Source organism: Mycobacterium sp. ENV421 (assembly GCF_002887815.1).
In the GTDB taxonomy this organism is placed as follows: domain Bacteria; phylum Actinomycetota; class Actinomycetes; order Mycobacteriales; family Mycobacteriaceae; genus Mycobacterium.
On the sequence record NZ_PDHO01000019.1, the window covers coordinates 1 to 56720 of the forward strand.

Genomic DNA, 56720 nt, shown 5'->3' on the forward strand with positions numbered 1-56720 from the left:
CCGATGTCCTGAGACACGCCATTCCTATGTCCTGGAACCACACACTGCCGGGGGCACTTTCTGCCGCTAGGCGATCGACTGGCTGGCGTCGCCGCCGACGTCCGGTCGACGCCGGTCGATCGGGTCGGTGTCCTGGTGCCGGCAGCCGTTGCCGCCGGCGCGCTTGGCTCGGTACATCGCCCAGTCGGCGTTGCCGACCAGCCGGTCGATGAGCACCTTGTGGTCACCGTAGGTGTCGGACAACCGGACCGCGGTGGTCCCGACGCTGGCGGTGACACCGGCCGGCGACTCCGCGATCGCGGTGCAGATCCGTTGCGCCAACTCATTGCAGTCCGCGCTGGGCAACGCGGTCGCGACCACGAACTCCTCGCCTCCGCTGCGGGCGACCACCGCCTCGGCGCCGGCAGCATCCTCGATGGCACGGGCGACATGCACCAGCGCCTCGTCGCCTGCGGCGTGGCCGTAGCGGTCGTTGACCGACTTGAACTTGTCCAGATCGATCAGGGCCACCGCCAGGTGAGCGTCGGCATGACGTCCCGACTCGATCAGCCCGAACGTCTGAGTGTGGAAAAGTCGCCGATTGAGTAAGCCGGTCAGCGGATCACGTTCGGCGCGAAGAAGATCGACGCCGAGCGCATTCACCAGGATCTGGATGGCCAGCGGCAGCGCGATATTGACCTGGATGATCAGCCACCAGTCCACGCCGGCGATGATCAGCTGCCCGTTGGCGGCCATGCGCACCGCACCCCAGGTGGCGACGGTGGCCGCGACCGAGAAGTTGTACAGCACCAGGAGGGTGGTGTGGAAAAACGCGATGTAGGCGCCGATCGTCGCGAACGAAATGCAGCCGACCAGGGCGTGCAGTGGACTCGGATTGGCCACGCAGGCCAACGCCATCGACGCGTTGGTGATCAACACGAACACCACCGACTCACGCCGGGTCGGCCACTTGGCCGTGAAGAGGACAGCCCCGACCACCCCGCCGGCAATGGCCAGCCACGTCATCGCTCTGGGAACGGTTCCGACCGGACCGTCCGGCGAATGCAGCATGCCCACCAGACACGCGACCATCGATACCGCAAGGAATGCCATCAGCGCGCGCGCCGGACCGCGCATGCCACGGTCAGCGAGGTAGCCGCTCAACCATTCGTAATGGGTGGATTGCTGCCACCAACGCCTGAGCGCATCCCTCACCATTGAGCGACCCCCACGAGCACCAAGAACTTCGGACCAACGATACCGCCGGTTCGGGGACGCTCGTGCCGACTACGTGCCCCTGGTCGCGATTACCCGATTCGCGATGTCGACCAACCTGGTGTTGGAGGTCTGCGACAGCTCGCGCAGCATCTCGAACGCGCGCATGGCGTCGACGTTGAACCGTTCCATGATCACGCCCTTGGCCTGCCCGATGACATCGCGGGTGGTCAGCGCGGACTCGAGTTGCTCTCCGTGCTTGCTGGCCAGGACTGCCGACGCGGCGTGAGCGGCCAGCACCGACCCGATCGCCTCGGACTGCCCGTCGAAGGCGTGCGGCTGCATGCCGAACAGATTCAGTGCGCCCGCGGTGGTTTTTCCGGTGTACAGCTTGAACGACAAGCCGCTGCGCACCCCGAGTTCGGTGACCGCGGAGCTGTACTTCGGCCAGCGCCGCTCGGTGGTGAAGTCGTCGGTGCGCACGATCAGCTCGTCGACGGCGGCCTGGATGCACGGTCCTTCCCCGCAGGCCTCCTGCAGTGCGTCGAGTTGGTAGATCAATTCCGACGTCCCGAACAGGGACTCGAACTTGCCGCCCTTGCCGATCAGCAGCACGCCACAGGTGTCGGTCCCGGGAATCATCTCCGTCGCCGCGGCGGTCACCCCTGCCAGCACCTCGTCGACATTGCGGGGCGGCGCGGTCGCTCGGGCCAACTCCGCCATCCGCAGCGCAAGATCGTGGTTGGGCACAGACATGAGGCAAGTCTTACTCACGATTGCCGGATTGACGAACGCGCCTGGCAAATCGAGACGTTTGCGGATTCTCAACGAGGGCATGCTGCGCAGCAAGCGGACGCGGTGGTCGACACCCACGTCCGCGAGGTCCTGTCGGTTCAGACCGCGAGCCGACGGGGCCGCCCCTAGTTATCGCGTGCTCTGCGCAATCCGGCCCGGCACTCTCTTAGCTGTAGTAATTTCGGCGCTGTGGCGAGCAATGTCTGGATTCTTGGCGGCTATCAGAGCGACTTCGCCCGCAACCTCACGCGGGAGAGTCGCGATTTCGCCGATCTCACCACCGAGGTCGTCGACCTGACTCTGTCCGCGGCGATGATCGACGCCGCGGACATCGACGTCGTGCACGTCGCCAATGCGTTCGGCGAGATGTTCGCCCGCCAGGGTCACCTCGGCGCGATGCCCGCCACCGTCCACGACGGACTGTGGGACACCCCCGCGACCCGGCACGAGGCGGCGTGCGCCTCCGGTAGCGTCGCCGCGCTGGCGGCGATGGCCGATCTGCGGGCCGGCAACTACCGCACCGCACTGGTGGTCGGCGTTGAGCTCGAGAAGACGGTGCCCGGCGACGTCGCGGCCGCCCACCTCGGCGCCGCCGCATGGACCGGCCATGAGGCCGGGGACGCCACGTACGTGTGGCCGTCGATGTTCTCCCGCGTCGCCGACGAATACGACCGTCGCTTCGGCCTCGACGACGCCCACTTGCACGCGATCGCGGCGCTGAATTTCGCCAACGCCAAGCGCAACCCCAACGCCCAGACCCGCGACTGGGCGGTCCCCGATCTGGTCACCGGCGGCAGCGACGACGCGGTCAACCCGCCCACCGAGGGCCGGATCCGCCGCTACGACTGCAGCCAGATGACCGACGGCGGCGCGGGCGTCGTCCTGGTCAACGACGACTTCCTGCGCGACCACCCTGGCGTGCGCCCGATCGGGCTGATCGAGGGCTGGGGTCACCGCACCGTCGGCTTGGGGCTGCAACAGAAGCTCGACCGCGACGCGGCCAACCCCTATGTACTGCCCCATGTTCGGGGTGCCGTGCACGACGCGTTCGGCCGCGCCGGCGTCGGCCTCGACGATCTCGACGGCATCGAGGTGCACGACTGCTTCACCCCCAGTGAGTACCTGGCCATCGACCACATCGGCCTGACCGGGCCGGGCGAGTCCTGGAAGGCGATCGAGAACGGCGAGATCGAGATCGGCGGCCGGCTTCCGATCAACCCCAGCGGCGGCCTGATCGGTGGCGGCCACCCGGTGGGCGCGTCCGGCATCCGGATGATGCTCGACGCCGCCAAACAGGTGAGCGATCTCGCCGGCGGCTACCAGGTTGACGGCGCGCGCCGCTTCGGCACGCTCAATTTCGGCGGAAGTACCGCAACCACAGTCAGTTTCGTGATCAGATCGGCAGACGATGGACACTGAGATCGTCGGCAAGTTCCTGTCGACGCTACCCGAGGACGACGACCACCCCTACCGCACCGGCCCCTGGCGGCCGCAGACCACGGAGTGGCGCGACGACGACCTCACCGTCGTCGACGGCGAGATCCCCACCGACCTCGACGGGGTGTACCTGCGCAACACCGAGAACCCGCTACACCCCGCGCTGAAGGCGTATCACCCCTTCGACGGTGACGGGATGCTGCACATCGTCGGCTTCCGCGACGGAACAGCGTTCTACCGCAACCGGTTCATCCGCACCGACGGGTTCGAGGCGGAGAACGCCGCGGGCGGTCCGCTCTGGCCCGGCCTGGCCGAACCGTTGTCGCTGGCGAAGGTCGACTACGGCTGGGGCGCGCGCACCCTGATGAAGGACGCCTCCAGCACCGATGTCGTGGTGCACCGCGGCACCGCGCTGACGAGCTTCTACCAGTGCGGAGACCTGTACCGGGTGGATCCGTACTCCGCCGAGACGCTCGGCAAGGAGACATTCAACGGTGGGTTCCCGGGCGACTGGGGTGTCTCAGCCCATCCGAAGGTCGACGACCGCACCGACGAGATGCTGTTCTTCAACTACTCCAAGAACGCGCCGTACATGCACTACGGCGTCGTCGACGCCAACAACGACCTGGTGCACTACACCGATGTGCCGCTGCCCGGCCCGCGGCTACCGCACGACATGGCGTTCACCCGAAACTATGTGATCCTCAACGACTTCCCGCTGTTCTGGGATCCGGAGCTGCTGCAGCGCGACGTGCACATGGCCCGGTTCCACCGCGACATACCGTCGCGCTTCGCGGTGCTGCCCCGGCGAGGCACGAGTAGCCAGATCCAGTGGTTCGAGGCCGACCCGACGTTTGTGCTGCACTTCGTCAACGCCTACGAGGATGGCGACGAGATCGTGCTGGACGGCTTCTTCCAGGGCGATCCCGAGCCGACCGACAACGGCACCGGCACCAAGTGGCAACGGGCGTTCCGGTTCCTCGCGCTGGACCGCATGCAGGCCCGGCTGCACCGCTGGCGGCTCAACCTCGTCACCGGCGGACTCACCGAAGAACCGTTGTCGGACAGCATCACCGAGTTCGGCATGATCAACACCGGCCACCTGGGCGAGCCGTATCGCTACACCTGGGCGGCCAGCGGCAAGCCGGGCTGGTTCCTGTTCGACGGGCTGGTCCGTCACGACGTGCGCACCGGCGCCGAGGAACGTTATTCCTTCGATGACGGGGTCTACGGCAGCGAAACCGCGATGGCGCCCCGTGTCGGCAGCCGGGGCGAGGACGACGGCTACCTGGTCACCCTGACCACCGATATGACCGCAGATGCCTCCTACTGCCTGGTCTTCGACGCGGCTCGGCTGGCCGACGGCCCGGTGTGCAAGCTCAAACTGCCCGAACGGATCTCGAGTGGCACCCACTCCACCTGGGTGGCCGGCTCCGCGCTGCGCCGGTGGCATACCGCCGACTCGGCGGCCGATGCGATCGGTTTGTAGTGACCGCAGTGCACTCCGCCGAGACGCCCACCGTCTTGGCGCCTGACAGTCCCAACGCCATCGGGCGGATGCTGGGGCTGCTCGGCGACGAGTGGAACCTGTTGATCATCCAGCAGGCGCTGCTCGGCGCCAGCCGCTACAGCCAGTTCATGTCACGGCTGCCGATCTCGAACTCGGTGCTGACCAACCGGCTCCGCACACTGGTCGGCGACTGCCTGCTGACCCGCAAGGTGCATGCCTCGACCCGGGCGCGCACCGAGTACCTGATCACCGGCCGCGGTCGCTCACTGTGGCCGACGATGCTGGCGATCTGGGAGTGGGAACGCAACTGGGTCACCGAACATCGGGCGACCTTGCCCGCGATGCGCCACGCGCCGTGCGGGTCGGATTTCGCGCCGTTGTTGCGCTGCAACAGCTGTCACGCCGTCGTCACCGGATCCGAGGTGGAGTTGGCCCTCGGACCGAGTGGCGACTGGGCCCGGTCCGCGCCGGCCGCCGCGACGCGGCGCCGCTCGGAATCGGACGGCAGCGCGCGCCAGGCCGGGCTGTTCCCCGAGACCATGAGCGTCTTCGGCAATCGTTGGGCCGCAGCGCTTTTGGTGGCGGCATTTCTCGGCACCTCCCGCTTCACCGATTTCCAGACCCAGCTCGGGGCCCCGCCCAGCCTGCTGGCCGAACGGCTCCAGACGTTCTGCGCCCTTGGCGTGTTCACCACGTCGCCTGCGGACCGGTCCGGTCCGGAGCGGGCCGCCTACCTGCTGACCGACAAGGGTCGGGCGTTCTTCCCGGTGTTGACCGCCGCACTGCAGTGGGCGCAATGGTGGTTCCAGGCGCCGGAGGGTCCGGCCGTGGTGATGACCCACCACGACTGCGGGGCAGAGTTCACCGGTGAACTGGCCTGCGACCGGTGCACCGAACGGCTCACCGGGGCCGAGGTCGGCACCGTCGCTATTTAGCCGGGATTATCTGGAATCCCTTGAGGATCATCGCCGAATCGGCTGCGTACGTGGGGTTGTCGGGCTTGATCGTCTGCACGGTCAATGTGCTGACGTAGTTCACGTCACCGTCGTTGAAGACCACTGCCAGCGAGGTCGCGGTGCGGGCCGGGATCTTGCCCATCGCCGGGGCGGTGTACGTCGTGGACTGGGCCGTCGACCCGCAGATCGTCGCCGAACTGGTCTTGAGGTCCGTCACCTTCAACCGCGCCACCAGCTGCTTGTTCTGAATGTCGAGGATTTGCTGGGCATTGCCCTCCTTGGCGGCCACCTTCTGCAGGGTGACGACCGCGTTCGGCGTGAATCCGTCCTCGGCCAGCGCCGGGTTGCGGATGGCGTACCGGATGGATTCGGAGTCCAATTTGTCGGTGCGTTCCCAGCCCTGTGGCTGCGGCAGCCGAAGCCGCGGCTCCTGGTCGGTTCGGGTGGGGACGTCGACGAGCGGCGCCGACACCTCGGCGCATTTGGCCGCGACCGGCTTGTTGTCGTCGGAACAGCCCGTGATCGTCACCGCCAGTGCGGCCGCCAGTACGGCCGCCACGATTCCCGTCGCCTTGCGCAAAGTCATCCCTTCGAAAGCCCGGCCCAGCCTACCGGTGGCGGGGGAAAATCCGGTCGGAAAGTATTAGCACTCGCCACCATCGAGTGCTAATCTGGCCGTGCACAGTAAAGCTGCCCGCCAGGGTGGTGGGCTTGCGTTCAGCGATGCAGGAGGTGAGTACTGTGCTCCGCTTCGATCCGTTCAATGAACTTGAAGCCATGACCCGGGGACTGCTGCCCAGCCAAACCGGAACCGATCGCAGCCCCCGATTCATGCCGATGGACCTCTACAAGGTCGAGGACCATTACGTCCTGACCGCCGACCTTCCCGGTGTGGATCCCGGTTCGATCGACGTCAACGTCGACAACGGCACGCTCACGCTGACGGCGCACCGCTCGGCCCGCTCCGAGGACTCGGTGCAGTGGCTGACCAGCGAGCGGTTCTTCGGCACCTACCGTCGCCAGTTGGCACTCGGCGAAGGTATCGACACCGCCAAGATCTCGGCCACCTACGAGAACGGTGTTCTGACGGTGACGATCCCGCTGGCCGAGCGCGCCAAGCCACGCCGCATCGAGGTCACCCGCTCCGGCGAAGGCAAGCCGATCGAGCCGACGACCATCGAAGCGGGCTGAGGCCCAAACGATTCCGTGACGTTCCGTGCTCAGCCGCCAGCTTCGGCGGCTGAGCACGGACACGTCGTAGTCTGGCCTCACATCATGGTTCAGCCGGCGAGATCGAGGACATCTGAGGGTCGGCCGAGATGGAACCCCTGGCCGTATTCGATGCCGAGGTCGATCAGCGTCTCGAGCTGGCTCGGCGTCTCGATCGCCTCGGCCACTGTCTTCGCCCGTAATTCGGAGGCAAGGGATTTCAGTGCCGTCGCCATTGCCCGCTTGACCGGATCGTCGTCGATACCGGCGATCAACTCTCCGTCGATCTTGATGATGTCGGGACGTAGCCGCAACAACTGGGTGAAGTTGGCGTATCCGGCGCCGGCATCGTCGACCGCGATCGATACGCCGCGGTCCCGCAACGGTTTCAAACCGGACTCGAGATCAGCGGGAAATGGCTCATGCTCGGTGATCTCGACGATCAGCGCCCGGTCCTGGGCCGCGAGCGTGTCGTGAATCGCCGGCTCCAGCGCCGCGCTCGGACTCAGGTTGACAGCTACCGGACAGTCATCGGGGATCGGATGCGCCGCCCTCAAGATCGTGCACAGCGCGGCATATTCCAGGTCGACGCCGCGGCCGAGTCGCCGGGCAGCGGCGAACCAGTGCATCGGCGTCAGATCCGATGACTCGGGAAACCTCATCAGCCCCTCGTAGGCGGCGGTGGTGCCGTCTTCCAGACGGACGATGGGCTGAAAGACCGCCCTGAGCGCATCCGGCTGAGCCAGAACTGCGTCGAGCCGTTCTTGCAGACTCTCGGTCTCCACCGCTTCCGGAACCATCACCGAGGCGACGAACCGCGCCGTGAGCGCGCGTTGCCCCCGCTCGTCGCTGTCGGTCATCACCTGAGTCAACAGCTCCGACAGTTGCAACTGGGCGCCGACGAGGGCCGAGACGAACTCGCTGATCGCCAGTAGCGCGTCGACGTCCGATTCCGAGAACGCGCCGACGGTGGTGGCCGCCAGCAGCAGTGAACCGATCGGGTCGCCGTTGTACTTCAGCGGAATCACCGCCCATGACCGAGTGCCCCACTGCTTGTTGGTCGCGCGGACGCGTGCCGACAGCCGTTCGTCGATCAGTGCATCGTGGATCAACATCGGATGGTTTTCCCGTGCCGCAAGGCCCTGAAAACTGGTGTCCCTGGGCACCACGAAACCCGTCGTCGCCGCGAGCACGCCGTGCGCGGACACAGTCACGTACGCGTCATCAGAGCCGCGGAGCAGCGTGACGGCGGCGCCGTCGGCGGCATGCATGAACGCGCTCACCTGTTCGGCGACACGACCAACCAACTGCGCCGGGTCCATCGAGGCGGTCAGTGCCCGTACCAGTCGCTCCACAGCACCCCCATCTCCGCGCCGCTGGAGGGCCATGGCGCCGTGAGGCGTATTTCTCAGTCCATGCACGACAGTACTGGGTGGATGGGTGATATCCGTCAAGAATGGCGGCTGAGCCGGAACCTCAGGTTGTTGCGCACCGCAGGCCATTCGATGTCCAGGATGGAGTAGACCACGGTGTCCCGGCGGGATCCGTCGGGCAGCAGTTGATGGCTGCGCAGCACGCCGTCGAGCTTGGCGCCGAGGCGCTCGATCGCCGCCCTGCTGACCTGGTTGAAAAAGTGGGTGCGGAATTCCACCGCAACGCAACCGAGTTCGTCGAAGGCGTGGGTGAGCAGCACCAGTTTCGCCTCGGTGTTGACCCCGGTCCGCCGCGCCGTCGCCGAGTGCCAGGTGTGACCGATCTCGAGCCGGCGGTTGGCGGCGTCGACGTGGAACAGACTCGACGAGCCGACGACCACCCCGTCGGTGCGTCTGCGGATCACATAGGTCACACCTTCGTCGGCGTCCTGCATCGCCTGCATCCGGCTCACCCACGCCGCGGCGGTCTCCGGCGTCGGCGCGCTGGTGAACCACAACTCGCCGACGTCGGCCGCGGCGGCGGCGATCTCGGGAACGTGGGATTCGTGCAGCGGCTCGAGGGAAACCCATTGCGCGCCGGTCAAAGTGACCGGTTCGACGAATCGGCTCATCTGCGGCGCACCAATGCGGTGATCAACGCCCACGCCGAGCAGATCACTGCGCCCGCCGCGCACACCGCCCCGATGTAGAGGCCGTACGCCGCCGACACCGATCCGCTGACGTTGAGGTGGTAGTACCAGTAGGTCAGCACGCCGAGCAGCATCGAGATCACCAACGCCGCCGCGGCGGCCAGGCGCGGGGACAGGTTGCGCGCCACCATCGCACCGGTGACGATCAGCGCCGAGGCCAGCAGCACGATCAACTGACCGGCGCCGAATCGTGGCGGCAGCACGATGCTGCCGACGGTGCCGCCGATGGCGCTGGCCCGGCCACCGCCCGCGACCGAGGTCGTCAACCACGGCAGCCAGGCGCTGACGGCCAGTACCGCCGCGCAGAGCGCGACGAACCAGCCCGCGCGCAGGTGTGCCATGGTCCGACCCTAACCCGCCGCATCCAACAGCCCGGGGTGCCGCATCGACAACGTCCGGTCCAGATCCAGCCGGGACAAGAACTCGTCGTCGTGGCTGACCACGATCACCGCGCCGCGGTAGGCGCGCAGCGCGTCGACCAGCTGGTCCACGCTGGCCAGGTCGAGATTGTTCGTCGGCTCGTCGAGCACGATCAGCTGCGGCGGCGGATCGGCCAGCAGCAACCGCGCCAGCGCCACCCGGAAGCGCTCTCCGCCGGACAGGGCCGCCACCGGCCGGTACACCGAGTCACCGCGCAACAGGAACCGGGCCAGCCGAGTGCGCACCAGGGCGGTGTCGGCGTCTGGCGCCCCGGCACGCACGTTGTCCAGGACGCTGGCCTGCTCGTCCAGGCCGTCGATGCGCTGCGGCAGGTAGCCGATCCGGTCGGTCAGCACGCGACCCGCGGTGCCGGCGATCAGACCCTCCAACAGCCGGGTCTTGCCGATGCCGTTGCGGCCGACGACGGCGATACGTTCCGGACCCATCACCACCAATGGACCACACGCGCCCGGTAATTCGGCGATCCGGCGGCTGGCCGGCACATCGGGATCGGGCAGGTCGACGCGAATGTGCTCGTCGCTGCGCAGCCTCGCTTCGGCCGCCTGCAGCGCGTCGGCGGCCTCGGCCGCCGAGGCGTCGAGCCCGGTGCGTAGTTTGCCCGCCGCCACCTCGGCGGACGAGGCCCAATTGTTCATCACGATCTTCGGTGCGCGCTTGTTGGCATAATCCTTCTGCGCCTTGCGATTTCGACGTGCAAGCTTGGTCTCGGCGGCAGCGCGCTGACGCTTCTGCGCGCGCACGCTCTGCTCGGCCGCGGATACCGCCTGCGCCGCCGCGGCCTGCTCGATGTCCAGCTGGGCGCGGAATTCGCGGTAGGGACCGCCGAAGGAGGTGAGCCGGTGGTTGTGCAACTCGGCGGTGTGGTCCATCCGGTTCAGCAGCGCGACATCGTGACTGACGACCACCAGCGTTCCCGGCCAGTCCGCGATCAGGTCGAACAACCTGGCCCTGGCGTCACGGTCGAGGTTGTTCGTCGGTTCGTCGAGCAGCGTGATCGCCGCGGCCTGCAGCCGAAGGGCGGTGACCGCCAACAACATCGCCTCCCCGCCGGAGAGCTGCCCGACGGTCCGGTCCAGATCGTCCGGCCCCATGCCGATGACGCCCAGCAACTCGGCGGCCCGGTCCGCGACGTCCCAGTCCTCGCCGATCACCTCGAAGTCGCGTTCGGTCGCCGAGCCGGATTCGATCGCCCGCAGCGCGGCCAGTTGCGCTCCGACACCGAGTACGTCGGCGATCGACACGGCGACGTCGAGCGTCAGCGTCTGCGGCAGGTAGGCGACGTCACCGCCGGTGCGGATCCGGCCCGCCGTCGGAGTGAGGTCACCGGCGATCAGCCGCAGCAGCGTCGACTTGCCGCTGCCGTTGGCGCCGACCAGGCCGGTGCGGCCGGCGGGCAGAGTGGCGCTCAGGCCGTCAAGCGCGACGGTTCCGTCCGGCCAGGCGAAGTCGAGGTCGATCAGTGTGATGGCGAAGTCGGTAGGCATGGGTCTCCCAGTGGTGGTCGGCGAGCAGGTGAGCTGCGCTGTGATCCACGACGGGGACCCTCCTCACTGGACGAAAGACTTCAGAAGACGTCAACGGGCGCCACGGTAATGGCCCAACACCGACGCCGGCAACCGATTTATCCCTACGCTGTGCCCATGACGGATCTCCCCGACTGGGTTCGCGAGCTCGAGCTGGGACCCCATCCCGAAGGTGGCTTCTTCCGCGAGACCTGGCGCAGTGACCTGATTATCGGCGAATCCGCCCTGCCGCCGGACTACAACGGACCGCGTAACGCCGGCACCGCGATCTACTTCGTGCTGCTGCCCGGCCAGCAGTCCGCCTGGCACACGGTGCGCAGCGCCGAATTGTGGTTCTATCACCGCGGCAGCCCGCTGCTGCTCGACATCGGTCCGGAAAAGGACAGCGCCACAACGGTTCTGCTGGGCCCCGATATCGTCGCCGGTGAACAGCCGCAGGTACTGGTGCCGCCCGGCCACTGGCAGCGCGCCCGTCCCCGCGACGACGAGCCGACGTTGGTCAGCTGTGTGGTGGTGCCGGGCTTCGACTTCGCCGACTTCGCGATGGCCCCACCTACCGACTGACACTCCGCAGCACGTCGAACGCGGCGGCGACGAGTTCGGCGTTGCCCGGGGCCGGTGACCCGTCCGGCAGCGTCACGGTGTCTTCCAGCCCGATGCGGGTCTGCACCCCGCGCAGTCCCGCGTGGGCCAGCAGCGGCCAGCAGCTGTCGTCGAGGCCGTGCAACAACGCCGGCGCCGGCGACTCGGCCCGCCGGATCCTCGCCAGCAGGTCGTCGGCGGTCGCGGTGTCCCCCTCGGGCGGGAGTTCGACCATCACCCGAAGGCAGTGCGGGGCCAGGGGCGAACTCGCCCAGGATTCGGCGGCGTCGGCATGAAAGATGCCCGCCTCCACCCCGATGCCCCGGCTCAGCAGCAACTCCGCCAGATCCTGGGCGCCGGGCTCATGCCAGTTGACGGAGGCGAAGTCCGGCAGCACGGTCCAGGACTCGACGGCGCGCAACCGCCGCTGCGGATCGGGCAGCGCCCAGAATCCTGTCGTCACTCCCAGCGGCAGCCCCGGCACCGCATGCCGGACAGCGCTGACCGCCGCGCCCACCGTCTCCGGTTCGAGCGAGTCGACCCCGTCGGCGGTCTTGGGGTGCAGATGCACCGCCATGGCTCCGGCAGTGTGCGCGGCAACGGCGGCGGCGGCCAATTGCTGCGGCGACACCGGGAGTCCGGCGTGCTGGTCGGGGGTGCGAGCGCCGTTGATGCAGGCTTTGACGTAAGGGGTGGTGGCCATGACGTCATTCTCACCCGCCACGACGAGACTTTCCGAAGTAGCGTTCCCCTATGCGGGGCCACACCATCGTCTGCGGCGACGACGCGCTCGGGTTGCGGATCATCGACGAACTGAACAACGCCGGGGTCAGTGTCGCGATATCGCAGGCACCTGAGGATCTCGAGGGCGCCGGGATCGCCACCGCCGATGCGGTGATCTGCGCTGACGACGACGATGCGCTCAATCTGGAGATCGCACTGCTCGCACGGCAGGCCAACCCGAGGGCGCGCATCGTGGCTCGGCTGTCCAATGCGGTACTGCGCGAGGCCATGGCCGACGGGAACGGGCCCGGCGCCATCCTCGACGTCGCGGACCTCGCAGCGCCGTCAGTGGTCGAAGCGCTGTTGAAGCGGACCACCCACACGATCTCGGTGGCCGGGGTGGACTTCGTCGTCACCGGGGCCACCGCGCGCCTGGACGGCAGCCTGCGGGAGATCTTCGGCGACCTCGCCCCGGTCGCGGTGATCCGCGGTGAGGGATCGGACAATCCCGGCGAGGTCATCGCGTGTCCGGGCCGCGACATACAGGTGCGCGCGGGTGACTGGACGGCAATGATCGGCACCGTCGACGAACTCGCCGACCGGGGTATCGAGGTCGCCAAGCCGATACCGGCATCGCCGCGGGCGCGGCCGCTGTTCGTCCGGATCTCCGACGCGGTCCGCGCATTCGCCGACGATCTGAACCCGATGTTCTACCGCGCGCTGGCGGTATCGGTGACGTTGCTGATCGGTTCGACGATCATGCTCCGGTTGGCCTACACCAAGCCGGGGATGAGCTGGGTGGACGCGCTGTACTTCTCCGCGGAGACCATCGCGACCGTCGGGTACGGGGATTTCAACTTCCTCCAGCAACCCACCTGGCTGCGGATGTGGGGCGTCGTGATGATGTTCGCCGGCGTCGCCACCACGGCCATCGTTGTCGCTTTTGTGGCTGATGTGCTTCTCTCGCACCGTATCTCGCAGGCCGCCAGTAAGCAGAAGGTGCGTCACCTGCAGCGCCACATCGTGGTGGTGGGCCTCGGGTCGTTCGGGATCGGGGTGGCGGCGGTGCTCAAAGCGGCCGGGCACGAGGTGGCCGTGATCGAACGCGACGAGGACAACCGCTACCTGTCCGCCGCGGCCGAACTGGGTGTGCCGGTGATCTTTGGTGACGCCACCTTGCGCCAGACGCTGGAGGCCGCCCGGATCGACGACGCCCGCGCGGTCGCGGTGCTCACCCAGGACGACGTGGTCAACATCGAGACGGGCATCGTGGTGCGCGAGATGCTCGGTCCGCGAGCACTTCCCGAGATCCAGCGCCCTGACGTTCCGATCGTACTGCGGATCTACGACCGGGCGCTCGGATCGGCGGTCGGCACGCGGTTCAAGTTCGAGTACGTGCGTTCGACCGTCGACCTGGCCACGCCGTGGTTCATCGGTGAAGCGATGGGCCTCGATGTGCTGGGGACGTTCTCGGTCGGGCAGCGGTCGTTCATGGTGGGTGCGGTGCAGGTTCAGCCCGGCAGCGAACTGGACGGCATCCGAATGTTCGAGCTGTCGACCCAGACCCGGGTCATCGCCATCGCGCGGGCGGAGACCCCGCTGCGGCTACATCCGCGCCGCGACACCCAGCTGATCGCCGGCGACACCGCCTACCTCGTCGGCCCCTACCGTGAGTTGATCGCCACCCTGCGCAAGGGGCAACAGGCGTCACACCCGGGGACGATCAACGGGCCGATACAGACAGGTTGATCACCTACCCTCTGCTCATGACGCAGTCGGGTGAGCAGGTGACGAGGCGCGACGACATCCGTCGCCGCCTCGAGGAGCGCTACCGGCGCCTCGCGGAGTCCCGCCGCCTGAGCCCGATCACGGCGCTGGTTGCGCGGTACAACGACATCGACGGCGGCACCCAGGGAGCCGTGGTGTCCACCCAGCTGTTCACCACGGTCATTCCGTTGATGATCATCGGCTTCAGCTACCTACACGGGTTCGCTGACAACGCCAGTCCCGGCACCATCTTCACTCGTCAGTTCGGCCTCGAACATCCGCTGTCCGACCGGTTGCGGGAAGCATTCGGCAATTCGGCGGGGCTGCGGGCGGATTGGACGTTGATCGGGGTCGCGAGCTTCCTCGTCTGGGGCATCCCGATGGCGGCCTCGGTCGCGGCGATCTTCGGCAAAGCCTGGCGCCGCGAGCAGTACAGCGTGATGACCCGGTTACTGCGCGGCACAGCATGGTTCGCGTTGTACCTCGTCACCATCGCGGTGCGGGAGCGGATCATGTTCGGCCATCACCACCACGGTCTCCCCCGCGCACTGTTGTTCGTCGTGGGACTGTTGCCGGTGTGGCTGTTCTGGTCGCTCACCCCGGCCCTGCTGGTCCGCGACGGCGGCCGGGGCTTGCGTCCGCTGGCCCTGGCCGGCCTGGCCGGCGTGGTCATCGACGGCGTCGTGATCCCGCTGGGCTCCCGCCTGATATTCCCCTCGCTGCTGCACGACTGGGATGGGTTCGGCCCGATCGGCGTGGCGATGGCCCTGCTGATCTGGTGCGGCGCGGTGGGCACCGGCTGGGTGCTGACGGCCTGCGTTGGCGCGGTGCTGTGGGAACGCAACGCACCCTCGAAGATGGTGGTCGACTCCCAGATCGCCTAGGGCAGTCGCAGCACGCGTAGGGCGTTCTCCTTGAGGATCTTGCGCGCCACCGCGGGGTCGATGCCGAGCGCCTCGAAGTCCTGCCGCCAGCGGTCCAGCGCTATGTAGGGGTGATCGGTGCCGAACAGGGCCTTGATGCCGAGCTGCCGCTTCAGGGCCGAAACGAGTTGCGGCGGGAAGTATTTGGGCGACCACCCGGACAGGTCGATGTACACGTTGGCTTTGTGCGACGCGATCGCGATCTGCGAGTCGACCCACGGCACCGCCGGGTGGGCCATCACGACGGTGAGCTCGGGGAAGTCGGCGGCGACGTCGTCGAGCAGCATCGGATCGGAGTAGCGCAGCTTGATTCCGTGCCCGCCGGGCAGCGCCGACCCCAGTCCGGTCTGGCCGGTGTGAAACAGTGCGGGCACGCCCGCAGCGGCGATCGCCTCGTAGATCGGATAGCACCGGCGATCGTTGGGTTCGAAGCCCTGCAGGCTGGGGTGGAACTTGAAGCCCTTGACCCCATAGTCGCCGGTCAGCTCGGCCACCCGCCGCACCGCGTCGGAATCCCATGGGTCGACGGACCCGAACGGGATCAGCACGTCGTTGTTGCGCACCGTCCCCTCGATCAGCTCCTCGACCGAGTTGGGCCGGCGCCCCGACACCGTGTGGGCGTCGATGGTGAACACCACCGCGGCGGTGTTGTGCTGGCGGTAGTGCGCGGCGAGGTCGTCGACGCGGGTGAAGTAGTCGGCACCGAGCTTGAAGTACCGGCCGGTGGCCTCGGCCAGCTCGTCGTCGTAGGCGCAGTGGCCGCTCGAGTCGACCTCGACATGGGTGTGGAAGTCGATGGCGTCCACTGCCGAGATGTCGATCGCGGGTTCGTACCTGACCGTCACCGACGCAGTCTAGGAGAGCTCGGCGCTCCTCCGTGGATTTCAGGACCAAAGTCCCTACCGGCCGGTAACCCTCCCGGGCTTCACTGCTGTGTGCTCAAGGTGTTCCTGGTCGACGACCACGAAGTCGTGCGCCGCGGTTTGGCGGACCTTCTCGGCGCCGATGCCGAACTGACGGTGGTCGGCGAGGCTGCGACCGTGGCTGAGGCACTGGCCCGTATCCCGGCCGCCGCGCCCGATGTCGCGGTGCTCGACGTCCGGTTGCCCGACGGCAGCGGGATCGATCTGTGCCGGGATCTGCTGGCCGCCAACGACGACCTGCGCTGCCTCATCCTGACGGCGTTCACCGACGAGCAGTCCATGCTCGACGCGATCCTGGCCGGTGCCAGCGGCTACGTGGTCAAGGACATCCGCGGGATGGCCCTGGCCGAGGCGATCAAGACCGTCGGAAGTGGAAAGTCGTTGTTGGACAACCGCGCCGCGGCCGCCCTGATGTCACGTCTGCGCCGGGACACCGAGCAGGACGAGCGGTTGCGGGATTTGTCGTCCACCGAACGCACACTGCTGCAGCTGTTGGGCGAGGGCCTGACCAACCGGGAGATCGGCCAGCGGATGTTCCTGGCCGAGAAGACCGTGAAGAACTATGTGTCGCGGCTGCTGCTCAAGCTCGGCTTCGCCGGGCGCACCCAGGCGGCGCTGTTCGCCGCCGAGAATCTGGGCCGCCACGAGGCCGGCCCGGTGATCGCGCCGTAGGTCAGACGGAGATCTCGACGGCGGGTTGCAGAACGAACGTCGCGCGGCAGGAGCGTTCGACGAACAGCGGCACGAATTCCCGGATCCTGGCGTCGTCGAACCGGCGGTAGGTACTGTCCACCGTCTCGGTGATGACGTGGTCCGGCACATACGGGAACGATTCGGTCAGGCGGCTGACCACCTGATCGATCTGGCGCTGCTCTTCAGCACGTTCCACGCCGGACATCATCGGACGAAATACGCGGTTTGCGCAACTATCGGCACCACGGCGGATGACGGCCTGGTAGCGGGTGGATGAACAGCGAGCGGTGACAGGTGTGTCGTTCCACCCGGTGCGCGCGCAGTCATCCGGTCGGATACAGTTCGGCCGTGACCTCACCGAGCAATGTGGACGCGGGCGACCAGACGCCCGAGTCCGCGAATCGCCTTCAGGCCGAACATCTCCGGGAGATGCTGTTGGCCCAGTGCGAGCAACTCGACGCTGACCTCGCCACCTACGGCTTGGCGCTCGAGCGTTACCAGCGGCGCGGTGAGCAGACGCAGGCGCGGCGTATTCGCGGCATGATCCGCGCTGCCGAACGCGAGCGTCGCTCGGTCCAGGATCTGATCACCGGGCTGGAGTGCCGGTTCCTGGTCACGGAGACCGCTCGCGGCGAGCAGGCCCGGCGCATCCCCGGCCTGGGCGCCGCCCGCCAGAGCGCGCCCCGCGTGCATCCCTACCCGACCCCGCACCGGGTCATCAGGAACTAGCGCTCGGACGGACGCGAAGGCTACGACGGAGCAAAGACGGCCACAAAGCGGTTCAGCGACTCCTTGATGTCGCCCTTCAGCGCGCCGGCCACGACCATGCCGATCGGGCCGAACAGTGCCGCGCCGCCCAGGTGGACGTCCATGGTCACCACCGAGGTGCTGGCGTCCTTGTCGTTCGCCCGCACCTTGCCGATCAGCTTGACCTTGACCCCGCCCACACCGGCGCCGTTGAGCGTCATGGCCTCCGGCGCCTTGAAGTGGACGATCTCCCACTTCACCCGGTTGGGCATGCCCTTGACCTCGACGATGGATTCCACGACGGTGCCCTTTTCGAGGGTCTCGGGCAGCTTCGAGCGCCACACCCGGTGGATGGTCAGCCAGTCCTTGTAGCGCGAGAGGTCGGAAGCGTGCTGCCACGCCTGTTCGGGCGGTAATGGAACGTCTACGGATACAGAGAGTTTCGCCATAGGTCAGCTTGGTTCGTCGCCCTTGTCGGTGCGGTTGGACTCGACGTAGTTCTTGGCGGCATCCTGCACCTTGTCGACGGCGCCGGAGTACTTGCCCTGCGTCTTCTGGTCGATGATGTCGCCGGCCTTGTCGATGGCCTGGCCCACCTTGTCGGCATTCTCACCCAAGACTTCCTTGGTCTTGCCGAGGGCTTTGTCGAGGAATCCCATCGGTCAATCTTGCACCGCGGGCTCGGTCCGCCACAACATCCGCCGTTCGCCCAGCACCCGGCCCTGCACCCACCAGGCCACCTCGACCAGACCGGCGGCGAGCAAACCCATAGCCAGACCTGTCGAGGTGATCTCCAGATTGGACGGGTCGAGCATGAACGCCTTACGCGCCGCCGGTATGGCGAAGATCACCACATAGGCCAGTCCAGAGGCGGCCACCAGTGCCACCCGCCACCACTGGTAGGGCCGGGCGACCACCGCGAGCACCCAGACCGCCCCCATCAGCAGGGTGATCAGCGCGGCGGTCGAGGCCTGGGTCTGCTCGGTCACCGTCGCGTCTGTCTTGTGATTGGCGATCAGGTAGGACGCGTAGGTCATGACGCCGATCACCACCCCGGACGGCAGTGCCGAGGTCATCACGCGCCGGACGAACCCGGTGTGGGCCCGTTCGTTGTTGGGCGCCAGGGACAGGATGAAGGCCGGGATGCCGATGGTGAACCACGCCGCGATCGTCACGTGGATCGGCTGGAACGGGTAGAGCAGCGAGGGCGTGCCGAACAGCTTGTGGGACAACCCGGCCAATCCCACCAGCAGGGCGAGCAGGACCGAGTAGACGGTCTTGGTGAGGAACAGGTTGGAGACCCGCTCGATGTTCCCGATGACGCGCCGACCCTCGCCGACCACGTAGGGCAGGGTGGCGAATTTGTTGTCCAGCAGCACGATCTGCGCCACCGCGCGCGACGCCGGGGAGCCCGATCCCATCGCCACCCCGATGTCGGCATCCTTGAGCGCCAGCACGTCGTTGACGCCGTCGCCGGTCATCGCGACGGTGTGGTCGCGCGACTGCAGGGCGTGCACCATGGCCCGTTTCTGGTCGGGGCGCACCCGGCCGAACGTGGTGTAGGTGGCCATCGTGTCGGCCAGGGCGTCGGTGTCCGTCGGCAGCCGGCGGGCGTCCATAGTCTCGCCGTGCAGGCCCAGCGCCCCGGCCACCGCCGCCACCGACACCGCGTTGTCGCCCGAGATCACCTTGACCGAGACATGCTGCGAGGCAAAGTATTCCAGCGTGTCCCGGGCGTCTGGGCGGACCCGCTGCTCGAGCACCACCAGCGCCACCGGGGTGAGCTGCCCGGGCGCATCCGGACTGTCCACGGGCAGGTTGCTGGCGCCGAGCAGTAGTACCCGCATGCCGCGCGCGCCGATCTCCTCGGCCTGCGCGGCGGCCGGCGAGTCAGGGTCCAGCAGGACGTCAGGGGCACCGATCAGCCAGTTCCCCTGCTCGGCGTAGGACACCCCGCTCCACTTCGTGGCGGACTTGAACGGGGCTGCGGCCGTTGCGGTCCAGCCCGGCGCGTGCGGATAGGCCTCGGCGATCGCCTGCATACTGGCGTTGGGCTTGGGGTCGTCGGCGGCCAGTGCGGCCAGCACGTCGGCCACCCGCTGGTCGTCCTGGCTCAGCGCGGTGACCTCGGCCAGCCGCATGCCGTTCTCGGTCAGGGTGCCGGTCTTGTCCGCGCAGACCACGTCGACGCGGGCCAGCCCTTCGATGGCGGGCAGTTCCTGCACCAGACATTGCCTGCGCCCCAACCGGATAACCCCGACCGCGAACGCGATCGACGTCATCAGCACCAGGCCTTCGGGAACCATCGGCACCAGGGCACCGACCATCCGCAGCACCGACTCCCGCCAGCCCACGTCCGTCGTGAACAGCTGGGTGTAGATGACCAGCAGCCCGGTGGGCCACAGCAGGTAGGTGATGAACTGCAGGATCTTGTTGATGCCGCTGCGCAGTTCGGATTTGACCAGGGTGAACTTGCTGGCCTCCTCGGCGAGCTTGGCGGCGTAGGCTTCCCGGCCGACCTTGGTGGCGCGATAGGCGCCGGTGCCGGCGACCACGAAGCTGCCCGACATGACGGTGTCGCCGGTGTGTTTGGCGATCGGGTCCGCCTCGCCGGTGAGCAGCGACTCGTCGACCTCGAGGTTGGCGGCCTCGAGCAGTTCGCCGTCGACGACGATCTGGTCTCCCGGGCCGAGCTCGATGATGTCGTCGAGCACCACCTCGTTGGGCGGCAACGGTTTTGTGCCCGTCTGGCGGCGCACGGTGGGTCTGGCCTGCCCGACGATGGCGAGGTTGTCCAGCGTTTTCTTGGCGCGCAGTTCCTGGATGATGCCGATGCCGCTGTTGGCGATGATCAGCAGCCCGAACATCCCGTTGATCAGCGACCCGGTGGACAGCACGATCAGCAGCAGCACCCCGAGGATGGCGTTGATGCGGGTGAACACGTTGGCCCGCACCACCTCCGCGACACTGCGCGAGGCGCGGGTGGGGACGTCGTTGGTCTGGCCTGCGGCGATCCGGGCAGCGACGTCGTCTGCGGACAGGCCTGCCGCTACGGCGGCGGTCATCGGGTAAAGGTTCCCATCTTGTCCTCGTCGTAGTACTCGAGGGTCAGCTTGTCGCCGTCGAAGGTCGCCGTGGAAATGCTTCCGGGCGGGAAGTTCTCGGAGGGGAACGTGAACGTGAAGACGTCGCCGTCCCAGTGGCTGAGTTCGAGGATGTCCGGCCGCGGCCCCAGCGACAGCGTGAGCTTGCCGTCCTTTTCGGCGACCACGGCCGCACCCCAGTAGTCATTGCGATAGGTGCCGGCATACCTGGCGGCCGGTTGGGCCGGGGCCGGGTTGGCCGGCGGTGTCTTGCCTGCCAGCGTGCCGAACGGCTTGTCCAGGTCGGCGAACGCATGCGCGTACAGCGCGCGCCAGTCCTGGCGCACCTCGCCGAACTGGACAAGGTCGGCGAATTCGGCGGTCAGCGTCTCCGGGATGCCCGTCGGGGTGGCGTTGGTCAGCGCGACGATCGCGACGTCGGCCGACGGGATGATCACGAAGTTGGTTGCGGCGCCGAGGTCGAACGCCCCGGAATGGCTCAGCTGCACCCGGGCCGCGGACGTGGTACCGACGTTGAACCCGTACCCGTAGAAGCCGGAGCGCATCGCCGGCTCCGTCGGCGGGTTCGACACGATCTGCGGGGACACCGCGGGCAGCAGCGCGGCGGGGTCGACGATCTGCCTGCCGTTGTACTTTCCGTCGGCCAGCATCATCGACAACCAGTGGGTGAGGTCGTTCACCGAGGAACTCACCCCACCGGCGGGCGCTTCGGGATCCGCATCGCGCTTGTAGAGCGGCTTGTAGGCCCCGTCGATCCGGATATGCCCGACCGCCTTGTCCGCCCTGGCCTCGTAGTCGGCGAACCGGGAGCTGGTCGACGCCATGCCCAGCGGCCGGTAGAGCACCTCGTCGCTGAGGTCCTCCCAGGACTTGCCGGCCGCCACCGCCACCGCCTCGGCAGCTGCGGTCAACCCGAAGTTTGTGTATGCGTAGGAGATTCGGAACGGCGCCAGTGGAAGCTGGCGCAGGCGTTCCAGGATGTAGCGCCGGTCGTAGCCGAGGTCCTCCAGCTGATCCCCGGCGTGGTCGGGCAATCCGGAGCGGTGCGAATACAGGTCACCCACGGTGACCATCCGGGTGGCGGCCGGGTCCGACAGCGCGAACCACGGCAGCTTGTCGATCACCGGGGTGTTCCAGCCGATGGCGTTCTGGCTGACCTGATGGGCGACCACGGTGGCACCGATCGGTTTGGACACCGACGCGAGCTGGAACACCGTGTCCGGATCGACCTTGTTGGCGGGGTCGTCGGCGGGCCGGGTGCCGTCCTTGACGCCAAAACCCTTTGCGTACACGGTTTTACCGCCGTGCACCACCGCAACCGCCATCCCGGGGATGCCCGCGGACTTCATCAGCTCGGCGGCAATCCCGTCGAGTTTGGCGACGGCGTTGTCAACGGCGTTGTCCGGCAGCGCCATGGCGGGCACCAGCGGCGGTGGCTGGTCGGACAGCGACGGGCGCGCCTCGGGCTTGGATGCTGGGCCGCTACACGCGGTGAGCGCGGCGACCAGGGCGACGATCGCGGCGCGTGCTGCCAGAGCGGTCATGGGTTGCACCGTAGTGGCTCACAGTTGCCACCACTTGTCTATTGCTTCCGCCGCGCCCGCGACGACCCGGCCACCGGGTCTCGGCACCGCCGCCTGTACGCCGGCATCGTCGGCGGCCGCCAGCATGCGCTCGACCGGCTCGGCCCACGGATGGGGAGCCAGCCGGAACGTGCACCAGTGGATCGGGACCAGCAGCCCGGCGTCGGTGACATCGCGGTGGGCGCGCACCGCCTCCTCCGGGTTCATGTGGATGTCCGGCCAGGACTTGTTGTAGGCCCCGATCGGCATCAACGTGAGGTCGAAGGGGCCGTGCTGGGCGCCGATGTCGGCAAAGCTGCGGGTGTACCCGGTGTCGCCGCCGAAGTAGGCGCGGTGCTGCGGGCCGATGATCGCCCACGACGCCCACAGCGTGGTGTTGCGGGACAGGAACCGGCCGGAGAAGTGCCGCGCGGGCGTGCACACCAGGGTGAGGTCCCCGATGCGGACGTCGGCGTTCCAGTCGAGTTCGATGATGCGCTCCGGCGGGACACGCCACTGGCGCAGGTGAGCGCCGACGCCGAGCGGCACGACGAACGGCGCCCGCTGGGTGCGGACCAGCCCGAGCACGGTGTCCATGTCGAGATGGTCGTAGTGGTCGTGGCTGATCACGACCGCATCCAGCGCGGGCAGCGCGTCCAGCGGGGCGGGCACCGGGTGCAGCCGCTGGGGCCCGACGGTGCGCGAGGGCGAGCAGCGCTCACTCCACACCGGGTCGGTGAGCACCCGGTAGCCGTCGATCTCCAGCAGCGCCGTCGAATGGCCCAGCCAGCTGACCGCCAGCGGTTCGGACTCGGTGGCCGCCGGGGTGACCAGCGGCACGGTGCCGTCGGGGCGGCTGGCCGAGCGGCTGGACAACATGTCGAACAGCACGAGGCGGCTTTCCTCGGAGTCCAGCCGCAGCGCGGAGGCGGGCTCCAGGTTGTGGAACACTCCCTCGCGGTAGTTGGGCGAGGCGTCGGCGACCGGCCGGATGTCGGCGGGCCCGGCCCCCAGCGAGGCGGGGGCGTCGTTGAGGGCACGCAGCAGCCACCCGCCGCCGGCCAGCGATGCGGTGCCGGCGGCCAGCCGAAGAGCGGCCCTCAACAAGTCAGGCCCCCTTGAACTCGGCGGCACGCTTCTCGATGCGCGCCACCTGGGCCTCGATGACGTCCTGACTGCCCCACGCCTTGTCGAACAGTTCCTTGTGGGTGGGCCACTGTTCCTCGTATGCACCGTCGTCGTTGAGCACCCGCTTGGACGCCTGCAGCGACAGTGGCGCCAGCCCGGCGATCTCCTGTGCCCAGGCCTGCGCGTCGGCCAGGTCGCCCAGCCGGTTGGCCATTCCGGTCATCAACGCGGTGTCGGCGTCCAGCTTTTCCGCGCCCAGCAGCATGCCGCGGGCCCGCCCGTAACCGGCCAGCGAGGACAGTCGCCGTACGCTCCAGTTATCCAGCGCCAGACCGTACTTCGCGATCGGGAACTGGAAGTAGGCACCGGGGGCCACCACGCGCAGGTCACAGATCATGGCCAGTTGCACGCCCGCGCCGATCGCGGGCCCGTTGATCGCGGCGATCACCGGCATCGGCGCGGCGTCGATCGCCTTGTTCAGCGCGATGGCCTTGTCGGGGAAATCGGCGGCGAACACGTCTCCGGACAGATCTGCGCCCGCACAAAATACGGTGCCCTGGCCGGTCAGCACGATCACGCGGACGTCCTCGGCAGCGGCCTTCTCCACCGTTTCCCGCAGCGTGTCGACGAGTTCGGAGTTGAGCGCGTTGCGTCGTTCCGGACGCTGCAGCTCGATGGTGGTCACATCCCCCACGCGGTTGATACCGATCATGGTTCGAGGGTACTGGCCCGATAATGTCGTCACGTGACCCGGATCGGGGCTGCCGAACTACGCGACGCCGCGCTGGACCCTGGTTCCTTCCGGAGCTGGGACAGTGCGCCGCTGGATGTCGGAGCCGACGACGCTTACGCCGCTGAGCTGGAGCAAGCGCGCACCAAGAGCGGCTTCGACGAGGCGGTGCTGACCGGCCAAGGCACGATCTACGGCCGTCGGGTTGCGGTGGTGGCCTGCGAGTTCGACTTCCTGGCCGGATCCATCGGGGTGGCCGCCGCCGAACGCGTCACCGCCGCGATCGAACGCGCGACCGCCGAGAAGCTGCCGCTGCTGGCGTCACCGAGTTCGGGTGGCACCCGCATGCAGGAGGGCACCGTCGCGTTCCTCCAGATGGTGAAGATCGCCGCGGCCGTCACTGCGCACAAGCGCGCCCATCTGCCGTACCTGGTGTATCTGCGGCACCCGACGACCGGCGGGGTGTTCGCATCCTGGGGTTCATTGGGCCACATCACCGCCGCGCAGCCCGGTGCGCTGATCGGATTTCTCGGGCCCCGGGTGTACGAGCAGCTCTACGGCGAACCGTTCCCCGCCGGCGTGCAGACCGCGGAGAACCTGTTGCGGCACGGCGTCATTGACGCGGTCGTCGGCATCGAAGCGCTGCGCCCGACGTTGAACCGTGCCCTGAAGGTCATCACCGACGCCCCGGGGTCCCCGCCGGCGGCGCTGCCCGACGAGCCGATCCCGGATGTCCCGGCGTGGGAGTCCGTCGTCGCATCACGGCGACCGGACCGGCCGGGGGTGAGCTGGCTACTGCGCGAAGGCGCGACGGACCGGGTGCCGCTGTCCGGCACGCACGGCGATGCGGCCACCACGGCACTGGCACTGGCCCGGTTCGGTGATCAGCCTGCCGTCGTCGTCGGCCAGCAACGCGTGGTGGGCGGCGTGGTCGGCCCCGCCGCACTGCGCGAAGCCCGACGCGGCATGGCGCTGGCCGCCGGGCTCAAGCTGCCGCTGGTGCTGGTGATCGACACCGCCGGGCCCGCGCTGTCGGCGGAGGCCGAACAGGACGGGCTGGCCGGTGAGATCGCCCGCTGCCTGTCCGATCTGGTCATGCTGGACACCCCGACGGTGTCGGTGCTGCTCGGCCAGGGCAGCGGCGGCCCCGCGCTGGCGATGGTGCCCGCGGACCGGGTGTTGGCCGCCCAGCACGGCTGGCTGGCCCCGCTGCCGCCGGAAGGTGCCAGCGCCATCGTCTTCCGCGACACCGACCATGCCCCGGAACTGGCTGCGGCACAGGGTGTCCGGTCGCTGGACCTGCTGCGCAACGGCATCGTCGACGCGATCGTGCCCGAGCATCCGGACGCCGCCGACGAGCCGGTGGAGTTCGCGCGCCGACTGTCCGTGGCGATCGCACGCGAGATCCATGAACTGCGCGAGACCCCCGCAGAGCAGCGGTACGCCGCCCGGCTTGCGCGGTACCGGCGAATCGGCCTCGAGTCGTGCTGACATCGCACTGAGAGCGAACTTCTCGCCGAATCATCGCTCTCGGTGCGATGTCAACGTTCGACGCAGTCCAACAACGCGGTCACCTGCTCGTCGGAGGTCTGCCGAAAGTCGTCGTAGCCCTGCCCGACAGCGCTGAAATACCTTGGTGCGCAGGGACATACCACGTCATCGGCGTAGGAACGCAGCTCGGCGACGGTGTCCGGCGCGCCGATCGGGGCGGCCAGCACCACCTTCGCCGCGCCTCGCGCGCGAGCCACCAGGCACGCCGCCCGCGCGGTGGAGCCGGTGGCGAAGCCGTCGTCGACGATCAGCACCACCCGCCCGGCCAGCGGCTGCGGAGTCCGGCCGCCCCGATAGCGCGCGACGCGGCGGGCCAGCTCGGTGCGCTGCTCGGCCTCCACCTCGCCGATCTCGGCGTCGCTGATCACCACGTGCCGCAGCACCGACTCGTTGATCACCCGCACGCCGTCCTCACCGATCGCACCGAAGGCCAACTCGGGCTGGCCGGGCACACCGAGCTTGCGCACGACCAGCACGTCGAGCGGGGCGGCCAGGGCCTTGGCGACCTCGAAGGCCACCGGCACCCCACCGCGGGGCAGCCCCAACACCAGGACGTCGCGCCCGCGGTACGCCGTCAGACATGTGGCGAGCCGACGGCCCGCTTCTGCCCGATCGGCGTAGCGCTGCATACCGTCGAGTATCGGCGCGCGGGCGTGATCAGGCTAGAGTCCGAGATCCTTGCTCCGGAGCCAGGGCCGAATGGTTTCGGTGAGCTCGTCGTTGCATTCCACCGGAAGCCAGTGTCCGCCGGTCAGATTCGTCACCGTGAGGTCCGAGCACGCGGCCCGCATCGGCTCGCCTTGGCGATTGCCGGTGATGCTGCAGATGGGATCCCACTCGCCGTTGACGAACAGCACCGGTTGCGACAGTCGGCCGCCGTCGGGCGCGGTGCGCGCGTAGGCGATGTTGGCCTCGTCGTTGGTGTACCAGGCGCACGGTCCGCGGAACCCGTGCGCTTCGAATGCCTGGACCAGCATCGCGAAATCGGCCGGTGGCCACAGCGCCGGGTCGGCGGCCGTCGGCGGGGCGCGGTGCGCGGACCCGAAACGTCCCCCGTTACGGGTGACCACCGCCGTCGGCGAAACCTTTCCGATCGCGTCAGGGCTGCCGCGCCGGTACACCGAGGCCAACGTGGCCGCGTGGTCTGCGTCCAGATCGGCGACCGCCGCCTCGAAATGCGTTGTGTAGTAACGGTAGTAGTCCCATTGACCGTCGGGGTACTGCTCGACCGGGTAGATCTCCCGATCAACGAGGGGTACCAGGGTGGCCAGACTGTTCGCGTCCGGGAAGTACGCCCACGATGTCAACACGACTCCGCGGCTCCGCTCGGGTTCGTGCGCGGTCAGCGCGCCCGCCACGATGCTTCCCCAGTCGTGGCCGACCCAGATCGCCGCGTCACCACCGAGGTGATCGTGCAATTCCACCATGTCGGCGACGATTTCTTCGATCGCGTAGGCGTCATTGGCAGCAGGCGCCGATGAGCCCCCGTAGCCCCGCAGATCAGGGGCGACGCAGCGCCACCCGTCAGCGGCGAACGCGTCCAGTTGGGCGTGCCAGATCAGCCCGATGCTCGGCCAGCCGTGCAGGAAGATCATCAACGGGCCGTCGGCGGGTCCACTTTCGAGATAGTGCGTCGTATGCCGCGGTGTGCTGAAGGTTCGGGCGATCACGCCAACGATTCCAGCCAGGCTCGGTGCAACGCGGCGTAGCGGCCTTCCGCGTCGATCAGCTCACTGGGCGGTCCGTCCTCGACGATGCGCCCGTGCTCGAGCACCAACACCCGGTCGGCGATTTCGACGGTCGACAACCGGTGGGCGATGATCAGCGCCGTCCGGTCGGCCAGCACGGTCCGCAGCGCGCGCTGGACCAGCCGCTCGCTGGGGATGTCCAGCGACGACGTCGCCTCGTCGAGGATCAGCACCGCGGGGTCGGCGAGGAACGCCCGAGCGAACGCGATCAGCTGCCGCTGCCCGGCCGACAGCCGCCCCCCGCGGGTGGCGACGTCGGTGTCGTAGCCGTCGGGCAGCGCGTCGATGAACTCGTCGGCCCCGACCGCGACCGCGGCGGCGTGCACCTCGGCGTCCGACGCCGACGGGCGGCCGAACCGGATGTTGTCGGCGACGGTCCCGGAGAACAGGAAGTTCTCCTGGGTCACCATCACGACGTGGCGGCGCAGGTCGCTTTGCGCGAAGTGCCGCAGATCGACACCGTCGAGGGTGACCGCACCCGAGGTCGGGTCGTAGAACCGGGCGATCAGCTTGGCGATCGTGGTCTTACCCGCACCGGTGGTGCCGACCAGCGCGACGGTCTGCCCGGCCGGCACGACCAGCGACAGCCCGGGCAGCACCGGCCGGGCCGGTACATAGTTGAATTGCACGTCGCGGAAGGCGATTTCGCCGTTGATCCGGTCGAGGTGCACCGGCTCCGGCGGGTCGGCTATCGCGGGCTTCTCGGCCAGCACGCCGGCAAGTTTCTCCAACGCACTGGACGCCGACTGAAAGGTGTTGAAGAACTGCGAGATCTCCTGCATCGGCTCGAAGAACATCCGCAGGTACAGCAGGAACGCCGCAAGGGTGCCGATCGTCATCTCGCCGTGCAGCACCCGGTAGCCGCCGTAGAGCAACACCACGCCGGTGGTCAGGTTGCCGACCAGCTTGACCGCCGGCATGAAGATCGCCAGCAGCCGGAAGGTCCGTTCGTTGTCGAAGCGGTACCGGTCGGCGACGTCATCGAAGATCTCCTGATTGCGCGGCCCGCGCCGGTAGGCCTGGACCGCTTTGATGCCCGTCATCGTCTCGACGAACTGCACGATCACCAGCGCGGCGCTCTCCCGCACGCGGCGATAGGTCTTGGCCGACTCGGTCGAGAACCACCACACCAGCGCCACGAGGATCGGGAAGGCGGCCAGGCACATCAGGCCCAGCTTCACGTCGAGGGTGACCAGCAGGATCGCGGTGCCGAACAACGTCAACACCGCGGTGATCAGGCTGTCGAAGCCGGTCTCCAGCATGTCCTGGATGGCGTCGACATCGTTGGTCAACCGGCTGACCACCCGGCCGGAGGTGTAGCGGTCGTGGAAGGCCACGTCGAGGCGCTGGAAGTGCCGGAACACCCGGCGGCGCACCTCCAGCAGCACACTCTGGCCGATGCGGCCGGAGCGCTTCAGGAACGTCATCCGGCTGATCGCCTGCACGCACACCACACCGCAGAGCACCGCGACGACGATGATCAGTTCGCGCGCCGGACCACCGGCCAGCAGCGGCGGGATGGCGTGATCGATACCGCGCTGGACCAGAAGCGGAACCGACAGCCGCGCAGCGTTTTCCACCACGACGACGAGCGCGAGCAGCGCGACCGTCGCCTTGAACGGCGCGAGCAACGAGCCCAGCAGCGCACGGGCCTCACGTTTACGCGGCGTGGCCTCGTCGATCGGCAGGTCGTCGGGTTCCTCGTCGAGCCGCCCCCGCCATTCGGTGGCGGTCATCGCTGCCGGCCCTCCGACGCCAGGTAGTCGGACGTACGCCGGGTGGCGCCCCGCTGCTCGCACGCCTCCTCATAGGCGTGATCCAGCCGGTGGCGCTCGTCGTCGTCCTCCCAGTCGCAGCGCACCTCGCTCCCGTCGTCGAGCTCGTCGTCGGCGGCGAGCAGGAAGCGGTAGCGCGGAACGGTGGCGAGCAGTTCCGCGTGGGTGCCGATATGCGTGATCGTGCCCGCGCCGTCGACGGTGTCGAGCAGCGCGACCTTGTCGGCCAGCAGGACCGTCGAGGCGCGGTGCGCGACCACGACGGCCGTGGCACCGGCCAGCACCCGCCCGAGAGCCTCGGTGACCACAGCCTCGGTGTGCACGTCGAGCGCGGACAGCGTGTCGTCGAGCACCAGGACCCGTGGTGCGGCCAGGATGGCGCGGGCCAGCGAAAGCCGTTGCCGCTGACCGCCGGACAGGCTCATGCCCTGTTCCCCGATCCGGGTCTGCAGACCGTACGGCAGGTCGTAGACGAACTGCGCGGCGGCGATCTCGACAGCGCTGCGCAGCTCGTCCTCGGTGGCGTCCGGGCGGCCCAGCTTGAGATTCTCGGCAACCGACATGGAGAACAGCGTCGGATCCTCGAACGCGGTGGCGACGGTGGTGCGCAGCGCGTCCAGCGACAGCTCTCGGATGTCGGTGCCGTCGATGCGGATCGCACCTTCGGTGACGTCGTAGAGCCGCGGAAGCAAGCCGGCCAGCACCGACTTGCCCGAACCTGTGGCGCCGACCAGCGCCAGCGTCTCCCCCGGTTCGACGGTCACGGTGACATGCCGCAGTGCGAACGTGTCACTGTCAGCGAACCGAAACCCCACATCGTCCAATTCCAACCGCCCGCCGCGCGGCGGATGAGTGCGGGGACCGTCGGTGATCTCCCGGGGTGCGTCGAAGATCTCGGCGATCCGGTTGGCCGCCGTCATCGCCTCCTGCGTCATCGACAGCAGGAAACCCAGCGACGCGATCGGCCACACCAGCGACAGCATCATCGTGATGAACGCGACCAGCGTGCCCATGGTGACCAGGCCGTGCCCGGCGGCATACGCGCCGAAGCCGAGCACGACGATCAACGTGAGGTTGGGGATGACCTCCAGCAACGTCCAGAACTTCGCCGACACCGCGACCTTCTGGATCTGGGTGTCGTACAGCGTGCTGGCTTGGGCGTCGAAGCGGTCGTAGACGTAGTCCTCGCGACCGAAGGACTTCACCGCGCGCAGCCCCAGCGCCGACTCCTCGACGTGGGTGGCGACATGGCCGGCCTGGTCCTGGGCTTGCCGGGCCAGTTGGGTGAAGGTGCGCTCGAAGTGCAGCACGATCAGGGTGATCGGCGCGATCGAGACCAGCACCACGACACCGAGCGGCCAGTACATCGCCAGCAGGATGATGGTGACGACGGTGATCTGCAGGATGTTGAGGATCAGGAACACCAGACCGAACGACAGCAACCGTCGAATCACGTTCAGGTCGTTCATGATTCGCGACAGCAGCTGGCCCGATTGCCAGCGGCCGTGAAACGACATCGGCAGGATCTGCAGCCGGGCGTAGAGGTCCTTGCGGATGTCGGCCTCGACACCCATGGTGGCCCGCGAGACCAGCCAGCGGCGGATGAACCACAGCACCGCCTCGGTGACGCCGACCGCCATCGCGGCGGCGCCGACCACCCACAGTCCCCGCTGGTCCTGGTGGCGGACCGGTCCGTCGATCACCGCTTTGGTCATCAACGGGATCGCTACGGTGGCCGCCAGGCTGCTGATCGCGATGACGAGCATCGCGATCCACCGCGCGCGGTACGGCATCAGATATGGCAGCAACCGGAACAGATCGGAGGCGGACCGCCCGGACGTGCGCGGCGCGGCGATGGCCGGTTCGGACACGATTTCGGAAGTCACCTCGTCCACCCCACCATTTCCCTTGACACCGATCACCGCCGAACTTATGCGGCACATCCGACATGACTCCCCTGCATTCGATGATCCCATGGGAGTGCAATTGGTTATCGGACGTGATTTTTCAACGCTAGAACCTCAACAACGATTGAGGTCAAACCCTTCCGGCGCAGGTCACCGTGTCGCGTCGGCCTCCCACTGATACGGGCGTCGATCAGGCAAGATAGTGCCCATGGACAGTAGTTCAGCCGCACCCCGAGTACTGGTGGTCGACGACGATCCCGACGTGCTCGCCTCGCTCGACCGCGGTCTGCGGCTCTCCGGATTCGAGGTCTCCACCGCGGTCGACGGCGCCGAAGCCCTTCGCTCGGCCACCGAAACCAAACCGGACGCGATCATCCTCGACATCAACATGCCGGTACTGGACGGTGTGAGCGTGGTGACCGCCCTGCGCGCGATGGACAACGACGTGCCGGTCTGCGTGCTCTCGGCCCGCAGTTCGGTCGACGACCGGGTCGCCGGCTTGGAGGCCGGCGCGGACGACTACCTGGTCAAGCCGTTCGTGCTGGCCGAGCTGGTGGCCAGGGTCAAGGCACTGCTGCGCCGACGGGGCGCCACCGCCACGTTCTCCTCCGAGACCATCCAGGTGGGTCCGCTCGAAGTCGACATCCCCGGCCGGCGGGCCAGGGTCAACGGCGTCGACGTCGACCTCACCAAGCGCGAGTTCGACCTGCTGGCCGTCCTCGCCGAGCACAAGACCGCGGTGCTGTCCCGCGCGCAACTGCTCGAGCTGGTGTGGGGCTACGACTTCGCCGCCGATACCAATGTGGTGGACGTCTTCATCGGTTACCTGCGCCGCAAGCTCGAGGCGGGCGGCGCACCCCGACTGCTGCACACCGTGCGCGGCGTCGGTTTCGTGTTGCGCACCCAGTGACCGGCTCGTGACGCTGCCGCGCATCTTCCGCCGCACGCCATCGCTTCGCACCCGGGTCGCGTTCGCGACGGCGATCGGTGCGGCGATCGTCGTCACGATCGTCGGCGCGATCGTCTGGGTCGGGATCACCAACGACCGCCTGGAGCGACTCGACCGACGACTCGACGAGGCGGCGGGCTTCGCCGTCCCGTTCGTGCCCCGCGGCCTCGACCAGATCCCGCCGTCACCCAACGACCAGGACGTGGTGATCACCGTCCGTCGCGGCGATCAGGTCCGGTCCAACTCCGATGTCGTGTTGCCGCGGCTGAACTCCGACTACGGCACCGCCGAGGTCGACGGGGTGCGCTACCGGGTGCGCACGGTCGAACTCTCCTACCCGGAGGCCACCAGCCTGGAGGTGGGCGCCACCTTCGACGACACCATCGCCGACACCAACAATCTGCACCGCCGGGTGCTGATCATCTGTGTGTTCGCCGTCTGCGCCGCAGCGCTGCTGGGTTGGGCACTGGCGACCTTCGCGGTGCGGCCGCTGCGGCGGCTGGCCGCCCAGACCCGGGAGATCCAGGCCGGCGACAAGGCACCCGACGTCGAGATCGGCGGCGCCACCGAGGCGGTGGAGATCGGCGAGGCGATCAAGGGTCTGCTGGAAAGGATCTGGACCGAACAGGACCGGACGCAGGCCGCGCTCGCCTCGGCGCGGGACTTCGCCGCGGTGTCGGCCCACGAGCTGCGGACACCCCTGACCGCGATGCGCACCAACCTCGAGGTGCTGGCCACCCTGGACATGACCGACGAGCAGCGCGAGGAAGTGCTCAGCGATGTCGTGCGTACCCAGACCCGGATCGAGGCGACCCTCGGTGCGCTGGAACGCCTTGCCCAGGGCGAACTTTCGACCGAAGCCGACCAGGTCCCGGTCGACATCACCGAGCTGCTCGACCGCGCCGCACACGACGCCATGCGGGTGTACCCCGACCTCGAGGTGACGCTGGTGCCGTCACCGACGTGCATCATCATCGGCCTGCCCGCCGGCCTTCGCCTGGCGGTGGACAACGCGATCGCGAACGCGGTCAAACACGGTGGCGCGACGCGGGTGCAGCTCTCGGCGGTCAGCTCGCGCGACGGCGTGGACATCGCGATCGACGACAACGGTTCCGGCCTCCCGGAGGCGGAACGCACGGCGGTGTTCGAACGCTTCGCCCGCGGGTCGACAGCGTCGCACTCCGGGTCCGGACTCGGCCTGGCGTTGGTTGCACAGCAAGCCGAAATCCATGGCGGCACAGCCGTGTTGGATGACAGTCCGCTCGGCGGTGCGCGCCTGACGCTGCGGCTGCCCGCACCCTCCTAGGTCGCCGGGGTGGCCCCGCAGATCGCGTTGCCACCGTCGATGATCAGGGTGGTGCCGGTGACGTAGGACGCCCCGGGGGTGGCCAGGAAGGCAACACCGGCCGCCACCTCGTCGGCGGTGGCCGAGCGTCCGATCGGGGTCGCGTTCCCGGCGGCGACCTCCGAGGACAGCTGGGCGGCCGTCGCGATCCACCCGGGCAGCACGAGGTTGGCGGTGATGCCGTTCTTGGCGTAGTCGACACTCATCGAACGTGTCATCCCCAGCATCGCGGCTTTCGCGGTGTGATATCCGACGTCGCCGGTGTAGGCGGTCAGCACGCCGGCCGTCGAACCGACATGGACCACCCGGCCGTAGCCGCGTTCGACCATTCCGGGCAAGGCCGCCCGGGTGACGAAGAACGCACTGTCGAGATTGCGCCGCAAGGCAAGTGACCATTCCTCGTCGGTCATCACCATCAGCGAATTCGGCTCCTCGGGGCTGTTCACCGAGGCCAGACCGGCGTTGTTCACCAGGATGTCGAGCTTGCCGAACGCGACTTCGGTGGCCTCGACCAGACCGTCCGCCGCATCGCGGTCGAACAGGTCGGCGATGTGGGCCTGCGCCCGGATACCCTCGGCGGCGAGCTCCTCGGCTCGCTGGTGCACCCGATCCGTGGTACCGGTCACCATCACCGCCGCCCCCAGTTGACCCAGCAGCCGCGCCGAGGCGAAGCCGATACCGAGCTCACTGCTCGATCCGGTGACCAGAGCCACCTGACCGCTCAGATCGAACGCGCTTGGCGTAGCGGGCATTGCGCTTACTCCCTCTGTAGTTCAGCTGTACGACGCCGACACTAGGGCGTCACCGCGCACGTTTCTAGGTCGAACGTCCAAAACTTGGACGTTCGTACAAGGTGGTAACCGTCATGTCACACAGTCGAAATCAGCCGACCTGAGACTTGCCCGATGAAACTCACGTCGGGAATCGCACCGCTGGCGCTCGTCGCGCTGCTGTTCGCCGGGACGGCATGCTCAGGAAAGACCAACAGTCCCAACAACACTGCCGCCGAGGCGTCGACGGTGCGCACTCCGCTGATGTCCGACCCGCCGCCGCTGGACCCCGACACGTTCTACCAGCCCGAGGGCTTGCTGATCATGACCTCGACCTACCAGGGGCTGCTCCAGTACGCCCCCGGGACGACGAAGATCGAGCCCTTGCTGGCCACCAAGTGGGACGTCACCCCGGACGGCCTGACGTATACCTTCACCCTGCGGGACGGCGTCAAATTCGCCGACGGCACCCCGTTCGACTCCGCGGCCGCCAAGGCCAGCTTCCAGCGGCGGATCGACATGAACGCCGGTCCGGCCTACATGCTCGCCGACGTCAAGGACATGCAGACGCCGGACCCGCACACCTTCGTGGTCACCCTCACCAAACCCGTTGCGCCCTTTCTGGATTACCTCGCGTCCCCGTACGGCCCGTTGATGACCAGCCCGACCGCCGTCGCGCAGCACGCCACCGGCGGCGATCATGCCTCGGCGTGGCTGGCCTCGCACACCGCCGGGACCGGTCCCTACGAGCTGACCGACGCCGTGCAGGCCAGCCACTACACGATGAGCGCGAACAAGAACTACTGGGGCCCGGCGCCGGAGATCACCTCGGTGCAGATGCCGGTGGTGACCGCTTCCGCGGTACAGCGGCTCCAGCTCGGCAACGGCGAGCTCGACATGATCCTGCACGGGCTGTCCAAAGGTGATTACGAAGCCCTGGCCACCGGTCCAGACACCGAGGTGCTGCAGCAGAATGCGCTGATCAAGACCATGGTCATGGTGAATCCGGCGTCGGCGGTCTTCGCCTCGAAGGACGCCCGAGCGGCACTGTCGGCCGCACTCGACCAGAATGCCTTGACCACACAGGTTTTCGGTGCGCAGGGATCGCCGTCCACGCAGTTCTACCCGACCGGGATGATGCCGGACGGGGCGGTGCCCGACACGCACGTCTACGACCCGTCGAAGCTGGCCGCACTCGGCAAGAATGGCGGTGACGTCTCGATCGGCTATCCGTCCGGCGACAGCAGCCTGCAGGACCTGGCCAACCAGACCCAGGTGATCCTGCAGACCGCGGGCTTCAAGGCGACGGTCCGCGACTTCCCGTCGGCACAGCTGTTCGCACTGCCCCAAAACCCGGACCAGCGCCCTGACCTGTTCGCGGAGTCGTGGAATCCTGATGCCGCGCACCCCGATACCTACTCGCGCATCTACCAGTACACCAACGCGCCGGTGAACATCCAGGGCTGCTCGGTGCCGGAGGCCGACAAGCTCCTCGACGCCGGTAGCGCCGAACCCGACCCGGCGAAATCACAGGCACTGTATGTCGAGGCAGCCAAGGCCTACCGCGACTCGCTGTGCTGGATCAACCTGACCGATCTGCACAACACGGTGGCCGCCCGCAAGGGTTACTCCGGGTGGCAGAGCCAGCCGGCCTGGATGTGGGACACCGACTTCTCCACCCTCAAGCACCAGGGATGACGGCTGGCACCACCGCTCGCGGTGCGGCGCGCCGAACCGAGATCATCGACGCCGCAATCGAAGTGATGGCACAGGTCGGCCTGGCCGGGCTCTCGATGCGCCTGGTGGCCAACCAGGCCCAGATCCCACTGGGCGCGCTCAGCTACTACTTCGACGACAAGTCCGACCTGATCGCGCAGGCGTTCGCCCAGTTGTCGGACCGCGAGATCGACCGGGTCGTCGCCACCGCGGAGCGGCTCGAGCCGTCCATGCCCGCCGAGCGGCTCGCCGATCTGGTCGCCGACATGATCATCGACGGGTTCAGTTCGCCACCCGGGGCGATCGTCACCCGCTACGAACTGGTCACCGAGGCCAGCCGCGACGAGCGCCTGCGCCCGATGTTCGAAGCCTGGTACGCGGCAATGATTCCCGCGCTCAGCAGGCTCTTCCGCGACATCGGCTCGGGACAACCTGAACTCGACTCGCGCACCGTGATGGCGGTGATGGCCGGCCTGGAGATCGACAACCTCTACCGCCCGCTGGGCCCGGTGGACAAGCGCCGGATCCGGGCGACCCTGCGCCACGTATTCACAGCAGTGATCGCACTGCACAAGACCTGAGCAACGAAAGGCAGCACCTATGGCAGGCGTCCTGTTCGGTCCGGACATCACCTTTCTCGGCGTCCCCCGATGCGACCTCACCGACGAATCCAGTTATGCCGACGCCGATATCGTCATCCTCGGCGCCCCACTGGATGGCGGCACCAGCTACCGCTCCGGCGCCCGGTTCGGCCCGTCAGCGCTGCGTCAGGCGTGTTACCTGCCGCAGGACGGCTCCCGGCCCAGCCTCGCGCTGCGCGTCGACGGCCTCAAAGACCTGCGCGTCTACGACGCAGGCGACGTGATGCTCTACAGCGGCGACATCGAGCAGGCCGTGAAGATGATCGAGGAGGACGTCTACAAGATCACCGCCGCAGGCGCAATCCCGATCGTCCTCGGCGGTGACCACACCATCGCCTGGCCTGACCATACCGGGGTCGCGCGCCACTACGGGTTCGGCAACGTCTCGATGATCCATTTCGACGCCCATGCCGACACCGGCGACATTCTCAACGGCTCTCTCGTCGGCCACGGCACCCCGATGCGCAGGCTCATCGAATCCGGCGCGCTGCGGGGAGATCGGTTCCTGCAGCTGGGATTGCGCGGATACTGGCCCGACGAGCCCGTACTGCAGTGGATGGCAGCGAACGGCCTGCGGTCCTATGAGATGACCGAGATCGTCGCCAGGGGCCTGGAGCCCTGCCTGACCGAGGCGTTCGAGATCGCCACCACCGACTGCGAGGGCGTGTTCATCTCCGTCGACATCGACGTGTGCGATCCCGGCCACGCCCCCGGAACGGGAACACCTGAGCCTGGCGGCTTCTCGGCCCGCGAACTACTCGACGCCGTGCGGCGCATCTGCTACGAGTTGCCCGTCGTCGGGGTGGACGTGGTGGAGGTGGCGCCACCCTACGACCACGCCGACATCACCGCATTGCTCGGCAATCGTGTGGTCCTGGAGGTCATCTCCGCGATCGCCCGCCGCCGCAAGGACAAGGCGAGCGGCACCACCTGGGATCCGATGCAACCGCTGCTCGCCGGACGCGAGGCGGACGAACAGCTCCGGCTGATCACCGAGGGCGAGCAAGCTCGCCGCCGCGGTGACGGCGGGGCCCGACCACATCACCACCACTGATGTCCGAGACACCCGTCGGCGCCACGCCGTCGACCCAGGTCCCCCGCTACGCGGGCAAGGGCACCTTCGCGCGGATCGCCGACATCCGCGAGGTGGCCGACTACGACATCGCGGTGGTGGGTCTGCCGTTCGACGGCGGCACCTCCTACCGGCCGGGGGCGCGGTTCGGCCCGATGGCGGTGCGCCAGGCGGCGCGCACCCTGCGTCCCGGCTATCACGTCGAATTCGGTGTCGCCCCGCTGGAAGAGGTGCAGATCGTCGACGCCGGAGACGTGACGATCACGCCGTTCGACATCGCGGAAGCCTGCACGCAGATCGAGAACGGTATGCGCGACATCATCGGCCGGCGGGAGCGCAGGTTCGTCGCGATCGGCGGTGACCACACCGTCGCACTGCCGAATCTTCGCGCGCTGCACGCCGTCCACGGGCCGCTGGCACTCGTGCATTTCGACGCCCACCTCGACACCTGGGACACCTACTTCAAGGCGCCGGTCACCCACGGCACCCCGTTCCGCCGGGCGTTCGAGGAGGGCCTGCTCATCGAGGACCACTCGATCCACGTCGGCATCCGCGGCCCGATCTATGACCGGATGGACCTCGAGGACGACGCCCGGATGGGATTCCGGATCATCCGGGCCGGCGACCTCGACGTGATGGGCGTCGAGACTGCCGTCGATGTCGTCGCCCGGCGTGTCGACGATCTGCCGGTGTACCTGTCGATCGACATCGATGTCCTCGATCCCGCCTTCGCGCCCGGCACCGGCACTCCCGAATCCGGCGGGCTGACCTCCCGCGAACTCCTGCGAATGCTGCGCCGTCTCAACGGGATCAACGTGGTCGGGGCGGATGTCGTGGAAGTCGCACCCGCCTACGACCACGCCGAGATCACCTCGATCGCCGCCGCGACGGTGGTCTTCGATCTGTTGAGTCTGATCGTCGCCAACAGCTGAGCGTCAAACAAAGTCTGGAACGTAAGTTCTTTGCGCCCACTGGAATACCTGCCAGGCAGCGACCTCGTCGAACATGTCGTGCACCCGCCGGGCGGCCTCGGCCCCGATCGGCTTGGCGTCGCGCGCCTTCACCTGAACCTCAGCGCTGCGCTCCATCATCAGGAAGTACCCGACCGCCGCATCGACGCTGCCGCCGACGGTCAGCAGTCCGTGGTTGCGCAGAATCGCCGCCCGGGCGCCGCCGATGGCAGCGGCGATGCGCTTGCCCCCGTCGGTCGAGCCGATGTTGACCTCCTCGTCGTCGAAGATCTCGTGATCGTCGAAGAACGCACAGGCTTCCTGCGAGATCGGGGTCAGCTTGGTGACTTCCGCGGAAAATGGTGTGCCGTAAGGGGTGTGGCAATGCGCGGCGGCAACGACGTCGGGGCGGGCCTCGTGCAGCGGGGCGTGGATGTAGTAGGCGGCCACATTGATCTGGGCCCCGTCGTTGATCTGGCCGCCGTCGGCCGTCCCGTCGGCGTGCACCAGCACCAGATCGTCGGGGGTCATGAACCGGAACGGCACCCCGTAGCGGCCGAGCCAGAAAGACTCGGGCTGCTCCGGGTCGCGAGCCGAGATGTGGCCGTCGCCCAGCGAACCCCAGCCCATGGCGCCGAACACCCGGTACGCCAGCGCCAGACGCCGCTTGCGGTGCTCGCGCAATTCGACGGGATCGGTGATCACCGGTTCGCCGGCGTACGGGTCGAGAAAATCGCTCGGGTCAGTCACGATGGTCCTGTTCAATGGTGTCCAAATACGATATCGAAATTGTTCGCCGGCGTCGCGGTGAGCCGAACGGAGCAGAGTGTGTCGAGCCGTCCGCTGGTCCTGGTCATCGCCGAACCCGACCCCGAGCTGCCACCCCCGCCGCTCGCCCTGATCCCGCCCGACGTCGACGTCGTCGAGGTGCACGGGACACCCACTACAGAACAGCTCGCCGATGCCGAAGTGCTGTACGTGTGGGACCACCGCTTCGCCGATCTGGCGCCGGTGTTGCGCGGCGCCGACCGGCTGCGCTGGGTGCACGCCGCGTCGGTGGGGGTCAACCGGCTGATCTGCCCAGAGCTCGCCCAGAGCCAGGTCACGCTGACCAGCTCGCGCGGCGTCTTCGACACCTCGATCGCCGAGTGGGTGCTCGCCGCCGTGCTCAGCTTCGTCAAAGGCCTTCCGCACACGCTCGCGCTGCAGCGCGAGCACACCTGGCACTACCGCACCACCGGCCGGCTGGCCGGCAAGCGAGCCGCCGTCATCGGCACCGGTTCGATCGGGCGAGCCATCGCCGACCGTCTGAGCAGGCTCGATGTTGAGGTGACACTGGTCGGCCGCACCTCGGGTGAGGACCCGCGCTTCGGCGCGATCCGCGGAGCCGTCGACCTGAGCGCGGTGGCGGCCGACGTCGACATCCTGGTCGCCGCGGTGCCGCTGACCGCGGCCACCACCGGGCTGATCGACGCGGAGGTGCTGGCCGCGCTGGGGCCGGCCGGCTTCGTGGTCAACGTCGGGCGGGGACCCACCGTGGTCGAGGCCGTGCTCGTCGAGGCGTTGCGGACGGGCGCCATCGCCGGGGCCGCGCTCGACGTGTTCGAGGTCGAGCCGCTGCCCGCGGACTCGCCGCTGTGGTCGATGCCCGGCGTCCTGGTGTCACCCCACATGTCCGGCGATTACGTGGGGTTCGAGATCGACATGATGGGCGTGTTCGTCGACAACCTCGGGCGCTGGCTGCGCGGCGAGGAGCTGCGCAACATCGTCGATCCGGGCGTCGGATACGTGCGGGGCTGACGGTGTTTCGGATGGGATAATCCGCTGTTTCGATAATGTATCGAAACAGCCGGTATCGCTCCGTCGTGTTATCAATTGTCCGTCTCCGAATGAATAAAGGTGAGCGATGATCGACGACCTGATGCGACCCGTCATCGGCGCGGGCACCACCGAATACGAGTGGATGACCTGGCCCGAGATCGCGGCCGCCGCTGCAGCCGACGCGCCGGTCGTCATCGCGGTGGGTTCCACCGAACAACACGGGCCGCACCTGCCGGTGAGCGCGGACTGGGTGATCCCACAGACGCTGCTTCGGCTGGCGGCGGCCAAACGTCCGTTCGTGGTGGGCCCGGCACTGCGGCTCGGCTACCGGTCCCGGCCGGCCAGCGGCGGCGGACAGCAGTTCCCCGGCACGCTGTCGTTGCGCGCCACCACCTTCATCGCGATGATCGAAGACCTGCTCGACGAGTTGATCCGCACGGGATTCCGCCGAATCATGTTGTACAACTGGCACTTCGAGAACACGAACTTCGTCTACGAACCGGCCTACCTGGTGTCAGGCCGCTCCCCCGGCGTGAAGATCGTCGTCGTCGAGAACGCGATGCCCGAGTTCGGGGCGGCCGACCTGGATGTGCTGTTCCCCGACGGCTTTCCCGGCCTCGCGCTCGAACACGCCGCGGTGATCGAGACGTCCCTGTTCGAATACCTCCGACCCGCCACCGTGCGAATGGATCGCATCGTCGACGACGCACCGGCCCGAAACGTGCCGTGGGACGTCCTGCCGATCGAGGCGTCGATGTCGACCGCCACCGGGGTGCTCGCGTCGGCGACCCAGGCCACTGCCGCCAAGGGTGAGTTGCTGGCCGAGCGGATCGTCGACCACATCGTGTCCATCCTCGACGCCGAGTTCGAGCCGATCGAGCGCGACGCGATGCTGCTGACCGCCGACCGGGACAGCTGACATGACAGGCACAGCCCTGGTCACCGGCGGCGCCACCGGGATGGGCCGGGCCACGGCGTATCTGCTCGCCGCGCGCGGATACCGGGTGGCCATCGACCATCTCGGTTCCGCGGCCCAGGCCGAACAGGTCGCCGGCGACATCGGCGGCATCGCCTACGAGGCCGACGTCGCCGACATCGGGGCCGTCGAGGCACTCGTCTGCGCGGTCGAGTCCGATCTCGGCCCGATCGACGTCGCGGTGGCCTGCGCGGGTTTCGACGTCGACGTCCCGCTGGCGGAGGTCACCGAAGACCTGTGGCACCGCAGCCTCGAGGTGATGCTCGGCGGCTGCGCCAATGTGATCGCGACCGTCGGGCCACGGATGCGGGCGCGACGACGGGGCTCCATAGTCGGGATCTCCTCGGAGCTGGCCCTGCTCGGCGACGAGAACCATGTGCCGTACGTGACGGCGAAGTCGGCCATGATCGGGCTGGTTCGCTCGATCGCCCCCGAGTACGGCCCGGATCAGGTGCGCGTCAACATCGTGTGCCCGGGTCCCACCGACACCGCGATGCTCACCGAGCGGTGGCGAGGCGAGGACTACCGGAACAGCATCGCGCTCAACCGGTTCGGCACGCCCGACGAACTGGCCCGCGCGATCGTTGACGTCGCCGAGTGGACCTGGCTGACCGGCCAGGTGATCTCGCCCAACGGCGGCGTGGTGATCCAGTGAGCGGGCAGATTGCATTGGTGACCGGTGCCGCGGGCGGAATCGGCCGCGCGATCGTGGCGGCGCTGGCCGACGCGGGCTGGACCGTCGTCGCCACGGACCTCCCCGATACCGGCGAAATCCCCGGCGCCGCAACGACAATCCCCGTCGATCTGCGCGGCCGGGCCGCATGCCACGCACTGGTGGACGCCGTCATCGCTGGATTCGGCCGGCTCGACCTGCTGGTGAACAACGCGGCCACGATGACGGCCGTCGACCCGACTCCCGCCACGATGGAGCTGTGGTGGCGCGATATCGAGGTGAACCTGTCCTCGCCGCTGTGGCTGACCCAGGCCGCGGCGCCGGCGCTGCGAGAGGCCGGCGGGCAGGTGGTGAACATGTGCAGCATCTCCGGGCTGCGCGGCGAACCGGGCTTCAGCGCCTACGCGGCCAGTAAAGCCGGCCTGCTCGGGATGACCCGTTCGCTGGCCCGCGAACTGGCCCCGGACGTGCGGGTCAATGCGGTCGCCCCGGGCCCCACCGACACCGAACAACTTCACCGCGACGCCGAGTTTCGCGGGGTCAGCCTGCCGCAGATGCACCGCGAGTACAGCGCCGACATGCCGATCGGACGGCTGATCCAGCCCGGCGAGGTGGCCGACGTGGTGCGCTTCCTGGCCGGCACGCGATCGTTCACCGGCGAGTGCGTACAGATCAACGGGGGGATGTTGATGTCGTGAGAAGCGAATTCGACCGGCGAGGCGACATTCTCGTCGTCGCGGCCCGGTTGTTCGCCGAGCGCGGGTATCTCAACACCACGATGACCGAGATCGCCCGCGCCTGCGGACTCGGGCAGTCGTCGTTGTATTACTGGTTCCGGCAGAAGGAAGACATCCTGCTGGGCCTGCTCGCCCTCAACCGGGTCTCGCTGGACTTCGCCCGGCAGATGGTGGCTGCGACGGGCTCACCCGCGGTGCGGCTGTTGCGCCTGCTGCGATTGGACATCGGCGAGCTGTGTTCGGCAGCGGTCGACATCTGCGAGGTCGAGGTGCTCGCCGAAGCGCAGCCCGAGGTATTCGCCGAGTTCTGGGCCGACACCGCGGAGCTGCACGAGCAGATGGCCACGCTCATCGGCGAGGGCATCGCCTGCGGCGAATTCATCGACTGCGACCCGGAATTCGCCGCACTCAACATCTGCGCCGCCGAAGAGGGTGTGCAGCGCCGCTACCGGAACTCCGCGGCCCACGCACCCGACGGCACCAGCCCGTTCCGGCACCCGAACTACTCGCGTGAGCACATCGCCGAGGAACTGGCCGCCCTGCTGGTGCGTGGCCTGCTGCGCGACCCATCGACGCTGCCCGCCCTTCGAGCGCGGGCAGACGACGCCGACGACGCCGGGTATGCGGCTAGCGGGTGGCCAGCAGGTCGATGACGAAAATGAGCGTCTTGCCGGACAATTGGTGTCCGCCGCCGGCCGGGCCGTAGGCCTGCTCGGGCGGGATCGTCAGCTGACGGCGGCCGCCCACCTTCATGCCGGGGATGCCGTCCTGCCAGCCCTGGATCAGCCCGCGCAGCGGGAACGAGATGGACTCCCCGCGGTTCCACGAACTGTCGAACTCGGCACCGGTGTCGTACTCGACCCCGACATAGTGGACATCGACGACGGCGCCGGCCTTGGCCTCATCGCCGTCGCCGACCACCAGATCCTTGATGACCAGTTCGGTGGGCGCCGGGCCGTCGGGGAATTCGATCTCGGGTTTGCTCGTCACCGCTCACACAGTAGTCGCTCACGCGCTGCTGACCGAGCGTTCCACCCGCCCGTCCGTGCCGCGACGCTCCCGCGCGGTGACCGTCGACGTCGTGGCCGTCAACCGCACCCGGTCGGCGCGGAACAGGTCATAGGCGTATTCGAACGGCCGGTCGGCGGCGTCCCGGGTGATCCGGGTGATCGCCACCAGCGGTCGCCGGTGCGCGATGCCGAGCCAGTCCGCTTCGCGCGGGCTGGCGCTGACGACCTCGATGGTCTCGCTGGACGTCGCGGGTACCAGGCCGTAGCGAACGGCGAACAACTCGTACAGCGAGCCGCCGAGCGGCTGCTCCAGCAGATCGATCACGTGCTCGGCGACGAAGCACGAGAAGTCCACCGACAGCGGCACCCCGTCGGCGAAGCGGAGCCGCCGGATCGCGAAAACGTCCTCGCCGGGCCCGATTTCCAGCGCGGTGGCCTCGGCGGCAGTGGGCGGCCTGCGGTCGGTGGCCAGCACCCGGGTCGCACTGGTGTGCCCGCCGCTGCGCAACCGCGCGGGCAGGCCCGCCAGCTCGGCGGCGTTGCGTTGCACGACGTCGGCGCGCACGAACGTCCCGCCGTTGCGCCCGGTCCGCCGTTCCAGCACCCCGGCACGGCTCAACGGCAGCAGCGCGCTGCGCAGCGTGGAGCGGGACACCTCGAAGCGATCGGCCATCTCGCGTTCGGTGCCCAACCGGGAGCCGGGCCGCAGGGTGCCCTGGGCGAGCATCGACAGGATGCGCCGTCGCACATCCTCCGCGATCGGGCCCCCCTCCGACTCCTCCATCGGACTAGCTGTTCAGGGCATCCGGCGATTCGGGCAGAACCTGACCGCCGTCCACGGCGATCGCCTGACCGGTGATGTAACCGGCCTCCACGGTGGCCAGGAAGGCGGCCAGATGGCCGATGTCCTCCGGCGTGCCCAGGGCCCCCGCCGGGATCGCCTTGGTCATCCCGGCGATGTAGTCCTCGCCCATGTCCGCCAGACCCTCGGTGAAGATGTTGCCCGGCAGCACGGCATTGACGGTGATCCCGTGCGGCGCCAATTCGATTGCGGCAGTGCGCATGAAGCCGAGCTGAGCGGCCTTCGACGCCCCATAGTGCGACCATCCCGGAAAGCCGGTGATCGGACCGGTGATCGACGATGTCAGAATCACCCGACCGCGCCCGGAGGCGATCAGGGCGTCCAGGCAGGCCTGCACGGTGAAGACATTGCCCTTGACGTTGATGTCGAGGACCTCGGTCAGTTGGGCCGGCGTCATCGTGGCCAACGGCGCCTCGGGGAAGATCCCGGCGTTGGCGCAGACGACGTCGATGCCGCCGAATGCGTCGATGACCGAGGCGGCCAGGTCAGCGCACGCCACCGGATCGGTGACATCGGTCTGGATTCCCAACACCTTTCCGCTGCCCAGCGCGTCCAACTCGGCGACCGCCGAGTCCAGTTCGGTGGTCGAACGCGCGGCGATCGCGACATCGGCGCCGGCCGTGGCGAACACCGAGGCGATGCCGCGCCCGATGCCCTTGCTGCCACCGGTGACCACCACGGACGTCGACTGCAGATCAAACACGCGTATCTCCTTGCCTAGAAAGGGTTTCAAACCCGGGATCCGAAGATCGCATCCTGCAACCAGGTGCGGTCCTCCAGATACCGTTGCGCCAGCCGGGCGGTGTTGGGGGCGAAGTCGTCGCCGAGCTCAGCCGCCGCATCGGCGTCGGCGTGCGAGGCGATCCAGGCGGTCAGGTTGATCCGGCGCAGCATCACGAACGTCGGGACGAGCGCCAAGTGGTCGGCAGGCAGCGATCCGGCTTCGAAGTAGCCGGTGAGCCACTCGGCGATGATCCGCTCACCGGCCGGGGTGTCCTCGATGAACGACACCGCGGCGCCCAGATCGGCCAGGTACCACGACCACCCGCAGTCATCGAAGTCGATCACCGTGATGCCTGCGCTCGCATCGGTCGGATCGACCATCAGATTGGCCAACCGCAGATCGGCGTGAACAAGTCCGAATCGGTCGGGCGCCGAACCGAAATCGGTGAGCTTGGCCGTGATGTCGTCGGCGGCGCGCTGGATCACAGCCCGGTCATCGTCGGTGAGGCCGGGCGCCAGCCGCCAATTACCCCATCGGGCGTCCGGACCGAGAATGGTGTCGAGGTCCCAGCGGAACCGGGTGAACGAGTGTGGGAACGTCCAGTTCCTGGCGTGCTCGTGCATGACGGCGGTGAGCCTGCCGAGCTGCTCGAAGCCGATGACGTCGGGATCGTCCTCCGCAGTACAGCCCGCGACAAAGGTCACGGCGTCGACGTGCAGGACATCGCCGTCGACCTCGGCGGCCACGACGTCGGTTCCGTCGCGGGCGGCGATCAGCTCCGGCGTCAGCACCGACGTCTCCCGGCGCAGAGCCTGCATCCATGCCAGCTCGGAGCGGATCGCCCCCAGCGAGTGATAGCCCGGCCGGTGTACCCGCAAAACGATCGGCTCGTCGTCCTCGACCAGGTAGGTGGCGTTCTCGGACAGGCTGAGCAGCCGCAGCGGCGTGGTGTCTGCGCGACCGTAAGCGGGCAGTGCTGCACGCGCGAAGAACTCATGAGTCGGCGGCAGTCCCGGCATGGCACCAGTGTGGACCATAACGGGGGGTCGAGCAGACCAAATCCGCATATTTAACGTCCTTGTTTCTTGGCAGGGTTTTGGGAAACACACAGGAAACATCACTTGCGTATTGCCCGTAAGTTCCTGTTGACCAGGTCATCTGGCGGGGGTAACAATGTCGTCGTCGCACCACAAAGCCGTGCCGACATCGTCATCACCCCCCGGCCTCAGTTGCAACCGGGAAATACCAGACCAAATAAATGGCACGACCCCAGTCACAGTCGAGATGGGAATCCACACAATGAGCGACACCATCGATCCGCCGGCCCCGGCCGGAAGCGAAGCCAAATCCGAAACCGTCCAACGGCTCAAGCCCAACGCGGTCGGTCTGATCGGCGTCCTGTTCATGGCCGTCGCGACCGCCGCGCCGATCACCGCCATGGTGGGCAACGTGCCGATCGCGGTCGGATTCGGTAACGGCGCCTATGCCCCGGCCGGCTACTTCGTCGCCACGATCGTGCTGACGTTGTTCGCGATCGGTTATGCCGCGATGAGCAAGCACATCACCGCAACCGGCGCCTTCTACGGGTACATCTCGCACGGGCTGGGCCGGATCGTCGGGTTGGGCGCAGGCTTCCTGACCGCCATGGCCTACATGGTGTTCGAAGCGTCGCTGATCGGTATCTTCGCCTTCTTCGGCAACGACACCTTCAATTCACTGTTCCACGTGAACATCCCGTGGATCGTGTTCGCCATCGGCATGCTGGTGGTCAATCTGGTCCTGACCTACTTCGACATCAACGTCGCCGCCAGGGTGCTCGGGGTCTTCCTGATCACCGAGATCGTCATGCTGTCGTTGATGGCACTCTCGGTGCTGTTCACCGGTGGCGGCCCGCAGGGCTGGTCGTGGGGATCGCTCAACCCGCTCAACGCTTTTCAGAACCTGAGCGGCTCGGTGGCCGGAGCCGACGGCAGCATGCTCACGGTGGCCGGCTCGGCAGGCATCGGCCTGTTCTTCGCGTTCTGGTCCTGGGTCGGCTTCGAGTCCAGTGCGATGTACGGCGAGGAGTCCAAGAACCCGAAGAAGATCATCCCGATCGCGGTGATCAGCTCGGTGGTCGGGATCGGCGTGTTCTACGTCCTCATCTCCTGGCTGGCGATCGTGGGCACCGGTCCGCAGAACGCCATTGCGCTGGCGCAGGATTCGGCGACCGCCGGTGACATCTTCTTCGGGCCGGTCGGTGCGCACCTGGGCACCTGGGCTGTCGACCTGTTCAAGATCCTGTTGATGACCGGGTCGTTCGCCTGCGGCATGGCATTCCACAACTGCGCTGCCCGCTACATCTACGCGATCGGTCGCGAGAACGTCATCCCGGGCATGCGCAAGACACTGGGCGCCACCCACCCGACGCACGGTTCGCCGCATATCGCCGGGCTGGTCCAGACCATCTTCGCGACCGTCGTCGTGCTGTTCTTCGCGCTCACCGGCCGTGATCCGTACACCGGTCTGTACGGGTTGATGGCTCTGCTCGGCACCACCGCGATCATGATCGTCCAGGCGCTGGCCGCTTTCTCGGTGATCGCCTACTTCCACGTCGGCAAGAACCATCCGGAGACAGCCAACTGGTTCCGGACGTTCCTGGCTCCCCTGCTCGGCGGCCTGGGCATGCTCTACGTGATCTACCTGCTGGCCAAGAACGCATCATTCGCGGCCGGCACGGCTTCCAGCGACTGGGTGTTCGAGATCATCCCCTACGTGGTGGGTGTCGTCGGCATCGGTGGCATCGTGCTGGCGGTGGTGCTGAAATACACGTCGCCGCAGCGCTATTCGGAGCTCGGCCGGACAGTGCTCGAAGAGGCGCACGAGCGCCAGTGAGTGCAGTCACGGGCAGCGACAACGAGAAAGTAGCGCTATGAGCTTTTCCAACATCATGGATTCCAACAGCTACTCGGCGGACCATCCGGTCGATCCCGCCACCGAATCGTTGATCGCGGCCCGTGACCGCATCCTGGGCCCGGCCTACCGGCTGTTCTACCAACGCCCGGTGCACCTGGTCCGCGGTGAGGGCACCCGGCTCTACGACTCCGACGGCGCCTGCTACCTGGACGCCTACAACAACGTCGCCAGCGTCGGGCACTGCCACCCGCATGTGGTGGAGGCCGTCACCCGCCAGCTGTCCACCCTCAACACCCACACCCGCTATCTGCACGGCGGCATCGTCGACTACAGCCAGCGGCTGCTGGACACTCTGCGGTCCGAGGGGCCCCACGACATCGACCAGGTGATGTACGCCTGTACCGGCTCCGAGGTCAACGACCTGGCCCTGCGCGTCGCCGAAATGTACACCGGCGCAAAGGGTGTCATCGTGACCACCGACGCCTATCACGGCAACACCGCCGCCGTCACGGCGATCTCGCCGTCCATCGGCGGGGCCACCGTGCTCGGTGAGCACGTCCGCACGGTCCCGCCACCGGACAGCTACCGGCTGCCCGCGGACGAACTCGCCGACCGGTTCACCGCCGACGTCGTCACCGCCATCGACAAGCTGGTCGCCAGCGGCGCAGGGTTCTCCGCCCTGATCGTCGACACGATCTTCTCCTCCGACGGCATCTACCCGGACCCCTCGGTGCTGGCGCCCGCGGTGGCGGCGGTGCATCGCGCCGGCGGCGTATTCATCGCCGATGAGGTGCAGCCCGGCTTCGGCCGCACCGGTGACGCGATGTGGGGCTTCATGCGCCACGGCGTCGTGCCGGACCTGGTCACGATGGGCAAGCCGATGGGCAACGGCATGCCGATCGCGGCGATGGCGGCCCGCTCGGAGGTGCTCGACACCTTCGCCCGCGAGGTCCCGTACTTCAACACCTTCGGCGGCAATCCCGTGACGGTGGCCGCGGCGGCCGCCGTCCTGGACGTCATCGAGGACGAGAAGCTGATGCGCAACGCCGCCGAAGTCGGCACGCAACTGCGCACCGAACTGACGCGCCTGGGCGCTGATCATCCGCGCATCGGCGACGTCCGCGGCACCGGGCTGTACGTCGGAGTCGAGATGATCGACGAGACCGGCGCACCCGACCGGCCCGGCGCGCGGGCATTGGTCAACGCCATGCGCGAGCGGCGGGTGCTGATCTCGGTGTGTGGGCGCGACGGGAACGTGCTGAAGATCCGTCCGCCGATGGTGTTCTCGAGCACCGATGTGGACTGGTTCTGCACCGAGTTCGCCGGTGCCCTTGCTTCGCCGTTCTGACTCGCTTTCGTCGGGCACACTGGAGCAGTGGCTGAAGACAACGAAACCCTTTCCCGCATCCACGACCTGGTCGCCCAAGAGCGCGAACTGCGTGAGCGGGTGGTGAACGGACAACTCGACCCCGCTGAGGAGCACACCCGCCTGCGGGCCATCGAAACCGAACTCGATCAGTGCTGGGACCTGCTTCGCCAGCGTCGCGCACTGCGCGAGACGGGCGGCGACCCGAATCAGGCCAGCGCGCGGCCAGGCGATGAAGTCGAGGGCTACCTCAGCTGATCACCCGGGCCAGGATCGCCAACAACGCCTGAAGATCCTGTTCATCGAGCGAGGCCAAGACCTCCGGCGCCGGGTCGTCGGTGTCGTCGAGGACGGCAATGACATCGCGGCCCGCGTCAGTCAGTGACACCAGCTTGCAGCGCCGGTTGTCCGGATGCGGTTGGCGGACCACCAGGCCGCGAGCCTCCAGATCGTTCACCGCGACAGTGGCGGCCGGCGCGTCGATGGTGGCCGCCTCGGCGACCTGCTTGACCGTCATCGGCTGCGACGCGAGCCGGCGCAATATTCGAATTCTGCTGAACGGCAATCCCGTTCGGTCGACAACCGCGCGACGCCAGCGGTCCTTGTTGTCCAGTACCAGGCTCGACATCGATCGCCACACCTGATCGGCGAGCGGATTACCCGACATGAGCCGCCTCACTTCGGTGCTCCTCGATCAGCGGAGCCAGCCGCTGCGCCGACAGCCTGGCCCGGGCCGAGGTGGACACGATGGCGAGCACCACGATCACCACGCCGAGGCCCAAGTTCATCCACCACAGCGGCCGTGCGGCTGCGGTGAAGTCCACACCCGCGACCGCCAGCGCCGAGCCGGCCACCGAACCGCACAGTGCCACACCGATACTCACGCCGACCTGCCTGCTGGTGGAGGTCACCGCCGAGGCCGCGCCGGCCCGGTCGCGCGGCATCCCGCTGACCGCGGCATTGGTGATCGGCGCGTTGACCATGCCGAACCCGATGCCGTACACCGTGAAGATCACCAACAGCGCCCACACCGGCGTCGTCTCGGTGAGGAACGTCAGCATCACCGACGCCGCGGTCATCAGGACACCGGACACCAGCAACGACGGGCGGGCACCGAAGCGGCCCACCAGCCGGCCCGAGAGCGGCGAGAAGAACAGCGCGCCGATCGCGATCGGCAGATAGATCAGGCCGGTGTGGGCGGCCGAATAGCCGCGCTCGCCCTGCAGGTACAGCGACATCATGAACAGGAAGGCCCCCCAGGCGGCGAAGGCGCACACGGCGATGACCGTAGCCGACGAGAACGGCACGCTGCGGAAGAACCGCAGATCGATGAAGGGGTCGTGGCGGCGTGATTCGTAACGCAGGAAGGCCAGCAGCGCCACTGCCGCGCCGGCGGCGATCGCGATGATGCGCGGGTTGGACCACCCCATCCCCGGTCCTTCGATCAGGACGAAAACGATGCCGAACAGGGCGAGCACGGCGAGCAGCTGGCCGACCGGATCGATGTCACGCATGGTGGCCGACTTGCTCTCGGGCACGAAGATCGCGGTGAGGATGATGGCGGCCGCACAGATGGGCAGGTTGATCCAGAACACCGCCCGCCAGCTGATCGCCTGAATCAGGAAACCGCCGACGATCGGGCCAAGCGCCATCGAGATCCCGACCACCGCGCCCCACAGACCCAGCGCGCGGGCGCGCTCCACCCGCCCGACGAAGACTTGCGAAATGATGGACAGCGCAACGGGATTCATCATCGAGCCGCCAAAACCCTGGATCAGCCTGGCGCCGATCAGGGTGTCGATGTCAGGAGCCAGGCTGCACAGCAGCGAGCCGACCGCAAAGGTGGCCAGCCCGATCTGGAAGATACGACGGCGCCCGAAGCGGTCGCCGGTGGCGCCGGAAAGCATCAGCAGCGACGCCAGCACGAGGGTGTAGATGTCGATGACCCACTGCATCTGCGACGGGGTCGCGTGCAGGTCGGCGCGGATCGCCGGGATCGCAACGTTGACGATCGTCGAGTCCATCGACACGATCAGCAGGCTCAAGCAGCAGGACGCCAGAATGATCGTCTTGCGCCGCGCGCTCAGCTCGCCAACAGTTGTAATCACACAATCATTGTGAAACTACAACCGTTCAGAAGTCAACCGGCGCCGTGTCGATATCGACGCGATGCCTCAATCTTGTCGCACCTCTCTGCGAATTGTCGTATGTGCCGAGGGCAGGCGACACCAGGCATAACATGCTTCGCATGTCGCAGCCTCCTTACGGACCGCCCACCGGATCTGATGCCTTGCCGCCCACGGCGGAGCCATGGCCCGCATCGGCGCCCAAGCCGTCCCGCATCCCCACGATCTTGTCAATCGTCGCGATAGTGATCGGGCTCGTCGTCGGCGCGATTGCGATCGCGGCATGGTTCAAGGCGGCGCCCACCGCTGAGCAGCACGGGGGCAAGACCTACAGCGCGGAGGACGTCACTCACGCCAAGATGGCAGTGTGCGACGCGTTCGGCACCATCCATGACGCGGTACTCATCAACACGGCCCGCAACGGCGGTTCCAACCCGGCGGCAGTAATGGCTATCGCCGCTAACGCGCGCCTGGCCATGTACGCCGGTGGGGGCTACATGATCGATGCCCTGATACGAAATCCCGCCACCCCTGCCGAGCTTGCGACGCCGGTACGAAAGCTCGCCGAGTTATATCGCTACGTCGCCATTCAGTACTTGATCAATAAGACGAACGCGGATCTCAAAGATCCTCTACGAGAAGCGGATTCGGCCACGCTAGCCATACAGACCGCATGCAAATAGGGGCCGCTACAGCGCCTGCCGGCCGTCGATGGGCGCGTAGTCACGCTCGGTGTAGCCAGTGTAGATCTGGCGCGGGCGGCCGATCTTGCTGCTGCCCTCGTCGTGCATCTCCCGCCAGTGCGCGATCCAGCCCGGCAGCCGACCCAGCGCGAACAGCACGGTGAACATTCGGGTCGGGAAGCCCATCGCGCGGTAGATCACGCCGGTGTAGTAGTCGACATTCGGGTAAAGCTTGCGCTCGATGAAGAAGTCGTCGGTCAACGCGATCTCTTCGAGCTGCTTTGCAATGTCGAGCAGCTCGTCGTCGCCGCCGAGCTTTCCCAGGATCTTGTCGGCCTGCTCCTTGACGATGCGCGCCCGCGGATCGTAGTTCTTGTAGACGCGGTGCCCGAAGCCCATCAGCTTCACGCCGTCTTCTTTGTTCTTGACCTTCTTGACGAAGGTCTGGACGTCATCCTGGCCGACGCGGATCTTCTCCAGCATCTCAAGCACCGCCTGGTTGGCGCCGCCGTGCAGCGGGCCCCACAGCGCGTTGATGCCGCCGGAGATCGAGGTGAACAGGTTGGCCTGCGACGAGCCCACCAGGCGCACGGTCGAGGTCGAGCAGTTCTGCTCGTGGTCGGCGTGCAGGATCAGCAGCATGTCCAAGGCGCGAACAATTTCGGGATCTACCTCATACGGCTCGGCCGGGAAACCGAACGTCATCCGCAGGAAGTTCTCCACCAGCGTCAGCGAGTTGTCCGGATACAGGAACGGCTGGCCCTCGGACTTCTTGTACGCGTACGCCGCGATCGTCGGCAGCTTGGCCAGCAGCCGGATCGTCGAGAGCTCCACCTGCTTCTTGTTCAGCGGATCCAGCGAGTCGGGGTAGTAGGCGCTCAACGCGTTGACCGTGCTGGACAGCACCGGCATCGGGTGCGCATCGCGGGGGAAACCGTCGAAGAAACGCTTGAGGTCCTCGTGCAGCAGGGTGTGCCGCTGGATCTGGGTGGTGAACTTCTCCAGCTGCTCGGTGGTGGGCAGCTCACCGTAGATCAGCAGGTAGCTCACCTCGATGAAGGTGGACTTCTCGGCGAGCTGCTCGATCGGGTAGCCGCGATAACGCAGGATGCCGGCGTCACCGTCGATGTAGGTGATCGCGCTCTTGGTCGACGCCGTGTTCACGAAACCCTGGTCGAACGTCGTGTAACCGGTCTTGGCCAGCAACGAGCCCAGCGCGAACCCGTCAGACCCCTCCGTCGCTTTCACGATGTCCAGGTCCAACTCGCCGCCCGGGTACTTCAGGGAGGCGGTCTCGTCGGTTGCGGCCACATGAACCCCTTCTGAGCTCGTCGACGCCTGCGAGGCGTCCGTATGTAGGTGAAGGTAGTCGCTATTCTGCCGATACGCCCGCGGGGGTTGGGCCCGGGGTCACCCACGGCGCCCACAGCCGGGTGAAAAGCCCGTACACCGACTCGATTCGGCGGCACACCACGTCCGGCTCGATCGGCGGACCGTCGGCGGTCCCCAGCCCGTTACAGGCCACTCCCATCACCACCGCCCAGGTATCGAACAGGATGCGGACCGACGGGTGGTCAGCTGCCACACCCATCCGCTGCGCCGCGACGTCCATCGCCCGGTGGTGGAAGCCGCCTGCGCGGAACATGAACGGCGCGAGCCCGAGCGCCGGGGCTGAATTCACGATCGTCAGCAACAGCCTCATCCGTTCGAACGATGCCGTAGACCCGTGCTCCTCGGTGCTGAACGTCTCAAGGTGCGCACGCGCCAGTGCGTCGTATTGGGTGATGTCGAGGGGCTGGCGCGCGAGGGCGGCGGCCACATCGCCTGCGACCTCGTCCATGATGGCGACCAGCACGGCCTCCTTGTTCGAGAAGTACCGGCTGAAGGTGCGCGGGGCGACCTCGGCGGCGGCGGCGATCTGCTCGACTGTGGTGTTGTCGTAACCCTGGTCGATACACAGCTGGACGGCCGCGTCGATCAGCGTCGCCCTGGTTCGCTGCTTCTTGAGTTCACGCAGGCCGGGCACCGGAAGCTTCCCGACAACGGCCACGTCGTGTCTCCCCCCCTCGCCGTCTCGGCGCCCCCCGAGGTCAAACTTTGAAGAGTAGCGCCGACCCCACTTCCAGCGCGGCGATATCGGCGAATCCAGTGACGGCGAGGTGCGCCGGTCGGCCATGATGACCCTGCAGTTGTCGTGGTCGCCCGGCCCGATCACCAACTGCTGCTCGACGGTGGTGTTGTGGTAACCGCGCTCGATGCAGGGCTTGACGGCCGCATCTACGAGTACGGCGGCTTCTTCCGTTCGCGCAGTCACGCAGGTGGCTGCGCGATCACGTCGGCTGCTCCTCGATCTAGCCGTAACGTGCCGATTCACGGGTTCGCGGTCGGCACCCGATAGCGAACGAAAATCGGGATGGCCGCTGCCGCGATCAGCACGCCGACCACCACCAGCGCTCCCCCACCGGCCGCGGCGATCGTGGTGCCGACCACCGCGGCGGCCGCGCCGTGCAGGGCGTCGGCCAACCGCGGACCGCCCGCCACGACCACCGTGAACACCCCCTGCAGCCGGCCGCGCAGGTCGTCGGACGCCACCTGCTGCAGGATCGTCGAGCGGAACGCCGCCGACACCATGTCGGCTGCGCCACCAATCGCCAAGAACACCAACGCAATCCACAGCATGGTGCCGGTATGACCATGCGCGAGGCCACCGGCGACGCCGAAGCCGACCATGGCCGCACCCCACACCACGATCGAGATCACGACGGCAAGGCCCTGACGCTGGATGCGGGGAAACCAGCCGGAGAACACCCCGCCCGCCACCGCACCGACCGACATCGCGGCCGCCAGCAGCGCGATCGTGGTGCCACCTTCGATCGGGGCGCCGAAACTCTGGTGCGCCATCTCCGGGAACAACGCCCGCGGCATGCCCAGGATCATCGCGATCAGGTCGACCACGAACGACATCAGTACGACCTTGTTGCCGGACAGGAATCGGAAACCCTCGACGACCGAGCGCAGGGCGTCGAAACCCATGCCCCTACCGCCGACGGCAGGCGGGATCGGCGCGAGGCGAAACGCCACCAGAACCGGCACCACACAGGTGAGCGTGTCGATCAGGTAGAGGGCGGACAGATCGACCCAGTGCAGCATCACGCCGGCCATCAGCGGGCCGACGATCGCGCCGAACTGGAACACCGTGAAGTTCAACGAGTTGGCCGCGGGCAACTGCGCGCCGGGCAACATCCGCGGGATGGCGGCCGCCCGGGTGGGGCTGTCGATGGCGTAGAACACCTGCTGCACGGCCAGCAGGCACAGCACCGCCCACACGTTGTTCAGGCCAAGGGCGGCCTGCAGCCACAGCAGCAGCGACGACACCGTCAAGCCGCCGGAGGTGATGATCAGCAACACCCGACGGTCCATGGCGTCGGCCCAGGCCCCGCCGAGCAGCCCGAACACCACCAGCGGCACGAGCGCGAACACCCCGGACAGCCCGACGTACGCCGAGTTGTGGGTCAGTGCGTACAGCTGGACGGGGACGGCGAAGATGGTGAGGTTGGCCCCGATGACCGTGATGACGCCGGCCACCCACAGCCGGCGGAAGTCCGGCGTTCTCAGTGGGGTGGTGTCGGCAAAGAGCCGCGCCACCTACGGCTGCAGACGCTCGATGGAGCCGTTGCTCACACGAATTCGGTTGTGTACCCGGTTCTCCCGGCCCTGCCAGAACTCGACCACCTCGGGGGCGATCCGGTAGCCACCCCAGTGCGGCGGCACCGGCACCGTCTCGTCGGCGGCGAAGCGTTCGGTCACCTCGGCGAGCTGAGCGAGCAGCTCGGCGCGGGAGCCGATCGGGCGCGACTGCGCCGACGCCCAGGCCCCCAGCTGGGAACCGCGCGGGCGTTTGGACCAATACTCTGCGGTCTCCTGGGCGCTGACCTTGGTCACCGCGCCGCGGATGTGCACCTGTCGTCCCAGCGCGTACCAGGGGAACGTCACGGCGGCATACGGAGTCGCCGCGAGCTCATCGCCCTTGGCCGAGTCGTAGTTGGTGTAGAAGGTGATCCCGGTCTCGTCCACGCTTTTGCACAACACCGTGCGGCTGACTGGTCTTCCCGCGTCTGATCCCGTGCCGATGGTGGCCAGCACCATGGCGTTGGGCTCGGCGATACCGGCCGATTCGGCGTCGGCGATCCACCTGTGCAACAGGGCAAGCCAGCCGTCGGCGAGCCAGTCGACATCGAGGTCGCTGCTGCCGTCCTTCTCGACCGAGCCGTACTCAACGCGCATCGCCGCGAGGCGATCGTCCCTGGGCGTCTCCACGGCCCAACGGTACGCCGCAAACATTCGGCTGCCGGTT

The 56720-nt window shown here is 67.7% G+C and carries 56 protein-coding genes and 1 pseudogene; 25 read left to right on the plus strand and 32 right to left on the minus strand.

From position 1 onward, the window contains the following. Nucleotides 1-66: 66 nt before the first annotated feature. Together CRM90_RS20200 and CRM90_RS20205 are read right to left on the minus strand one after the other, a co-directional pair. Complete coding sequence (locus CRM90_RS20200) at nucleotides 67-1197, minus strand: GGDEF domain-containing protein (RefSeq protein WP_102808722.1); 1131 nt, start codon at nucleotides 1195-1197, stop codon at nucleotides 67-69. 69 nt (nucleotides 1198-1266) lie between these two features. Continuing rightward, nucleotides 1267-1950, minus strand: coding sequence for a GAF and ANTAR domain-containing protein (locus tag CRM90_RS20205; protein WP_102808812.1), 684 nt, complete (start codon nucleotides 1948-1950; stop codon nucleotides 1267-1269). 228 nt (nucleotides 1951-2178) lie between these two features. On the opposite strand from CRM90_RS20205, the gene CRM90_RS20210 reads away from it, so the two are divergent. From CRM90_RS20210 to CRM90_RS20220, 3 genes are all read left to right on the plus strand, one after another. Further along, nucleotides 2179-3408 carry an acetyl-CoA acetyltransferase gene (locus tag CRM90_RS20210; protein ID WP_102808723.1) on the plus strand — a complete coding sequence of 410 codons (1230 nt, stop codon included), beginning with the start codon at nucleotides 2179-2181 and terminating at the stop codon, nucleotides 3406-3408. Then, complete coding sequence (locus CRM90_RS20215; RefSeq protein WP_102808724.1) at nucleotides 3398-4915, plus strand: carotenoid oxygenase family protein; 1518 nt, start codon at nucleotides 3398-3400, stop codon at nucleotides 4913-4915. Before CRM90_RS20210 ends, CRM90_RS20215 begins: the two co-directional genes overlap by 11 nt. A 68-nt stretch (nucleotides 4916-4983) precedes the next feature. Further along, nucleotides 4984-5871: a winged helix-turn-helix transcriptional regulator gene (locus CRM90_RS20220; RefSeq protein ID WP_102808813.1), complete on the plus strand. Its 888-nt coding sequence runs from the start codon at nucleotides 4984-4986 to the stop codon at nucleotides 5869-5871. Here CRM90_RS20220 and CRM90_RS20225 read toward each other — a convergent pair. Then, nucleotides 5864-6478, minus strand: coding sequence for an LpqN/LpqT family lipoprotein (locus CRM90_RS20225; protein ID WP_102808725.1), 615 nt, complete (start codon nucleotides 6476-6478; stop codon nucleotides 5864-5866). The genes CRM90_RS20220 and CRM90_RS20225 overlap by 8 nt on opposite strands. Nucleotides 6479-6633: 155 nt before the next feature. Here CRM90_RS20225 and CRM90_RS20230 point away from each other — a divergent pair, with 155 nt between their 5' ends. After that, the gene (locus CRM90_RS20230; protein ID WP_102808726.1) at nucleotides 6634-7083 is read left to right on the plus strand and encodes an Hsp20/alpha crystallin family protein; all 450 of its coding nucleotides are present in this window, start codon (nucleotides 6634-6636) and stop codon (nucleotides 7081-7083) included. Nucleotides 7084-7172: 89 nt separating this feature from the next. Here the strand turns inward: CRM90_RS20230 and CRM90_RS20235 are convergent, their stop codons facing one another. The 4 genes from CRM90_RS20235 to CRM90_RS20250 all read right to left on the minus strand — a co-directional run bounded on the left by CRM90_RS20235 (nucleotide 7173) and on the right by CRM90_RS20250 (nucleotide 11148). Beyond that, nucleotides 7173-8456, minus strand: a complete 1284-nt coding sequence (locus tag CRM90_RS20235) for a sensor domain-containing phosphodiesterase (protein ID WP_158249038.1) — start codon at nucleotides 8454-8456, stop codon at nucleotides 7173-7175. Between the two features lie 95 nt (nucleotides 8457-8551). Beyond that, entirely contained in the window at nucleotides 8552-9145 is a 594-nt protein-coding gene (locus CRM90_RS20240; protein WP_102808728.1) for a GNAT family N-acetyltransferase, read from the minus strand. Further along, nucleotides 9142-9564 carry a hypothetical protein gene (locus tag CRM90_RS20245; RefSeq protein WP_102808729.1) on the minus strand — a complete coding sequence of 141 codons (423 nt, stop codon included), beginning with the start codon at nucleotides 9562-9564 and terminating at the stop codon, nucleotides 9142-9144. The genes CRM90_RS20240 and CRM90_RS20245 overlap by 4 nt, the downstream gene beginning before the upstream one ends. Before the next feature lie 9 nt (nucleotides 9565-9573). Beyond that, nucleotides 9574-11148: an ABC-F family ATP-binding cassette domain-containing protein gene (locus tag CRM90_RS20250; RefSeq protein WP_102808730.1), complete on the minus strand. Its 1575-nt coding sequence runs from the start codon at nucleotides 11146-11148 to the stop codon at nucleotides 9574-9576. A 156-nt stretch (nucleotides 11149-11304) separates the two neighbouring features. Here CRM90_RS20250 and CRM90_RS20255 point away from each other — a divergent pair, with 156 nt between their 5' ends. Next, nucleotides 11305-11751, plus strand: coding sequence for a cupin domain-containing protein (locus CRM90_RS20255; protein WP_102808731.1), 447 nt, complete (start codon nucleotides 11305-11307; stop codon nucleotides 11749-11751). Here the strand turns inward: CRM90_RS20255 and CRM90_RS20260 are convergent. Beyond that, nucleotides 11741-12472 (minus strand): 3-keto-5-aminohexanoate cleavage protein, encoded by a 732-nt coding sequence (locus CRM90_RS20260; RefSeq protein WP_102808814.1) that lies wholly within the window; start codon nucleotides 12470-12472, stop codon nucleotides 11741-11743. The genes CRM90_RS20255 and CRM90_RS20260 overlap by 11 nt on opposite strands. Nucleotides 12473-12522: 50 nt before the next feature. On the opposite strand from CRM90_RS20260, the gene CRM90_RS20265 reads away from it, so the two are divergent. Next, complete coding sequence (locus CRM90_RS20265; RefSeq protein WP_102808732.1) at nucleotides 12523-14241, plus strand: NAD-binding protein; 1719 nt, start codon at nucleotides 12523-12525, stop codon at nucleotides 14239-14241. A 17-nt stretch (nucleotides 14242-14258) separates the two neighbouring features. Next, nucleotides 14259-15143, plus strand: a complete 885-nt coding sequence (locus CRM90_RS20270) for a hypothetical protein (RefSeq protein ID WP_102808733.1) — start codon at nucleotides 14259-14261, stop codon at nucleotides 15141-15143. Here CRM90_RS20270 and CRM90_RS20275 read toward each other — a convergent pair. Next, nucleotides 15140-16027: an amidohydrolase family protein gene (locus CRM90_RS20275; RefSeq protein WP_102808734.1), complete on the minus strand. Its 888-nt coding sequence runs from the start codon at nucleotides 16025-16027 to the stop codon at nucleotides 15140-15142. The genes CRM90_RS20270 and CRM90_RS20275 overlap by 4 nt on opposite strands. Before the next feature lie 90 nt (nucleotides 16028-16117). On the opposite strand from CRM90_RS20275, the gene CRM90_RS20280 reads away from it, so the two are divergent. Further along, a complete protein-coding gene (locus tag CRM90_RS20280) occupies nucleotides 16118-16777 on the plus strand; it encodes a response regulator (protein WP_102808735.1) in 660 nt (219 codons plus the stop codon). A gap of 1 nt (nucleotide 16778) precedes the next feature. Here CRM90_RS20280 and CRM90_RS20285 read toward each other — a convergent pair whose 3' ends face one another. Next, nucleotides 16779-17003, minus strand: coding sequence for a three-helix bundle dimerization domain-containing protein (locus tag CRM90_RS20285; protein WP_233209416.1), 225 nt, complete (start codon nucleotides 17001-17003; stop codon nucleotides 16779-16781). A gap of 143 nt (nucleotides 17004-17146) precedes the next feature. Between CRM90_RS20285 and CRM90_RS20290 the strand changes: the two genes are divergently transcribed. Next, on the plus strand, nucleotides 17147-17527 hold the full coding sequence (locus CRM90_RS20290) for a hypothetical protein (RefSeq protein WP_142391409.1): 381 nt from the start codon (nucleotides 17147-17149) through the stop codon (nucleotides 17525-17527). Between the two features lie 20 nt (nucleotides 17528-17547). Here the strand turns inward: CRM90_RS20290 and CRM90_RS20295 are convergent, their stop codons facing one another. From CRM90_RS20295 to CRM90_RS20320, 6 genes are read right to left on the minus strand one after another with little or no spacing between them, the layout of a single operon-like run. Next, nucleotides 17548-17994 (minus strand): type II toxin-antitoxin system Rv0910 family toxin, encoded by a 447-nt coding sequence (locus CRM90_RS20295; protein ID WP_102808738.1) that lies wholly within the window; start codon nucleotides 17992-17994, stop codon nucleotides 17548-17550. Between the two features lie 3 nt (nucleotides 17995-17997). Then, nucleotides 17998-18204: an antitoxin gene (locus CRM90_RS20300; RefSeq protein WP_102808739.1), complete on the minus strand. Its 207-nt coding sequence runs from the start codon at nucleotides 18202-18204 to the stop codon at nucleotides 17998-18000. Between the two features lie 3 nt (nucleotides 18205-18207). Beyond that, the gene (locus tag CRM90_RS20305; protein ID WP_102808740.1) at nucleotides 18208-20610 is read right to left on the minus strand and encodes an HAD-IC family P-type ATPase; all 2403 of its coding nucleotides are present in this window, start codon (nucleotides 20608-20610) and stop codon (nucleotides 18208-18210) included. Continuing rightward, nucleotides 20607-22193: a serine hydrolase gene (locus tag CRM90_RS20310; RefSeq protein WP_102808741.1), complete on the minus strand. Its 1587-nt coding sequence runs from the start codon at nucleotides 22191-22193 to the stop codon at nucleotides 20607-20609. Before CRM90_RS20310 ends, CRM90_RS20305 begins: the two co-directional genes overlap by 4 nt. Before the next feature lie 18 nt (nucleotides 22194-22211). Next, nucleotides 22212-23318: an MBL fold metallo-hydrolase gene (locus CRM90_RS20315; protein WP_102808742.1), complete on the minus strand. Its 1107-nt coding sequence runs from the start codon at nucleotides 23316-23318 to the stop codon at nucleotides 22212-22214. 1 nt (nucleotide 23319) lies between these two features. Then, the gene (locus CRM90_RS20320) at nucleotides 23320-24051 is read right to left on the minus strand and encodes an enoyl-CoA hydratase (protein WP_102808743.1); all 732 of its coding nucleotides are present in this window, start codon (nucleotides 24049-24051) and stop codon (nucleotides 23320-23322) included. A gap of 33 nt (nucleotides 24052-24084) precedes the next feature. Between CRM90_RS20320 and CRM90_RS20325 the strand changes: the two genes are divergently transcribed. Further along, a complete protein-coding gene (locus CRM90_RS20325) occupies nucleotides 24085-25560 on the plus strand; it encodes a carboxyl transferase domain-containing protein (protein ID WP_102808744.1) in 1476 nt (491 codons plus the stop codon). 53 nt (nucleotides 25561-25613) lie between these two features. Here CRM90_RS20325 and CRM90_RS20330 read toward each other — a convergent pair. From CRM90_RS20330 to CRM90_RS20345, 4 genes and pseudogenes are all read right to left on the minus strand, one after another. Beyond that, nucleotides 25614-26249 (minus strand): annotated as a pseudogene (locus tag CRM90_RS20330) (phosphoribosyltransferase); the annotation flags it as partial. Between the two features lie 33 nt (nucleotides 26250-26282). Next, on the minus strand, nucleotides 26283-27290 hold the full coding sequence (locus tag CRM90_RS20335) for an alpha/beta hydrolase (RefSeq protein ID WP_199189970.1): 1008 nt from the start codon (nucleotides 27288-27290) through the stop codon (nucleotides 26283-26285). Next, on the minus strand, nucleotides 27287-29104 hold the full coding sequence (locus CRM90_RS20340) for an ABC transporter ATP-binding protein (RefSeq protein ID WP_102808746.1): 1818 nt from the start codon (nucleotides 29102-29104) through the stop codon (nucleotides 27287-27289). Before CRM90_RS20340 ends, CRM90_RS20335 begins: the two co-directional genes overlap by 4 nt. After that, entirely contained in the window at nucleotides 29101-31038 is a 1938-nt protein-coding gene (locus CRM90_RS20345) for an ABC transporter ATP-binding protein (RefSeq protein ID WP_502693295.1), read from the minus strand. The genes CRM90_RS20340 and CRM90_RS20345 overlap by 4 nt, the downstream gene beginning before the upstream one ends. A 220-nt stretch (nucleotides 31039-31258) precedes the next feature. Here CRM90_RS20345 and CRM90_RS20350 point away from each other — a divergent pair, with 220 nt between their 5' ends. Both CRM90_RS20350 and CRM90_RS20355 read left to right on the plus strand, forming a co-directional pair. Continuing rightward, a complete protein-coding gene (locus tag CRM90_RS20350; RefSeq protein ID WP_036341235.1) occupies nucleotides 31259-31960 on the plus strand; it encodes a response regulator transcription factor in 702 nt (233 codons plus the stop codon). Nucleotides 31961-31967: 7 nt separating this feature from the next. Next, nucleotides 31968-33305, plus strand: a complete 1338-nt coding sequence (locus CRM90_RS20355) for a HAMP domain-containing sensor histidine kinase (RefSeq protein WP_102808748.1) — start codon at nucleotides 31968-31970, stop codon at nucleotides 33303-33305. Here the strand turns inward: CRM90_RS20355 and CRM90_RS20360 are convergent. Beyond that, nucleotides 33302-34096, minus strand: coding sequence for an SDR family NAD(P)-dependent oxidoreductase (locus CRM90_RS20360; protein WP_102808749.1), 795 nt, complete (start codon nucleotides 34094-34096; stop codon nucleotides 33302-33304). The genes CRM90_RS20355 and CRM90_RS20360 overlap by 4 nt on opposite strands. Nucleotides 34097-34249: 153 nt before the next feature. Here CRM90_RS20360 and CRM90_RS20365 point away from each other — a divergent pair, with 153 nt between their 5' ends. The 4 genes from CRM90_RS20365 to speB (CRM90_RS20380) are packed head-to-tail and all read left to right on the plus strand — an operon-like array spanning nucleotide 34250 to nucleotide 38475. After that, nucleotides 34250-35812, plus strand: a complete 1563-nt coding sequence (locus tag CRM90_RS20365; RefSeq protein ID WP_102808750.1) for an ABC transporter substrate-binding protein — start codon at nucleotides 34250-34252, stop codon at nucleotides 35810-35812. Beyond that, on the plus strand, nucleotides 35809-36411 hold the full coding sequence (locus CRM90_RS20370; RefSeq protein ID WP_102808751.1) for a TetR/AcrR family transcriptional regulator: 603 nt from the start codon (nucleotides 35809-35811) through the stop codon (nucleotides 36409-36411). The genes CRM90_RS20365 and CRM90_RS20370 overlap by 4 nt, the downstream gene beginning before the upstream one ends. Nucleotides 36412-36430: 19 nt before the next feature. Further along, entirely contained in the window at nucleotides 36431-37525 is a 1095-nt protein-coding gene (gene speB, locus CRM90_RS20375; RefSeq protein WP_102808752.1) for an agmatinase, read from the plus strand. Continuing rightward, nucleotides 37525-38475 (plus strand): agmatinase, encoded by a 951-nt coding sequence (gene speB / locus CRM90_RS20380; RefSeq protein ID WP_102808753.1) that lies wholly within the window; start codon nucleotides 37525-37527, stop codon nucleotides 38473-38475. The genes speB (CRM90_RS20375) and speB (CRM90_RS20380) overlap by 1 nt, the downstream gene beginning before the upstream one ends. Nucleotides 38476-38478: 3 nt before the next feature. On the opposite strand, the gene CRM90_RS20385 is transcribed toward speB (CRM90_RS20380), so the two are convergent. Then, the gene (locus CRM90_RS20385) at nucleotides 38479-39243 is read right to left on the minus strand and encodes a class II aldolase/adducin family protein (protein ID WP_233209418.1); all 765 of its coding nucleotides are present in this window, start codon (nucleotides 39241-39243) and stop codon (nucleotides 38479-38481) included. Between the two features lie 78 nt (nucleotides 39244-39321). Between CRM90_RS20385 and CRM90_RS20390 the strand changes: the two genes are divergently transcribed. From CRM90_RS20390 to CRM90_RS20410, 5 genes are all read left to right on the plus strand, one after another. Beyond that, the gene (locus CRM90_RS20390; protein WP_158249039.1) at nucleotides 39322-40293 is read left to right on the plus strand and encodes a D-2-hydroxyacid dehydrogenase; all 972 of its coding nucleotides are present in this window, start codon (nucleotides 39322-39324) and stop codon (nucleotides 40291-40293) included. A gap of 106 nt (nucleotides 40294-40399) precedes the next feature. Beyond that, on the plus strand, nucleotides 40400-41233 hold the full coding sequence (locus CRM90_RS20395; protein WP_233209419.1) for a creatininase: 834 nt from the start codon (nucleotides 40400-40402) through the stop codon (nucleotides 41231-41233). 1 nt (nucleotide 41234) lies between these two features. Next, on the plus strand, nucleotides 41235-41945 hold the full coding sequence (locus CRM90_RS20400; RefSeq protein WP_102808755.1) for an SDR family NAD(P)-dependent oxidoreductase: 711 nt from the start codon (nucleotides 41235-41237) through the stop codon (nucleotides 41943-41945). Further along, nucleotides 41942-42661 (plus strand): SDR family NAD(P)-dependent oxidoreductase, encoded by a 720-nt coding sequence (locus tag CRM90_RS20405; protein ID WP_158249040.1) that lies wholly within the window; start codon nucleotides 41942-41944, stop codon nucleotides 42659-42661. Before CRM90_RS20400 ends, CRM90_RS20405 begins: the two co-directional genes overlap by 4 nt. Further along, complete coding sequence (locus CRM90_RS20410) at nucleotides 42658-43353, plus strand: TetR/AcrR family transcriptional regulator (RefSeq protein ID WP_158249041.1); 696 nt, start codon at nucleotides 42658-42660, stop codon at nucleotides 43351-43353. The genes CRM90_RS20405 and CRM90_RS20410 overlap by 4 nt, the downstream gene beginning before the upstream one ends. Here the strand turns inward: CRM90_RS20410 and CRM90_RS20415 are convergent. From CRM90_RS20415 to CRM90_RS20430, 4 genes are read right to left on the minus strand one after another with little or no spacing between them, the layout of a single operon-like run. After that, complete coding sequence (locus CRM90_RS20415; RefSeq protein ID WP_102808758.1) at nucleotides 43328-43690, minus strand: FKBP-type peptidyl-prolyl cis-trans isomerase; 363 nt, start codon at nucleotides 43688-43690, stop codon at nucleotides 43328-43330. The two genes, CRM90_RS20410 and CRM90_RS20415, sit on opposite strands and share 26 nt — an antisense overlap. A gap of 18 nt (nucleotides 43691-43708) precedes the next feature. Further along, nucleotides 43709-44494 (minus strand): GntR family transcriptional regulator, encoded by a 786-nt coding sequence (locus CRM90_RS20420; RefSeq protein ID WP_102808759.1) that lies wholly within the window; start codon nucleotides 44492-44494, stop codon nucleotides 43709-43711. A gap of 4 nt (nucleotides 44495-44498) precedes the next feature. Then, complete coding sequence (gene fabG / locus CRM90_RS20425) at nucleotides 44499-45275, minus strand: 3-oxoacyl-ACP reductase FabG (protein ID WP_102808760.1); 777 nt, start codon at nucleotides 45273-45275, stop codon at nucleotides 44499-44501. Nucleotides 45276-45301: 26 nt separating this feature from the next. Beyond that, on the minus strand, nucleotides 45302-46315 hold the full coding sequence (locus CRM90_RS20430) for a phosphotransferase enzyme family protein (protein WP_102808761.1): 1014 nt from the start codon (nucleotides 46313-46315) through the stop codon (nucleotides 45302-45304). Between the two features lie 280 nt (nucleotides 46316-46595). Here CRM90_RS20430 and CRM90_RS20435 point away from each other — a divergent pair, with 280 nt between their 5' ends. Genes CRM90_RS20435 through CRM90_RS20445 form a run of 3 tightly spaced genes read left to right on the plus strand, consistent with a single transcriptional unit; the run spans nucleotide 46596 to nucleotide 49815 of the window. After that, the gene (locus tag CRM90_RS20435) at nucleotides 46596-48170 is read left to right on the plus strand and encodes an APC family permease (RefSeq protein ID WP_102808762.1); all 1575 of its coding nucleotides are present in this window, start codon (nucleotides 46596-46598) and stop codon (nucleotides 48168-48170) included. A 37-nt stretch (nucleotides 48171-48207) separates the two neighbouring features. After that, nucleotides 48208-49539 carry an aspartate aminotransferase family protein gene (locus CRM90_RS20440; protein WP_102808763.1) on the plus strand — a complete coding sequence of 444 codons (1332 nt, stop codon included), beginning with the start codon at nucleotides 48208-48210 and terminating at the stop codon, nucleotides 49537-49539. A gap of 27 nt (nucleotides 49540-49566) precedes the next feature. Then, the gene (locus CRM90_RS20445) at nucleotides 49567-49815 is read left to right on the plus strand and encodes a DUF2630 family protein (protein WP_102808764.1); all 249 of its coding nucleotides are present in this window, start codon (nucleotides 49567-49569) and stop codon (nucleotides 49813-49815) included. On the opposite strand, the gene CRM90_RS20450 is transcribed toward CRM90_RS20445, so the two are convergent. Next, nucleotides 49808-50224 carry a MarR family winged helix-turn-helix transcriptional regulator gene (locus CRM90_RS20450; protein WP_102808765.1) on the minus strand — a complete coding sequence of 139 codons (417 nt, stop codon included), beginning with the start codon at nucleotides 50222-50224 and terminating at the stop codon, nucleotides 49808-49810. The two genes, CRM90_RS20445 and CRM90_RS20450, sit on opposite strands and share 8 nt — an antisense overlap. After that, entirely contained in the window at nucleotides 50214-51665 is a 1452-nt protein-coding gene (locus tag CRM90_RS20455) for an MFS transporter (protein ID WP_102808766.1), read from the minus strand. Before CRM90_RS20455 ends, CRM90_RS20450 begins: the two co-directional genes overlap by 11 nt. Nucleotides 51666-51928: 263 nt before the next feature. Here CRM90_RS20455 and CRM90_RS20460 point away from each other — a divergent pair, with 263 nt between their 5' ends. Then, nucleotides 51929-52366 carry a hypothetical protein gene (locus tag CRM90_RS20460; RefSeq protein WP_102808767.1) on the plus strand — a complete coding sequence of 146 codons (438 nt, stop codon included), beginning with the start codon at nucleotides 51929-51931 and terminating at the stop codon, nucleotides 52364-52366. A 6-nt stretch (nucleotides 52367-52372) separates the two neighbouring features. Here CRM90_RS20460 and CRM90_RS20465 read toward each other — a convergent pair whose 3' ends face one another. The 4 genes from CRM90_RS20465 to pdxH all read right to left on the minus strand — a co-directional run bounded on the left by CRM90_RS20465 (nucleotide 52373) and on the right by pdxH (nucleotide 56650). Then, nucleotides 52373-53677, minus strand: a complete 1305-nt coding sequence (locus tag CRM90_RS20465) for a citrate synthase (RefSeq protein WP_102808768.1) — start codon at nucleotides 53675-53677, stop codon at nucleotides 52373-52375. Nucleotides 53678-53738: 61 nt separating this feature from the next. Next, nucleotides 53739-54680: a TetR/AcrR family transcriptional regulator gene (locus tag CRM90_RS20470; protein WP_233209420.1), complete on the minus strand. Its 942-nt coding sequence runs from the start codon at nucleotides 54678-54680 to the stop codon at nucleotides 53739-53741. A gap of 56 nt (nucleotides 54681-54736) precedes the next feature. Further along, nucleotides 54737-56011: an MFS transporter gene (locus CRM90_RS20475; protein ID WP_102808769.1), complete on the minus strand. Its 1275-nt coding sequence runs from the start codon at nucleotides 56009-56011 to the stop codon at nucleotides 54737-54739. Further along, nucleotides 56012-56650, minus strand: a complete 639-nt coding sequence (pdxH, locus tag CRM90_RS20480; RefSeq protein ID WP_102808819.1) for a pyridoxamine 5'-phosphate oxidase — start codon at nucleotides 56648-56650, stop codon at nucleotides 56012-56014. Nucleotides 56651-56720 lie beyond the last annotated feature (70 nt).

Excerpts from the sequence above, each read along its gene's own strand:
- CRM90_RS20205 (WP_102808812.1), bottom strand. The coding sequence starts at position 1,950 with ATGTCTGTGCCCAACCACGATCTTGCGCTGCGGATGGCGGAGTTGGCC.
- CRM90_RS20395 (WP_233209419.1), top strand. The coding sequence starts at position 40,400 with ATGATCGACGACCTGATGCGACCCGTCATCGGCGCGGGCACCACCGAA.
- CRM90_RS20300 (WP_102808739.1), bottom strand. The coding sequence starts at position 18,204 with ATGGGATTCCTCGACAAAGCCCTCGGCAAGACCAAGGAAGTCTTGGGT.
- CRM90_RS20225 (WP_102808725.1), bottom strand. The coding sequence starts at position 6,478 with ATGACTTTGCGCAAGGCGACGGGAATCGTGGCGGCCGTACTGGCGGCC.
- CRM90_RS20215 (WP_102808724.1), top strand. The coding sequence starts at position 3,398 with ATGGACACTGAGATCGTCGGCAAGTTCCTGTCGACGCTACCCGAGGAC.
- CRM90_RS20365 (WP_102808750.1), top strand. The coding sequence starts at position 34,250 with ATGAAACTCACGTCGGGAATCGCACCGCTGGCGCTCGTCGCGCTGCTG.
- CRM90_RS20440 (WP_102808763.1), top strand. The coding sequence starts at position 48,208 with ATGAGCTTTTCCAACATCATGGATTCCAACAGCTACTCGGCGGACCAT.
- CRM90_RS20250 (WP_102808730.1), bottom strand. The coding sequence starts at position 11,148 with ATGCCTACCGACTTCGCCATCACACTGATCGACCTCGACTTCGCCTGG.
- CRM90_RS20270 (WP_102808733.1), top strand. The coding sequence starts at position 14,259 with ATGACGCAGTCGGGTGAGCAGGTGACGAGGCGCGACGACATCCGTCGC.
- CRM90_RS20245 (WP_102808729.1), bottom strand. The coding sequence starts at position 9,564 with ATGGCACACCTGCGCGCGGGCTGGTTCGTCGCGCTCTGCGCGGCGGTA.
- CRM90_RS20200 (WP_102808722.1), bottom strand. The coding sequence starts at position 1,197 with ATGGTGAGGGATGCGCTCAGGCGTTGGTGGCAGCAATCCACCCATTAC.
- CRM90_RS20430 (WP_102808761.1), bottom strand. The coding sequence starts at position 46,315 with ATGCCGGGACTGCCGCCGACTCATGAGTTCTTCGCGCGTGCAGCACTG.
- CRM90_RS20240 (WP_102808728.1), bottom strand. The coding sequence starts at position 9,145 with ATGAGCCGATTCGTCGAACCGGTCACTTTGACCGGCGCGCAATGGGTT.
- speB (WP_102808753.1), top strand. The coding sequence starts at position 37,525 with ATGTCCGAGACACCCGTCGGCGCCACGCCGTCGACCCAGGTCCCCCGC.
- CRM90_RS20295 (WP_102808738.1), bottom strand. The coding sequence starts at position 17,994 with ATGGCGAAACTCTCTGTATCCGTAGACGTTCCATTACCGCCCGAACAG.
- CRM90_RS20340 (WP_102808746.1), bottom strand. The coding sequence starts at position 29,104 with ATGACCGCCACCGAATGGCGGGGGCGGCTCGACGAGGAACCCGACGAC.
- CRM90_RS20420 (WP_102808759.1), bottom strand. The coding sequence starts at position 44,494 with ATGGAGGAGTCGGAGGGGGGCCCGATCGCGGAGGATGTGCGACGGCGC.
- CRM90_RS20400 (WP_102808755.1), top strand. The coding sequence starts at position 41,235 with ATGACAGGCACAGCCCTGGTCACCGGCGGCGCCACCGGGATGGGCCGG.
- CRM90_RS20220 (WP_102808813.1), top strand. The coding sequence starts at position 4,984 with ATGCTGGGGCTGCTCGGCGACGAGTGGAACCTGTTGATCATCCAGCAG.
- CRM90_RS20260 (WP_102808814.1), bottom strand. The coding sequence starts at position 12,472 with ATGGCCACCACCCCTTACGTCAAAGCCTGCATCAACGGCGCTCGCACC.
- speB (WP_102808752.1), top strand. The coding sequence starts at position 36,431 with ATGGCAGGCGTCCTGTTCGGTCCGGACATCACCTTTCTCGGCGTCCCC.
- CRM90_RS20370 (WP_102808751.1), top strand. The coding sequence starts at position 35,809 with ATGACGGCTGGCACCACCGCTCGCGGTGCGGCGCGCCGAACCGAGATC.
- CRM90_RS20450 (WP_102808765.1), bottom strand. The coding sequence starts at position 50,224 with ATGTCGGGTAATCCGCTCGCCGATCAGGTGTGGCGATCGATGTCGAGC.
- CRM90_RS20265 (WP_102808732.1), top strand. The coding sequence starts at position 12,523 with ATGCGGGGCCACACCATCGTCTGCGGCGACGACGCGCTCGGGTTGCGG.
- CRM90_RS20285 (WP_233209416.1), bottom strand. The coding sequence starts at position 17,003 with ATGTCCGGCGTGGAACGTGCTGAAGAGCAGCGCCAGATCGATCAGGTG.
- CRM90_RS20255 (WP_102808731.1), top strand. The coding sequence starts at position 11,305 with ATGACGGATCTCCCCGACTGGGTTCGCGAGCTCGAGCTGGGACCCCAT.
- CRM90_RS20310 (WP_102808741.1), bottom strand. The coding sequence starts at position 22,193 with ATGACCGCTCTGGCAGCACGCGCCGCGATCGTCGCCCTGGTCGCCGCG.
- CRM90_RS20435 (WP_102808762.1), top strand. The coding sequence starts at position 46,596 with ATGAGCGACACCATCGATCCGCCGGCCCCGGCCGGAAGCGAAGCCAAA.
- CRM90_RS20360 (WP_102808749.1), bottom strand. The coding sequence starts at position 34,096 with ATGCCCGCTACGCCAAGCGCGTTCGATCTGAGCGGTCAGGTGGCTCTG.
- pdxH (WP_102808819.1), bottom strand. The coding sequence starts at position 56,650 with ATGCGCGTTGAGTACGGCTCGGTCGAGAAGGACGGCAGCAGCGACCTC.
- CRM90_RS20350 (WP_036341235.1), top strand. The coding sequence starts at position 31,259 with ATGGACAGTAGTTCAGCCGCACCCCGAGTACTGGTGGTCGACGACGAT.
- CRM90_RS20305 (WP_102808740.1), bottom strand. The coding sequence starts at position 20,610 with ATGACCGCCGCCGTAGCGGCAGGCCTGTCCGCAGACGACGTCGCTGCC.
- CRM90_RS20320 (WP_102808743.1), bottom strand. The coding sequence starts at position 24,051 with ATGATCGGTATCAACCGCGTGGGGGATGTGACCACCATCGAGCTGCAG.